At 59.2% G+C, this 55,828-nt stretch carries 55 protein-coding genes (2 of these 55 cut by a window edge); 24 read left to right on the top strand and 31 right to left on the bottom strand.

Translation table 11 applies throughout. The features are described 5' to 3' along the window. A protein-coding gene (locus T9A_RS13225; RefSeq protein WP_156964904.1) for a B-box zinc finger protein crosses the window boundary here: on the top strand, positions 1–754 show its 3' portion. The gene continues 620 nt to the left of window position 1, outside the view; 754 of the gene's 1,374 nt are visible here — the last part of the coding sequence; the start codon falls outside the window, past its left edge; its stop codon occupies positions 752–754. A gap of 364 nt (positions 755–1,118) precedes the next feature. On the opposite strand, the gene T9A_RS13220 is transcribed toward T9A_RS13225, so the two are convergent. Genes T9A_RS13220 through T9A_RS13205 form a run of 4 tightly spaced genes read right to left on the bottom strand, consistent with a single transcriptional unit; the run spans position 1,119 to position 4,839 of the window. After that, positions 1,119–2,501, bottom strand: a complete 1,383-nt coding sequence (locus T9A_RS13220) for a rhomboid family intramembrane serine protease (RefSeq protein ID WP_035249252.1) — start codon at positions 2,499–2,501, stop codon at positions 1,119–1,121. Beyond that, positions 2,473–3,354 (bottom strand): CorC family transporter, encoded by an 882-nt coding sequence (locus tag T9A_RS13215; RefSeq protein ID WP_035249251.1) that lies wholly within the window; start codon positions 3,352–3,354, stop codon positions 2,473–2,475. Before T9A_RS13215 ends, T9A_RS13220 begins: the two co-directional genes overlap by 29 nt. Beyond that, entirely contained in the window at positions 3,354–3,863 is a 510-nt protein-coding gene (ybeY, locus tag T9A_RS13210) for an rRNA maturation RNase YbeY (RefSeq protein WP_035249248.1), read from the bottom strand. Before ybeY ends, T9A_RS13215 begins: the two co-directional genes overlap by 1 nt. Further along, on the bottom strand, positions 3,835–4,839 hold the full coding sequence (locus tag T9A_RS13205) for a PhoH family protein (protein WP_035249247.1): 1,005 nt from the start codon (positions 4,837–4,839) through the stop codon (positions 3,835–3,837). The genes ybeY and T9A_RS13205 overlap by 29 nt, the downstream gene beginning before the upstream one ends. A 297-nt stretch (positions 4,840–5,136) precedes the next feature. On the opposite strand from T9A_RS13205, the gene T9A_RS13200 reads away from it, so the two are divergent. From T9A_RS13200 to T9A_RS13190, 3 genes are all read left to right on the top strand, one after another. Continuing rightward, positions 5,137–7,137 carry an NHL repeat-containing protein gene (locus T9A_RS13200; RefSeq protein ID WP_052043004.1) on the top strand — a complete coding sequence of 667 codons (2,001 nt, stop codon included), beginning with the start codon at positions 5,137–5,139 and terminating at the stop codon, positions 7,135–7,137. Between the two features lie 130 nt (positions 7,138–7,267). Beyond that, on the top strand, positions 7,268–7,822 hold the full coding sequence (locus T9A_RS13195) for an RNA polymerase sigma factor (protein ID WP_035249242.1): 555 nt from the start codon (positions 7,268–7,270) through the stop codon (positions 7,820–7,822). Continuing rightward, positions 7,819–8,508, top strand: a complete 690-nt coding sequence (locus tag T9A_RS13190) for an anti-sigma factor (protein WP_035249240.1) — start codon at positions 7,819–7,821, stop codon at positions 8,506–8,508. Before T9A_RS13195 ends, T9A_RS13190 begins: the two co-directional genes overlap by 4 nt. A gap of 31 nt (positions 8,509–8,539) precedes the next feature. Here the strand turns inward: T9A_RS13190 and miaB are convergent, their stop codons facing one another. Beyond that, positions 8,540–9,877, bottom strand: coding sequence for a tRNA (N6-isopentenyl adenosine(37)-C2)-methylthiotransferase MiaB (gene miaB, locus T9A_RS13185; RefSeq protein ID WP_035249239.1), 1,338 nt, complete (start codon positions 9,875–9,877; stop codon positions 8,540–8,542). Positions 9,878–9,968: 91 nt separating this feature from the next. Here miaB and T9A_RS13180 point away from each other — a divergent pair, with 91 nt between their 5' ends. From T9A_RS13180 to T9A_RS13160, 5 genes are all read left to right on the top strand, one after another. Then, positions 9,969–10,535 (top strand): SCO family protein, encoded by a 567-nt coding sequence (locus T9A_RS13180; protein ID WP_035249237.1) that lies wholly within the window; start codon positions 9,969–9,971, stop codon positions 10,533–10,535. Continuing rightward, entirely contained in the window at positions 10,516–10,962 is a 447-nt protein-coding gene (locus T9A_RS13175) for a copper chaperone PCu(A)C (protein ID WP_035249235.1), read from the top strand. The genes T9A_RS13180 and T9A_RS13175 overlap by 20 nt, the downstream gene beginning before the upstream one ends. Positions 10,963–11,045: 83 nt before the next feature. Further along, positions 11,046–12,284: a diguanylate cyclase gene (locus tag T9A_RS13170; protein WP_035249233.1), complete on the top strand. Its 1,239-nt coding sequence runs from the start codon at positions 11,046–11,048 to the stop codon at positions 12,282–12,284. Positions 12,285–12,296: 12 nt separating this feature from the next. After that, a complete protein-coding gene (locus T9A_RS13165) occupies positions 12,297–12,704 on the top strand; it encodes a type 2 periplasmic-binding domain-containing protein (RefSeq protein WP_035249232.1) in 408 nt (135 codons plus the stop codon). Between the two features lie 470 nt (positions 12,705–13,174). Next, positions 13,175–14,029, top strand: a complete 855-nt coding sequence (locus T9A_RS13160) for an endonuclease/exonuclease/phosphatase family protein (RefSeq protein ID WP_232222114.1) — start codon at positions 13,175–13,177, stop codon at positions 14,027–14,029. A 148-nt stretch (positions 14,030–14,177) separates the two neighbouring features. Here the strand turns inward: T9A_RS13160 and T9A_RS13155 are convergent, their stop codons facing one another. The 3 genes from T9A_RS13155 to T9A_RS13145 all read right to left on the bottom strand — a co-directional run bounded on the left by T9A_RS13155 (position 14,178) and on the right by T9A_RS13145 (position 16,762). After that, the gene (locus tag T9A_RS13155; protein WP_035249228.1) at positions 14,178–14,882 is read right to left on the bottom strand and encodes a TorF family putative porin; all 705 of its coding nucleotides are present in this window, start codon (positions 14,880–14,882) and stop codon (positions 14,178–14,180) included. A 217-nt stretch (positions 14,883–15,099) separates the two neighbouring features. After that, complete coding sequence (locus T9A_RS13150; RefSeq protein ID WP_035249227.1) at positions 15,100–15,570, bottom strand: hypothetical protein; 471 nt, start codon at positions 15,568–15,570, stop codon at positions 15,100–15,102. A gap of 145 nt (positions 15,571–15,715) precedes the next feature. After that, positions 15,716–16,762, bottom strand: a complete 1,047-nt coding sequence (locus T9A_RS13145; protein WP_084573502.1) for a M14 family zinc carboxypeptidase — start codon at positions 16,760–16,762, stop codon at positions 15,716–15,718. A 462-nt stretch (positions 16,763–17,224) separates the two neighbouring features. On the opposite strand from T9A_RS13145, the gene T9A_RS16925 reads away from it, so the two are divergent. Next, complete coding sequence (locus T9A_RS16925; RefSeq protein ID WP_084573501.1) at positions 17,225–17,947, top strand: C40 family peptidase; 723 nt, start codon at positions 17,225–17,227, stop codon at positions 17,945–17,947. Here T9A_RS16925 and T9A_RS13135 read toward each other — a convergent pair. Beyond that, positions 17,847–18,308 (bottom strand): methyltransferase family protein, encoded by a 462-nt coding sequence (locus tag T9A_RS13135; RefSeq protein WP_035249223.1) that lies wholly within the window; start codon positions 18,306–18,308, stop codon positions 17,847–17,849. The two genes, T9A_RS16925 and T9A_RS13135, sit on opposite strands and share 101 nt — an antisense overlap. Before the next feature lie 318 nt (positions 18,309–18,626). Here T9A_RS13135 and T9A_RS13130 point away from each other — a divergent pair, with 318 nt between their 5' ends. Continuing rightward, the gene (locus T9A_RS13130; protein WP_035249221.1) at positions 18,627–20,093 is read left to right on the top strand and encodes a PhoH family protein; all 1,467 of its coding nucleotides are present in this window, start codon (positions 18,627–18,629) and stop codon (positions 20,091–20,093) included. Between the two features lie 143 nt (positions 20,094–20,236). Here the strand turns inward: T9A_RS13130 and T9A_RS13125 are convergent, their stop codons facing one another. Further along, entirely contained in the window at positions 20,237–21,241 is a 1,005-nt protein-coding gene (locus T9A_RS13125) for a hypothetical protein (RefSeq protein ID WP_035249219.1), read from the bottom strand. Positions 21,242–21,374: 133 nt separating this feature from the next. On the opposite strand from T9A_RS13125, the gene T9A_RS13120 reads away from it, so the two are divergent. Then, entirely contained in the window at positions 21,375–22,058 is a 684-nt protein-coding gene (locus T9A_RS13120) for an OmpW/AlkL family protein (RefSeq protein ID WP_035249217.1), read from the top strand. Positions 22,059–22,204: 146 nt separating this feature from the next. Here T9A_RS13120 and glpE read toward each other — a convergent pair whose 3' ends face one another. Beyond that, positions 22,205–22,525: a thiosulfate sulfurtransferase GlpE gene (gene glpE, locus T9A_RS13115; protein ID WP_035249215.1), complete on the bottom strand. Its 321-nt coding sequence runs from the start codon at positions 22,523–22,525 to the stop codon at positions 22,205–22,207. Beyond that, complete coding sequence (gene rhlB, locus T9A_RS13110; protein ID WP_035249214.1) at positions 22,500–23,756, bottom strand: ATP-dependent RNA helicase RhlB; 1,257 nt, start codon at positions 23,754–23,756, stop codon at positions 22,500–22,502. The genes glpE and rhlB overlap by 26 nt, the downstream gene beginning before the upstream one ends. 111 nt (positions 23,757–23,867) lie before the next feature. Here rhlB and T9A_RS17185 point away from each other — a divergent pair, with 111 nt between their 5' ends. Next, a complete protein-coding gene (locus T9A_RS17185; protein WP_052042996.1) occupies positions 23,868–24,128 on the top strand; it encodes a DUF1145 domain-containing protein in 261 nt (86 codons plus the stop codon). 15 nt (positions 24,129–24,143) lie between these two features. On the opposite strand, the gene T9A_RS13100 is transcribed toward T9A_RS17185, so the two are convergent. The 4 genes from T9A_RS13100 to T9A_RS13085 form a co-directional block, all read right to left on the bottom strand. Then, positions 24,144–24,734 (bottom strand): DUF938 domain-containing protein, encoded by a 591-nt coding sequence (locus tag T9A_RS13100; protein ID WP_035249212.1) that lies wholly within the window; start codon positions 24,732–24,734, stop codon positions 24,144–24,146. After that, positions 24,734–25,573: an SDR family NAD(P)-dependent oxidoreductase gene (locus tag T9A_RS13095; protein ID WP_035249210.1), complete on the bottom strand. Its 840-nt coding sequence runs from the start codon at positions 25,571–25,573 to the stop codon at positions 24,734–24,736. Before T9A_RS13095 ends, T9A_RS13100 begins: the two co-directional genes overlap by 1 nt. Before the next feature lie 293 nt (positions 25,574–25,866). Beyond that, positions 25,867–26,610, bottom strand: a complete 744-nt coding sequence (locus tag T9A_RS13090) for a lysophospholipid acyltransferase family protein (RefSeq protein ID WP_035249209.1) — start codon at positions 26,608–26,610, stop codon at positions 25,867–25,869. A gap of 95 nt (positions 26,611–26,705) precedes the next feature. After that, on the bottom strand, positions 26,706–27,413 hold the full coding sequence (locus T9A_RS13085; protein WP_035249207.1) for an START domain-containing protein: 708 nt from the start codon (positions 27,411–27,413) through the stop codon (positions 26,706–26,708). 285 nt (positions 27,414–27,698) lie between these two features. Here T9A_RS13085 and T9A_RS13080 point away from each other — a divergent pair, with 285 nt between their 5' ends. Together T9A_RS13080 and T9A_RS13075 are read left to right on the top strand one after the other, a co-directional pair. Then, positions 27,699–28,952 carry a sialidase family protein gene (locus tag T9A_RS13080; protein WP_232222113.1) on the top strand — a complete coding sequence of 418 codons (1,254 nt, stop codon included), beginning with the start codon at positions 27,699–27,701 and terminating at the stop codon, positions 28,950–28,952. After that, positions 28,942–29,598, top strand: a complete 657-nt coding sequence (locus T9A_RS13075) for a hypothetical protein (protein ID WP_035249205.1) — start codon at positions 28,942–28,944, stop codon at positions 29,596–29,598. The genes T9A_RS13080 and T9A_RS13075 overlap by 11 nt, the downstream gene beginning before the upstream one ends. A 118-nt stretch (positions 29,599–29,716) precedes the next feature. Here the strand turns inward: T9A_RS13075 and T9A_RS13070 are convergent, their stop codons facing one another. Further along, positions 29,717–31,261: a sodium:solute symporter family protein gene (locus T9A_RS13070; protein WP_035249203.1), complete on the bottom strand. Its 1,545-nt coding sequence runs from the start codon at positions 31,259–31,261 to the stop codon at positions 29,717–29,719. Positions 31,262–31,337: 76 nt separating this feature from the next. Continuing rightward, entirely contained in the window at positions 31,338–31,934 is a 597-nt protein-coding gene (locus tag T9A_RS17380; protein ID WP_084573500.1) for a cold-shock protein, read from the bottom strand. 280 nt (positions 31,935–32,214) lie between these two features. Here T9A_RS17380 and T9A_RS13060 point away from each other — a divergent pair, with 280 nt between their 5' ends. Next, complete coding sequence (locus tag T9A_RS13060) at positions 32,215–33,261, top strand: GNAT family N-acetyltransferase (RefSeq protein ID WP_035249199.1); 1,047 nt, start codon at positions 32,215–32,217, stop codon at positions 33,259–33,261. A 411-nt stretch (positions 33,262–33,672) separates the two neighbouring features. On the opposite strand, the gene T9A_RS13055 is transcribed toward T9A_RS13060, so the two are convergent. The 8 genes from T9A_RS13055 to T9A_RS13020 all read right to left on the bottom strand — a co-directional run bounded on the left by T9A_RS13055 (position 33,673) and on the right by T9A_RS13020 (position 41,059). Beyond that, complete coding sequence (locus T9A_RS13055) at positions 33,673–34,038, bottom strand: hypothetical protein (RefSeq protein ID WP_035249197.1); 366 nt, start codon at positions 34,036–34,038, stop codon at positions 33,673–33,675. 194 nt (positions 34,039–34,232) lie between these two features. Then, positions 34,233–36,140, bottom strand: coding sequence for a M48 family metallopeptidase (locus tag T9A_RS13050; protein ID WP_035249194.1), 1,908 nt, complete (start codon positions 36,138–36,140; stop codon positions 34,233–34,235). 10 nt (positions 36,141–36,150) lie between these two features. Then, on the bottom strand, positions 36,151–36,738 hold the full coding sequence (locus T9A_RS13045; protein ID WP_035249191.1) for a LemA family protein: 588 nt from the start codon (positions 36,736–36,738) through the stop codon (positions 36,151–36,153). 259 nt (positions 36,739–36,997) lie between these two features. Beyond that, the gene (locus T9A_RS13040; RefSeq protein WP_035249188.1) at positions 36,998–37,453 is read right to left on the bottom strand and encodes an Mpo1 family 2-hydroxy fatty acid dioxygenase; all 456 of its coding nucleotides are present in this window, start codon (positions 37,451–37,453) and stop codon (positions 36,998–37,000) included. Positions 37,454–37,691: 238 nt separating this feature from the next. Next, positions 37,692–38,603, bottom strand: a complete 912-nt coding sequence (cyoE, locus tag T9A_RS13035) for a heme o synthase (RefSeq protein ID WP_035249185.1) — start codon at positions 38,601–38,603, stop codon at positions 37,692–37,694. A gap of 2 nt (positions 38,604–38,605) precedes the next feature. After that, positions 38,606–39,676, bottom strand: a complete 1,071-nt coding sequence (locus T9A_RS13030) for a COX15/CtaA family protein (RefSeq protein WP_035249181.1) — start codon at positions 39,674–39,676, stop codon at positions 38,606–38,608. A 13-nt stretch (positions 39,677–39,689) separates the two neighbouring features. Continuing rightward, positions 39,690–40,304: a redox-active disulfide-containing membrane protein gene (locus T9A_RS13025; RefSeq protein ID WP_035249178.1), complete on the bottom strand. Its 615-nt coding sequence runs from the start codon at positions 40,302–40,304 to the stop codon at positions 39,690–39,692. After that, entirely contained in the window at positions 40,304–41,059 is a 756-nt protein-coding gene (locus tag T9A_RS13020; protein ID WP_035249175.1) for an SURF1 family protein, read from the bottom strand. Before T9A_RS13020 ends, T9A_RS13025 begins: the two co-directional genes overlap by 1 nt. Before the next feature lie 160 nt (positions 41,060–41,219). On the opposite strand from T9A_RS13020, the gene T9A_RS13015 reads away from it, so the two are divergent. Continuing rightward, entirely contained in the window at positions 41,220–41,477 is a 258-nt protein-coding gene (locus T9A_RS13015; protein WP_052042991.1) for a twin transmembrane helix small protein, read from the top strand. 471 nt (positions 41,478–41,948) lie between these two features. Here the strand turns inward: T9A_RS13015 and T9A_RS13010 are convergent, their stop codons facing one another. Continuing rightward, the gene (locus T9A_RS13010; RefSeq protein ID WP_035249172.1) at positions 41,949–42,278 is read right to left on the bottom strand and encodes a DUF1820 family protein; all 330 of its coding nucleotides are present in this window, start codon (positions 42,276–42,278) and stop codon (positions 41,949–41,951) included. A gap of 400 nt (positions 42,279–42,678) precedes the next feature. Between T9A_RS13010 and coxB the strand changes: the two genes are divergently transcribed. From coxB to T9A_RS12990, 4 genes are read left to right on the top strand one after another with little or no spacing between them, the layout of a single operon-like run. Continuing rightward, positions 42,679–43,887 (top strand): cytochrome c oxidase subunit II, encoded by a 1,209-nt coding sequence (gene coxB, locus T9A_RS13005; protein WP_035249169.1) that lies wholly within the window; start codon positions 42,679–42,681, stop codon positions 43,885–43,887. A gap of 14 nt (positions 43,888–43,901) precedes the next feature. Further along, positions 43,902–45,509 (top strand): cytochrome c oxidase subunit I, encoded by a 1,608-nt coding sequence (ctaD, locus tag T9A_RS13000; protein ID WP_035249166.1) that lies wholly within the window; start codon positions 43,902–43,904, stop codon positions 45,507–45,509. A gap of 27 nt (positions 45,510–45,536) precedes the next feature. Beyond that, complete coding sequence (locus tag T9A_RS12995) at positions 45,537–46,112, top strand: cytochrome c oxidase assembly protein (protein ID WP_035249163.1); 576 nt, start codon at positions 45,537–45,539, stop codon at positions 46,110–46,112. 29 nt (positions 46,113–46,141) lie between these two features. Then, on the top strand, positions 46,142–47,020 hold the full coding sequence (locus T9A_RS12990) for a cytochrome c oxidase subunit 3 (protein ID WP_035249161.1): 879 nt from the start codon (positions 46,142–46,144) through the stop codon (positions 47,018–47,020). Positions 47,021–47,150: 130 nt separating this feature from the next. On the opposite strand, the gene T9A_RS12985 is transcribed toward T9A_RS12990, so the two are convergent. The 3 genes from T9A_RS12985 to T9A_RS12975 all read right to left on the bottom strand — a co-directional run bounded on the left by T9A_RS12985 (position 47,151) and on the right by T9A_RS12975 (position 51,875). Next, positions 47,151–47,810 (bottom strand): alpha/beta hydrolase, encoded by a 660-nt coding sequence (locus T9A_RS12985; protein WP_035249158.1) that lies wholly within the window; start codon positions 47,808–47,810, stop codon positions 47,151–47,153. Between the two features lie 144 nt (positions 47,811–47,954). Continuing rightward, positions 47,955–50,858: an RNA polymerase-associated protein RapA gene (gene rapA / locus T9A_RS12980; RefSeq protein ID WP_035249157.1), complete on the bottom strand. Its 2,904-nt coding sequence runs from the start codon at positions 50,856–50,858 to the stop codon at positions 47,955–47,957. Between the two features lie 231 nt (positions 50,859–51,089). Then, positions 51,090–51,875, bottom strand: coding sequence for a helix-turn-helix domain-containing protein (locus tag T9A_RS12975; RefSeq protein WP_035249155.1), 786 nt, complete (start codon positions 51,873–51,875; stop codon positions 51,090–51,092). A gap of 195 nt (positions 51,876–52,070) precedes the next feature. On the opposite strand from T9A_RS12975, the gene T9A_RS12970 reads away from it, so the two are divergent. From T9A_RS12970 to T9A_RS12960, 3 genes are read left to right on the top strand one after another with little or no spacing between them, the layout of a single operon-like run. After that, positions 52,071–52,418 (top strand): DUF4345 family protein, encoded by a 348-nt coding sequence (locus T9A_RS12970; protein WP_035249153.1) that lies wholly within the window; start codon positions 52,071–52,073, stop codon positions 52,416–52,418. A gap of 51 nt (positions 52,419–52,469) precedes the next feature. After that, positions 52,470–52,649 (top strand): hypothetical protein, encoded by a 180-nt coding sequence (locus T9A_RS12965; protein WP_035249151.1) that lies wholly within the window; start codon positions 52,470–52,472, stop codon positions 52,647–52,649. A 20-nt stretch (positions 52,650–52,669) separates the two neighbouring features. Then, a complete protein-coding gene (locus T9A_RS12960; RefSeq protein ID WP_035249149.1) occupies positions 52,670–52,861 on the top strand; it encodes a DUF1272 domain-containing protein in 192 nt (63 codons plus the stop codon). A gap of 113 nt (positions 52,862–52,974) precedes the next feature. Here the strand turns inward: T9A_RS12960 and uca are convergent, their stop codons facing one another. After that, on the bottom strand, positions 52,975–55,828 hold the 3' portion of the coding sequence (gene uca, locus T9A_RS12955) for an urea carboxylase (RefSeq protein WP_035249147.1). It continues 737 nt past the right edge of the window; only the last 2,854 of its 3,591 coding nucleotides appear in the window; the start codon falls outside the window, past its right edge; its stop codon occupies positions 52,975–52,977.

Below are 55,828 nucleotides of genomic sequence, written 5' to 3'. Positions count from 1 at the left end.
GCGTGATTATGCGGTGGCTGCGCTTCTGGCATCGGTGGGGTGGTTGTTGGGCGTGGCGCTGGTTGCCGTGGCCGTGGATGTGATGCCGCTACCCCTTGCCCAGGGACTGGCCGGGGCGTTGGCGGCAGTCTGGTGGCTGGCCCTGGCCTGCCTGTGCGGCGATATCCTGGCCCGTCATGGCCGTCTTTGGGGACTGGATCAGGGAGGCAAGAAAGTGACCACGTCGCTGGAAGAGCGGCGCCAGCGGATCCAGCTCTGTGCCGGGCGCTTTGACAAGGTGCTGCTGAGCACGGCCAAAACCCTGAAGAGCAAAAAGGCCACCGTGGCGGACTGGCAACGTTATGACCGGCTGCTGGATATTACCGGCCGGGACGATGAGCGCCGCTCCGCCGCGCCCACCTATCTGGAAATGCTGGTGGTATCCGACGCCTGGACCGAGGCGCTGGCGTTGCTGGCCCGTCAGCGAGACGTGGAGCCAACCTGGCTGCCCGCATCGCCCTCCCTGCGTCTGGCTCTGGCCCGGGGTATCCACGAACAGGAGCCGAAAATAGCCGTAGGGCTGCTCAAGGACCTGCATGATCGGCACCCGGATTTCAGCGAATTAGGCGACGCCTATCTGTTGCTGGCAAAGATTCTCGCCGAGCAATTCGGACTGGCCGGCAAGGCGGAACAGTACCTGCGATTTGTGGAAAGCCAGTGCCGGGATGCGAAACTGCGCAAGCAGGTGGCGGACTACCGGGCCGCGTGGGGGTAGGGGCGAGCTACGCTCGTGGGATAGAGAAAGGTCCGAAAGTTCCTCAACCTCCGAGCTTTCTTCGAAGCCGCTGTAGGAGTACCTCTTGAGGTGCGAACCTTGCGGAGCAAGGAAATCGACCGCAGGGAGATCAGGCATTTCAGACCTCGAGAGGTTTCAGAAAGAACGGCTGACGCCCCCCTCTGTTGCCTCGCTACGCTCGGTTCGCCATGCAAGCATAGCTCCTACATAAAGGAGAAACCCTCGCCAAGGCTCGAATCGCGCCGCCAGCGACGCTCCTACAGATCGGATTGTTGCGTTAAACGCGGGCAGGGCGTTATTCGACCAGCATGGCCCAGTCCGCGTTACAACTTGGGGCTCGCCGCTACACTTCCAGCGCCTTGGCCCGGTGACCCAAACCTTCCCGATGGAGTGCATCGCGCAGGGCCTGCAGGGCAGGCTTGCGAGTGTCGTGGTGATCCAGACTGACGGCCAGTGTTTCTGCCTGGGCAAATTCACCGGCCCGGGTCAGGGTGGTTACCAGATGCCAACCAACGGAAGAGGGTAATTTGGCGCCTTGCTGCTGGCGGAACTGCTGCCAGCAACCGACAACTTGTTGGGCTTGTCCCTTTTCGCTGGCCGGGTGGGCAAACAGGCGATGGGCGATGTCGATCCAGCCGTTGCTGTCCTGGTTCATGCGGCGGGCATTGAAGAGGCCGGTCAGGGCATCAAAGTGATCCGGCTGCCGGTCCAGTACTTGCTGAAAGGCGTCGCTGGCAGCGTCCGCCTGCAGCTGGGCGAGGGCATCCCAGCCCCATTGCAGCGCCTGTTGATCCTGTGGATCCGCAGGCGTGGCTGTTTCGGTGTTCACGGACGGCTCCGCCGGGCGCATGAGCTGGATCAGCAGGGTGCCACCGACCAGGGCCAGTACGCCGGCGGCCAGATTGGCTATGGCTGGCTGGGCTTGCCAGGCCAGTAACCCCAGTAGTACCAGCGGCATTGCCGCCAGGGCCGGGGTGGGCAGGGATATGGATGTCCTTGCCTTGCCGGGTAACCAGACCGGCAGGGAAGTGCGCCAGCCCTGCAAGCCGAGGAAGGCTCCATACCAGACCATGAGCGGTGCGACGGCGCCATGAAACGGCAGCTGACCGCTGCGAGCCACCAGCAGGTAGCCGGCACCGGCCAGCAGGCAGCCCAGCAGCCACAGGGTCAGTACCCGGCCATGGCCAAGCTGACGCTCCAGGGGGAATGCCATTGGCACCAGCAGAAACACGGTGAGAGCGGTTAGCCACAGGGAGCCACCTGCAAAGGGGGAGGTAAAGAAACGGGCCGGGCGGGGGCTGCTGTCTGGTAGCCCCCAGCGGTACAAGTTGCTGGCGGCGAGTTGATCCTGTGTTTGCTGGCGCAGGGCTTTCCACTTTTCTATCTGGGTTGCTGACCAGAAGTCCCGGGCGCGCAGGTCACTGTCTTTGACGAAGCTGGGCGACAGCAGCGCCGCGCTGTAAGCGTGGCTATCGCCGCTGGCGAGCTGCTGTTCCAGCTGGCCAGCCAGTTCGCCACGCCCGTTAAAGCGTAGCCAGGACAGGTAGTTGTCCCATTCCAGGGTTTTCAGACCACTGTCCACGTACCAGCCAAGTACCGGCTGGGGCGCGTTCGCCGGGTTGAGCAAGGCGCCAAGCAACAGGGCAACGGCAATCACGGCCGTCACCCACGGTGCTTTTAACAGGGCGGAGATGGTGTCAGCTTTCGACCTCTGTGGCAGTGGCATCCTGGTTTTCCCCCGGCGGTGTAACCCGCAGCAATCTTATTGTTCTGCCGTCGGCGCTGAGCACGGTGAAGAGATAGCCATCCAGTTCCACGCTTTCATCGCGGCCGGGTAAGCGGCCGAACTTCTGCATCACCAGCCCGCCGATGGTGTCGAATTCCTCATCGCTGAACTGGCAGTGGAAGTGCTCGTTGAAATCATCGATGGGTGTCAGCGCCTTGACGGTGTACTCCTGATCATCCAGATCCTTGATCAGGTAGTCCTCTTCTTCTACGTCGTGTTCGTCTTCAATTTCCCCGACGATCTGTTCCAGCACATCTTCAATGGTGACCAGCCCGGCCACGCCGCCATATTCGTTGACCACGATGGCCATGTGATTGCGGCTGATACGGAATTCGCGCAGCAGTGAGTCGAGCCGTTTGGACTCGGGTACCACCATAGCAGAGCGGATATGATCCTTGATGGCGAAACGGTCCATGCGGGCCGGATCGAGGATTAACGGTAGCAGGTCCTTGGCCAGCAGGATGCCGATCACTTCATCCGGGTCGTCGCCCAGTACCGGGAAACGGGAGTGGGCACAGTCGATAATGGTGGGCAGGAAATCCCGTGGGTCGGAGCTGGCCTTGATGCTGACCATCTGGGAGCGCGGAATCATGATCTCGCGTACCTGCATGTCGGCGACACAGACGGCGCCTTCGATAATTCCCAGGGTGTCCCCGTCGATAATGTGGGAATCGCGCATGGAGCGCATCAGGTCCAGCAGTTCACTCCGGTCGCCGGGCGTGGAGGAGAAAAACTGGCCGACACGCTCCAACCAACTTCGGCTGGTACCGTTATCCGAATAGTCGTCCGACATCAGGGGTGAAGCTCCATATTGGTGTGTGGCTCAATGTTGTAAGGGTCGGCAAAACCCTGTTCGTTAAGGGCGCGGATTTCCATGGCTTCCATGATCTGCGCGTCCTCGTCATCAATGTGATCGTAGCCCAGCAGGTGCAGTACACCGTGGGTGACCATGTGTGCCCAGTGGGCTTGCAGGGTCTTGTTCTGTTCAGCGGCCTCCCGGCGTACCACCGGGGCACAGAGAATGATGTCGCCGAGCAGCGGCTCCATGGCATCTTCGGGAAGGCCTTCGGGCATCTCAAACGGGAAGGACAGCACATTGGTGGGCTTGTCCTTGTCGCGGTAGTCCCGGTTGAGGGTGCGGATTTCGTCTTCATCGACGATACGCAGGGTGATGTCGCCCACCACGCCGCCGGCTACCTGGGCAGCATGGCGTACCCAGTCGTATAACCGGGATTCGTCGGGAGCGTCCGGGGCGTCGCTGGCCCACTGGATATCAACGCTGGGTGTCGGTATCCCGTTCATGGCGGTCGTAGGCCTCTACAATACGTTGTACCAGCGGGTGGCGAACCACGTCGCGGCTGTCGAATAGGGTCACGCCGATCCCTTTTACGCCGTCCAGCACTTCCAGGGTATTCACCAGGCCGGAGCGTTGATGACGGGGCAGATCCACCTGGGTTACATCCCCGGTGATGACGGCGCGGGTCCCGAAACCGATGCGGGTGAGGAACATCTTCATCTGTTCCGGGGTGGTGTTCTGGGCTTCATCCAGAATCACGAAACTGTTGTTCAGGGTTCGCCCGCGCATGTAGGCCAGCGGTGCTACTTCAATCACCATGCGATCCATCAGCTTGGCCACGGTTTCAAAGCCGAGCATTTCGTAGAGGGCATCGTAGAGAGGGCGCAAATAGGGGTCGATTTTTTCTGCCAGGTCCCCGGGCAGAAAGCCCAGCTTTTCGCCAGCCTCAACCGCCGGACGTACCAGCAGGATCCGTTGAATTTCCGCTTTTTCCAGCGCATCCACGGCGCAGGCGACTGCCAGCCAGGTCTTGCCGGTGCCGGCCGGGCCGACGCCGAAATTGATATCGTGTTTGCGGATCTGTTTCACATACTCGCGCTGGTGGGCGCCACGGGGTTTGATACGAACCCGCTTGGTACGAACCACCACTTCATCACTGGGGAATGCCACGGTGTTGTCGATGCTTTTTGCAGCGGCATGGTCGGCCACGTTGGACTGTTGCAGCTGCAGATGCACCATTTCCGGGGTCAGGTCCGTGCCATCGCGGGTCTGATCATAAAGCTCATACAGGATTGACCCGGCGGCTTCCACGGAGGCGGATGGCCCTGCCAGATGAAACTGGTTACCACGATTGTGGATATCCACATGCAGGCGCTGGGCTATCTGCTTGATGTGCTCGTCCAGGTGGCCGCAGAGACTGGCCAGGCGACGGGAATCGTTGGGTTCGAGGCTGATGTGCTGGGAAGCGAGTGGTGTGTCCAAGATGGAAAACGTGGCCCCTCGGGCTGTTGCGGAGAATTTCAGAATACCCCGAAGCGTGTTTCCGGGGAAGAAAAATTACCCGCGCAGCCTAGCCCCGGAGGGTGGCGGGCCGCAAGCGTTGATGGCGGGGTGTCGGACAACCGGTAGGGCGGCGCGATTTCTGTGGCGGATACATTTCAAACGAGAATTATTACGCGCTGTTACATCCGTTTCTGTGCGGGGGCGGTATTCAGAAGTAGGACGCATTGTCCTGACTGACCGGCGGAAAGCCGGCATCGCTATCCAAGGAGAGATGAGATGAATGTGAATGGCAAAGGTTTGCTGTGGCTGTCGCCACTGGCCGTTGCGGTAACACTGGCAGCCTGTGGGGGTAATGGCAGTGACCGATCCCTGATCAATTCCCCTGGTGTGGCCCAGGGGCCGTCATTGCTGGTGATGCACAATGGCAGTGGTAATGCCGGTCAGATTGACCGCCTGAATGCTGACCTGGACGTGCAAGGCACGTTCAATGCCGATGCCAATGAGGGTATTGCGCTGGATCTGTTGGGCAATCTCTACGCCGCCAACGATAGTGCCGGGGCCCCCAGCACTGTACAGGTTCTGCACCAGCTGGCTGAGCGAACCGACGGTTCTGCGGCGGTGCCGACTCTGGACCGTAGTGTCGCGGCACCGGGGTCCATGACTCTCAAAGGGATTGCCATCGCCCATGAAGCCGGGCTGGTAATGGCAGCGAACATCGGCGGCAACAGTGTGGAAGTGTACGGTTCTGCAGCGGGAGAAAGTGCCACGCCCCTGGCCAGTACCGCCCTGTCGGGCAATGCCTGGGATCTGGCCTACGACGAAGCAGCGGACCGTTTGTTCCTGGCCATGACCAATGGCACCGTGATTGTGGTGGATGATTATGTCGCGGGCGGTTTCATGTCGACCCCAGCCCGGGTGATTACCCCGGATACGGCAGGCACCGTCTCCAATATGCATGGCATCGCCTATCGGGCTGACTCTGACACCCTGGTAGTCAGTGATGTGGGTGACGCTGCCGTGGCGGATGATGGCCGGCTGTATGTGATCAGCAATGCTTCCACGGCCAATGGCACGGTGACGCCTGTACGGACCCTGGCCGGCCCGGCGACCAAGCTGGGCAACCCGGTGGACCTGGTGCTGGACGGCAACACGGTTTACATCGCGGAAAAATCCAACGATGCCATTCTGGTGTACCGCAACGTGTTTTCCGGCGGTTCCGGGGACATTGCGCCGAACAAGGTCGTCGATAGTATCAAACCGGAATCCCTGGCCATTATTCTTGAGCCCGAGCTGCAACCGGACCTTTCCGATCTCGATACCACTGGCACCACCTTCACCGGCGTGGCGGTAACCAGTAATCCGCCGGCAGCCCCGGGCGACCCGGATGTGGTGGTACTGGACCTGGATCTGGGCGCCATGCAGCGCGGCTTTTCCACCAACCAGGATCGCGAAAGCCTGGCATTCAACCAGTTGGGCGATGCCTACATTACCTACGACTCCGGCCTGGCTGTGATCAACCGCCTGGCGACGGATCGCGATGGCGAGATGTTCTCTGTGAGCCGTGACCGGGTGATTGAAGGCGCGAGCACCGGGCTGATGGCACCGAAAGGCTTTGATGTGGCGGACTCGCTGGGCTGGGTGCTGGTCACCGATAACGGTAACTCGTCAGTGCGGGTGTTCGGCGCCCAGGCCGGTGGCGATGCCGCTCCTTTGTTCACGACCAGCCTGTCCGTGGCGCCCTGGGATCTGGATTACGACCCGGATTCCGATCAGCTCTTCGTGGCCCTCACCGATGGCACGGTAGCGGTCTTTGACAGCTACAGCACGGCGCGTGGCAGTGCCGGCCCCGACCGGGTGATTACCCCTGCCGAGGCGGGTGTAGCGTTTGCCGCTCCGACCAATCTGCACGGCATTGTCTATGTGGCGGAAACCGACCAGCTGATCCTGTCGGATGTGGGCAGCGGTGCGAATCCTACCGACGGCAAGCTGTATGTGCTGGACAACGGCTCAACCGCTGATGGCATCACCGATGTCACCGTGAATATCGATAACGGCGACAACAGTACGGTGGGCAACACCCAGCTCGGTAATCCGGTGGATATTGCCTTTGATGGCGAGCACCTCTATGTGGCGGAGAAATCCCAGGGCATGGTGCTGCGCTTTGACAATATCCTCGATTCTGCCGGTGGTGACGTAACGCCTTCGCAGACCTGGATGCAGTCGTCGCCGGAATCGGTGTCGCTGATTGCGGATTATCTTGGCCGCGCTCCGGAGTAAGCACGGGGGAGCACTTTTCCCGCTCCCTGTATCGGGCCGCTTCGGCGGCCCGGTTTTCCTCTTGTTGACACATTCTTCTCGTACTCTGGTGAATCATCTTCATTCTGCTTCTTACTGGATACGCAGGTTCATGGACGATTCACGCGCTGAGCTGGAAGAAGGCAATGTCCTGTTACGGGCATGTGCCAGTGGCGACCGGCAGGCTTTTCATCAGCTTTACCTCAACGAAGCTCCGCGCATGTTGGCGTTGGCGCGCCGATTTACCGGCGAGTCATCACTGGCTGAGGATGCCTTGCAGGATACTTTCATCCAGGTCTGGGAAAATGCCAGGCGCTTTCAGAGCCAGCGAGGCTGCGCGCGGACCTGGCTGTTTGGATTATTGCGATATCGCTTGATCAATCAACACCACCGTTCCCGACGTGATGCGTTCGAGCCCCTGCCAGGGGACCAATGGCCTGATTCGGGCCCCTCCCCAGAGCAATGCTCGGTGGAGGACGATCAACGACGTGCGATCATCAATTGCCTGCAAGGAATGCAGATGGATCGTCGTCGCCCCATTCTTATGGCGTTCTACCAGGGGTTTACCTACGAGCAGATTGCCGAAACCCTGGCCATTCCCCTGGGCACCATCAAGAGCCGGGTTCGATCCGGGTTGAAAGGGCTGCAGGAGTGTCTGCGACTATGATTCCGGAACAGCCTGAAGCACAGCGTCTGTTGGTTGCCGAGTATGTCCTCGGCCTGCATTCCCGTGAGCAGTCGGCAGAGATCGAGCAGTGGTTGGAACAGGACGACGACGCTGCGAGCCTGGCCAACCATTGGCGGGAGCATTGGTTGGGGGCGGCGGAGTTGCTGGAACCGGTACCGCTGCCGCCGCGACTATGGCGAGAGATTTCCCGGCGAACCGCCTCGGAGGACTCCCGTGGTCGATTCGACTGGCAATGGTTGTGGCAGAGCCTGACGCTCTGGAGAACCGTCAGTGTTGCCTTGTTGGTGGCGGTGGTGTTGCTGCTGGGGCCACTGCGGGTGCCGGCGCCGGTTTACACCGTGGTGCTGCAGGCACCGGGTGAGGCCGCCAGCCCGGGCTGGAGAGTGACCGTGTCTGCGCAGGGAGACTTGCAGCTGACGCCGCTGTCAGAGAGTGAGTATCCGGCGGATCGCAGTGTCCAGTTCTGGACCCTGTCGGACCCGGCACTGGGCCCCCGTTCCCTTGGGCTGGTGCAGCCGGGTGAGTCGTTGGTGTTACCGGCCAGCCGCGTGGGCGGTGTGGAGAGTGGCCAGCTGTTTGAACTGACGCTGGAGCCGCCGGGTGGCTCCCCGGCTGACCGACCCACCGGGCCGGTCCTGTTCATTGGCCGGGCGGTGGCGATTTAGGCCGCGCAGCAGGCAACGTTGCAACCTGGGGTCAGCCCGGGTTGCGCGGGTCGCTGCCGAGCAGAGAGTTGCTGTAGGCCTGGTCGATGGTGATGTCCACGAATTTGCCGATCAGGTCGGTATCATCGCTGCGGAAGTTAACCACCCGGTTGTTCTCCGTGCGGCCCTTGAGCTGGCCCGGGTCTTTCTTGGAGAAACCATCCACCAGAATTCTTTGGGTGCTGCCCACCATCTTGCGGGAAATGTCCTGCACGTTCTGGGTGATGCGCTGCTGCAGAATCGCCAGGCGCTGTTTCTTCACCTCCATGGGCACATCATCGGGCAGGTCCGCCGCCGGTGTGCCGGGGCGGGCGCTATAGATGAAGCTGAAGGACATGTCGAAGCCGATGTCGTGGATCAGATTCATGGTATCTTCGAAGTCCCGATCGGTTTCCCCGGGAAAGCCGATGATGAAATCGGAGCTGAAGGAAATGTCCGGGCGGATGCGCTTGAGCTTGCGCAACTTGCTCTTGTATTCCAGCACCATGTGGTTGCGCTTCATCATGGCAAGAATACGGTCCGAGCCGGATTGCACCGGCAGGTGCAGGTGGCTGACCAGTTCCGGTACATCCTCATAGACCTGAATCAGGGCGTCGGAAAACTCCACCGGGTGGCTGGTGGTGTAACGGATGCGATCGATACCGTCGATGTCGCGGATCAGCCGGATCAGGTCGGCCAGGTCCAGGGTGTCGCCGTCGGCGCCCACACCCCGGTAGGCATTCACGTTCTGGCCCAGCAGGTTCACCTCGCGCACGCCCATCTCAGCCAGGTGTTCCACTTCCTTCAGCACTGGCTGCACCGGGCGACTGACTTCCTCACCGCGGGTGTAGGGCACCACACAGAAGGTGCAGTACTTGGAGCAGCCTTCCATGATCGAGACAAAGGCACTGGGGCCGTCGACGCTGGGTTCCGGCAGGTTGTCGAACTTTTCCACTTCCGGAAAGGTCACATCGATGGCCAGTTTGCGGGTGGTGGCGGCCTGGGTAATCAGGCCGGGCAGGCGGTGCAGGGTCTGCGGGCCGAACACCACGTCCACGTAGGGGGCCCGGTCACGGATGGCATCGCCTTCCTGGCTGGCCACGCAGCCGCCTACCGCGATTACCATGTCCGGGTTGGCGTCCTTGAGCTTTTTCCAGCGGCCCAGCTGGTGGAAGACCTTTTCCTGGGCTTTTTCCCGGATCGAGCAGGTGTTGAGCAGCAATACGTCCGCTTCTTCCGGATTGTCGGTGGGCTCCAGGCCGTGGCTGGATTCGAGCAGGTCCACCATACGAGTGGAATCGTACTCGTTCATCTGGCAGCCGTGGGTCTGAATGAAAAGCTTGCGTGCCATGGGTTGCCTAACCGTTGAATAGAGGGAAAATGGGCGCGGCTGCAATTAGAGTCCGCTTAAATGGGCGCGGATTATACCAACCGGAGAGATCATGCGAAAACTGCCGTACATCCTGCCATTGCTTCTGGCCCTTCTGGTTGCCGGCTGTGGCAAGCAGGAAAGCGACTTACCAGTCAATACAAGGCTGGGTGGTGAGTTTACACTAACTGACCACAACGGCGAGCCTTTCAGCCAGGCACAGCTCAAGGGCAAGGTATCCATCCTGTTCTTCGGTTACACCCATTGTCCGGACATCTGCCCGGCGGTGCTGGCCCGGGTGGCCCAGGTTTATCGGCAGTTGCAAGAGGCCGGTGAAGCGGACCAGGTACAGCCTGTGTTTATTACCTTCGACCCGGAGCGGGATACAGCCGAGCACCTGAATGAGTATCTGCCCTGGTTCAAGGCGGACATCATCGGCCTGACCGGCAGCCTGGCGGAAATCCGCGAGGTGGCAACGCAATACGGGGTGGTGTTTATCAAGGATCAGGAGGAGCAGGATTACCTGTTCACTCACAGTGACTATATTTATCTATTGGACGACCAGGGTCGGGTGCGCAAACTCTACCCGGCGGATTTCACCATTGACGAGGTGGTAACTGATGCCAAGAGCCTGCTTTAAAACTCTGTTGGCAGGCGCGGTGCTGGCCCTTGCCGTGCCCGCCCATGCGGAGCTGACGTTTTCCGATCCCTGGTTACGCGCGGTACCGCCGGTGTCGCCGACCATGGCGGGCTATGTGACGTTGAACAATACTGGCGAGGATACCGTGACCATCACCGGTGTCAGTACTCCTGTTGCCGGCCACACCATGCTGCATGATGTGGAAACCGCCGCGGACGGCAGCCGCAGGATGGTGCACCTGCATCACCTGGAAATCCCTGCCGGAGACAGTGTGGTGCTGGCACCGGGGGACAAGCATTTGATGCTGATGAAGCTCACACAGGTCCCGGCTCCCGGTGACAAGGTGGATATCTGCTTTCATCTGAATGGCGGGCAGGACGCCTGCGCGGCGTTCCCGGTAAAACGGGCGTCCCAATCTGACGGTTGAACCCGGTTTCTTTTTGCGGATAATGCCATGCTTTATTCGTAGTCGTTGTATGGTTAAAACGGCTATAAAAGCGTGGGGGATCTATGAGAAAGGCATTATCCGTGATGCTGGGTGCGTCCCTGAGTGCGAGCCCGGCCTGGGCCCAGACTTCGGAAAGTGATGTCCAGCAGAGGCTGCAGGACTATGAGCAGCGCCTGGAACAGCTCGAAAAGCAGCAGTTTGATAATACCCTCAGCGATGCTGCTGACCGGATCCGTATCAACGGTTTTCTCTCCGCGGGTATGTCCCGGGCCGAGGTGGACACCACCTCTGGTTCTGCCAGCTACATCGATGGCGCCAGTGATAAATGGAGCCATGATTCCCTGACTCGCGCTGGCGTGCAGTTTAATGCCGAACTCAGCGAACGGGCGGAAGCTGTAGTGCAGCTGTTTGCGTCCGGCGATGACGAATTCAATGCGGAATTGCAGTGGGCCTATCTGGATTATCAGGTCAGCGATTCTGTGAGCATGAAAGCGGGGCGTATCGTGGCGCCGTTCTACATGCATTCCCAATACATCGATGTGGGCTATGCCTACCCGTGGGCCAGCTTGCCGGCGGAGGTGTATCAACTGGCACCGGTGAAAACCATGGAGGCGGTAGAAGCCTCCTGGCGTTTCACCAGCGGGCCCGTGTCACATCGTCTTTCCGGGTTCTGGGGTTCCAGTACCGTGGATGGCGGTGAGCGTGTGGCCAATGCCCAGTTCCAGGCCGATGACCTGAGCGGTGTGAACTTTACCAGCTACTGGCGTAACTGGACGGCGAGAGCCGCCTACACCGCTGCTGACGTTTCCGTCAGCCAGCAGGACTTGCAAGGTGCCCTTGGTTTTCCGCCTGCCGTCCTGGGTCTCTCCTTTGATGATGTTTATACCTATTTTGCGGGTGTCGGTCTGCAATACGATGACGGTAGCTGGTTTTTCTCCGTGGAAAAGGCGCGGCTGGATTTTGGTAACTGGTACCCGAGCAGCGAGAGTGGCTACGTCACAGTGGGCAAATACCTGGGCAAGTGGATGCCCATGGTCACCTGGGCAGAAGTGACGCCTCGTGATCTGGATAGCAGCCTTCCGGCTGCCCTGAATAATGGCCTGGCGGAACAACAGAAGAGCTGGACCGGTGGGCTGCGCTATTCCCTCACTGATTCCATCGCCCTGAAAGGGGAGGTGAGTTATTACTACGATTTTTCCGATAGTGATGTTACTACGTCGGGGTTCTTCTTCACCGACGGTGGCCAGCTTGAAGACGATCATGCCACGGTGATTCGCCTCAGTGCGGATCTGGTTTTTTAAGGGGGAATGACCATGAAAAAAATACTATTTTCATTCCTCCTGATGCTGGCGGCAGCGGCCCAGGCAGAACCGGTGGTGGTGGTGTCCGCCAACAGCGGTCTCGATGCACTGACTCAGGATGAAGTGCGACAGATCTTCAATGGCCAGACCCGCCGGGTATCCGGTGTCTCGGTGAAACCGCTGGACTTGCCGTCACGGGGCCGTGCTCGAGATGGTTTTTACCAGCAGGTGCTCGGCAAGAGCGCCGAGCAGATGAAAAGTTATTGGGCGAGGATGATCTTTACCGGCCGGGGCATGCCGCCCCGGGAAGTCTCCAGTGAACAGGAGATGGTTATGCTGGTGGGCAGCAACCGTAACTTTGTCGGTTATCTGGATGCATCACTGGTGACCCCGGACCTGAAAGTGGTCTATCGACCCTGACGTTTTCTGTTGTTGTTCACATACCCCTTGCCCGCCTCATTGGCGGGCTTTTTTTGATCGCAAACCTCGCATAGATGCAAAACGTAGGGTGCCACTGAGCCTAAGGCGAACTGCACCATCAAACGCCGGATCGGTGCAGTTCGCCTTAGGCTCAGTGGCACCCTACGCTATTGGCTGCGGTCAGGGGTTCAGGGGCCTGTCATCCGGAAGCAAGTTCCGGGGCAAGCCAGTTTCCGCTAATTCGCGAAGGTCTTTTAGCTGACGCCGAAAGCTTGACGCTCGGCCACGCAGCATTTCGGGTGTGTCTTATATCTCGTCCTCTTTTCCTACACAAACCTCCGCGTTTTCTACTGTTGCGATGTGCTAGGCGTTCATACACTGCCTGCATGCGATATCTGATTTTTTGTTTATGTTTGCTGGTTGCGACCGGGCTGTGGGCGGATTGCCGAGGCCTTGCTCCCGACCGTGGTGTGCCCGCCCCCGCAGCGGATGAATGGACTCTGGCGACGCTGAACCTGTGGCGGCTTCGCGATACCCGCAAAGACAGCCGGCTGGATGAACCGCTTTCCGAGGCTGTGTTGAACAGGCGAATACAGGCGCTGGCTGGGTTTATTGCCGGCCCTTTGCAGGCGCCCCATATGCTGGCTGTTCAGGAAGTGGAAAATCGTGAGTTACTCGAGGCCCTGGCGGTACGCCTTGCCAGGCACGGCTGGCGTTACCGCGTCGCACTGAAAGAGGGCAATGACCCTTCCGGCATGGATGTGGGGCTGCTTTATCGGCAGCCGGTACGGATTGTGTCGGTAGAAAGCCTGTTTGCGGAGCAGGAATTTCACGGCCACTCACTGTTTTCCCGTCCGCCCTTGCACGTGACTGTGCGCTCTCCTCGGCAGTTGCAGTTGGTCGTCGTGCACTTGCGTAGTGCGCGAGGTCTGCACAAGTCACGGGTTCGGCAAAAAAGGCAGCGTCAGGCCGCGTTGCTGGCCAGCTGGGCCATTGAGCAGAGTGTGCCGTTGATAATGGCCGGTGATTTCAACAGCACCTGGGGCGCCGGGCGTATCTCGGCAAGCTATAGACGTTTTGCGCAATCCGGTCTGTTCAATCTGTGGCAACGGCTGCCGAAGCGGGAACGTTACAGTTTTCGTCACCGTTGCCGACCACAGGCCCTGGACCATATCTGGGTGTCACCGGATTTGGAAACGTCTGTCAGCACAATGGCGGTAAGCCGTGGCAATGCAGGTCGCTATAACAGCCTCTATGGCAGCCAGGGGGTGGCGCCGGTATCGGATCATGATGCGCTGGTAGTGTACTTTTCTGCAGAGAGGTAACGACAGGTTTGGCGTGTTGCCTGAAGCGCGGGGGATGTTGCGTGGAAGGTAAAAAGACGCCGCGGGGTTGCTTGCGTGTTTGCGAGGACCAGGGAGAGCCCCGCGGCGTTAAACAGTGAGCGGCGTGAGCCGCCCGTTTTCTTGGTGCTTACAGAGCGAACTCGTAGGCAACGCTCAATACTACGTCGTCATCCCAAGTGTCGACGCCATTCACGTCTTCCTGATCTACGATCTTGGATGCCGTGAAGGTGAATTGCTCGGTAACGGCGTAGCTGAGATCCACGTGCGTGTAATCTGCGAGAGTGCCGTCTACCTCAGGGTCACCGTCGTAATCGTAATAACCTGCGCTAATGCCGTATTTGTCGTAGCCGTAGCCCAGCGCAAAGTAGTCATCTTTGTAGTCTACGGCATCGTCGCCACGGCCAACTTCGCCAACACCGATGAAAGCATCAGCGCTGAAACCGGCAAAGCCTAGACCAAGATGGACTTCCTCAAAGTCCGCGCTGGAAGCCGGGTCCGGCGCAGTGGTGCCACCGGTCGTGTAATTATAGTCGATGTAGCTGATGTCGTAGCTCAGACCTTCAATCTCGCCACCGAAACCGGCGTACAGGTCGTACTCGGTGTCGTCGGTTTCAGAAGATGCCCAGGCACCAGCGTACAGACCGGAAGTGTGGGAGTAGTCAACGCTACCGTACACCGCAGCGCCGTCGGTCAGTTGCTGACCACGCCACAAGTACTGGCTGGAAGCGCCCAGGGTACCACTGACTTCAGCAGCAGCGATGGCCGGAGCCAGGCTGGCAGCCACGATGGAAGCGGCCAAAACGGTTTTCTTCAGACCAAATACGTTTTTCATGTGCAACCCTCTTAACAAGTCTAATTCGTTCAATGTGCGCTGGTGACGCACCGCCTTTTCGGCTCGAAAGAGATATTGCAGAGAGCGTGCCAACTATTTTTTATTTATATAAAACAGTGACTTGATAGTTTGTGACGAGGAAAGGGGAGATTTAACAAAGGGGAAACAGACAATGCGGTGCGCGAACTTGGTGCCGCGCACCGCATTGGTGCGCATATTATGGGCACTGCCAGTCAGTCAGCACGGCATCCACACTGGCGCCGCTGGCATCTTTCAGTGACAGACCACATTGACCGTTCTCATGGACAAAGTGTGCCTGGTAGTCACCGCCGGCCTGAGGGGCAAACTGCAGGGCCACTTTGCAGCGGTCACGGCTATTGTCAGCCTGGCGGCGGTTATAGATGACGCCAATGCGGGTGGCTGGGGCAATGTCGACAGTGGTGGTGACCTGGGGACTTTTCTTCATGGTTTTCAGTAAGTCGTCCAGAGCCCCACCGCTCACCGGGTTTTGCGACAGCGCGTATTCCGTTGACTTGAAGCCCTTGCCGGGCACACAGACCACCGGTTGAGCTGCTGTGTTGTTGCTGGTGAAGGTGACCTGGGCGGTATCGCCGCTGGTCGGTGGCTGGTAGTTCAGGTGCTGACAACCGGCCAGCAGGGCCAGGGGGGCAAGAATCAGGGCTTTCATGGTGTGTCCTTATCGAGGCGTTTGGCAAAGTGTAAGTCAGCCGGGCGGCGGACCCAATGGGCTTTTCTGTTGCAAGGTCGGGGCCATGAATGGCGTCTTGGGTATACGATGCATTGAGAGGGGGCGTTTTGCAGATGCTCAGCGGCTAGTCAGCGTCCCCAAACCAGTGGGCAATGGCCTGCCGGGTCAGCGCCGATTTTTCCCGGGTAGTGGGTAGCCAGTTACCGGCGTTGGCGGTCATGGCGGTGAGAAACTCGAACAGGGGCAGGTGCTGGCGCAGTACCCGATGATGGCGGTGGCCGATTACCGGATTGAAATAGCCGAAAAAATCCAGCATTTGCCGTGGGTTCTTGCGTACCCACAGCCAGGAGCCCATTTCCAGGGTAAACGGCAGGAAGGTGTGATACGGTGCCCGATCTTGGGCATCGTCGTAAAGGTAATCCCACAGGTCGCCATGGGTGGTGTAGTTCACCGACTGCGGCTCGATCAGGTAGGGATGATGGTGAGGATAGGTGTCTTCGAAATGCTGCTTGAGCCGGAATACTTCGCCGATATGGGGAATGGGGCGATGGCTGCGGGCGTAACAGCACCAGATCCGGTCGCGCCGGCCAAAGCCACTGTGACAGTCCAGGCTCATGGAAAACGGCGCCGGCATCAGCTTTTCCCGCACCACCCGGATGACCGCCTGGGCTTCCGGCTCCATGGGCGCGCCACTTTTGCCCCGGTACCAGGGCAGATGGCGGCTGATGCGGTGGCCGCCCACCAGAAAAGGCACCCGGCCCATGGCATCGATAGGGGCGTTACGCATCAGGTCCACGCCATTGGGGTTGCTGCGGGTGCGCTTCCAGATGCCGCCGGGGTTGATCATCGGCATGAACACCAGTCGCACCTGCTCCAGCCGCCGATGCAGTTGGTCGTCCCACTGCAAACGATGAATCAGACTGTGCAGCCAGGACATCAACACCTGGCTGCCGATCCGCTCCACGCCATGAACGCCACCAAAAAAACCGATGACCGGCACGCCGGGAGAAGTGCTGCCCATTTCGATTACCCGCACCGGCAATGACAACTCACCCATTGGCACCTTATGAACCGTGGACACACGCAGGTGACGCTCACCATGACGAATCAGTGCATCCAGGTGCAGAAGCTCGGGCAGATGGCGTTGCAGCAGGTAGAGCTTGTCTTCCATAGGCGGGGGCGGGACAGGCAAAGAGGATTGCACAGGGTAACGACGGTAGATAACAGGAATGTGACGATGTTTGACCTGCATGTTATCCCCCGGGTATCTACGAAGCCGCTTTAGGAGCGGATCTTGAGCCGCGAACCTCGCGAAGCGAGGAAATCGACCGAAGGGCGATCAGGGATTTCTGGGCTCGACAGGTTTCTCTAGAAGGAGCCGGTGGTTGCCTTGCACATTTCCTTCGCTGTCGCTCGGATTCGCACCTCAAGAGGTGTTATTCGCTGCGCTCACCCCTTCGGGGCCGCCCTGCGGGCGTTACTCCGCTACGCTCCGTTCCTACGGCGGCGCTGTAGAGAGATAGGCAGTTTTTCTTCACCAAACCGTGACGCCACTGTCAGCGAACCGTCACGTCATTTTCCTAGTGTGGCCTCAGGATAGTCCTGCAACGGATAAGAGCCTGTGGCTGTGCCCATGACAATGCCTCTTGAGTCTGCTTGCTCACTGCGAACCGGGGATCTGCTGTTGTTCTCTGGCCGTGGTTTTACCAGTGAGGTGATCCGGGTCTTTACCCGCAGCCCCTGGAGTCATATCGGTATGGTGGTGCACCTGCCCGGCAATCCCGACCCTCTGGTTCTTGAGTCCACCACCCTCAGTGAATCGTCGGATGTAACTCTGGGATGCCCGGTGGCCGGTGTGGCGCTGGTACCGCTGGCGGACAAGCTGCGTGATTACCCCGGCACGGTGGCGTTGCGCCGTCGGCATGGCCCCCCCTTGAGTGACCGGCAGCAGCAACTGCTGGCGCGGATGGTGAAGCGCCTGCTTCATCGTCCCTACAAGAACTACGTGCTGTGCAACGCCCTGGACGTGCTGACAGGCTTTACCCGCAAGCCGGATCAGCGTGGCTGGTTCTGTTCGGAGCTGGTCGCCGAACTGTACCGCCGGCTAGGGTGGCTGCCCCGGCAGACCCGCGCCAGCAGCCTGGTGCCGGGCCATTTCGGCTCGCGCCACATGCGTTTGCAACACGGCAAGCTGGGCGCGGTGGAATTTCTCAAGGCCGGGTCGCAGGCAATCGCTATCCACGCCCGTGTCAGTGCTACAACCAGCGCCGTACCCGTTGCCGATACGCCTGCCATTGTTCCCCGAACTGCTGGGCGTGAAACGCTTCTTCCGCCGCAATCACATGCTGCTGGATGACCCAGACAATCGGCACCAGCATGATCAGCATGCCCGCGCTGTGCTGGCTCAGGGCCATGGCCAGGTACAGGGCAGTGAAACCCAGGTAGATCGGGTTGCGGCTCAGCCGGAACACACCACCGGTAAGCAGCTGGCTGGCAGGGCGATGGGGGACCAGAGTGGTGCGCGCCAGGCGCAGCTGAAGGACCGCGGCCAACACCAGAGCGGTGCCGATTACGGCCAGGGCCAGTATCACCCAGCGGTCCCCGGGGAACGTGGGAGCGGGCAGGGTAAGGGCCTGATCAATGCCATAGCCCATCAGCAAGCCGCCCAGGTACAGGGCCGGCGGCGGCATCATCACGTGCGGGTGCTCAAGGGGCATAGCGATAACCTGTTTTCAGAAAAAGGAGAGAAACAACCAGTGGGAATTCTAAACGCTATGACAACCGTCTGCCTGCCCGTCGGCAAACTTTGCGAGGTTTTCTATTGATCATTTCGAAAAAGCTGGGTTATGGTAATTCCAACCCCCGCCATTGCGGGAGTGATCGCGATCAAAAGCTGTTACAGCTGCTGCAACTGAACCGCCAGAAGGCTTAAACCAACGGCGGCAGGCGCAGGCGTCACTCTCGCTTTCTCAGACCAAAAGCCAGATCTGACGCCCAAGCCGAATGCCGCCCACTGATGCCCACAGGGGATACGCATGGAAGAGCGCGCGGCCAGACTTCACACCCTCTCCATCAACCACGCAAGCGCCAACCAGAACGATTCAACCCTCGACCAAGAGCAACAAAAAACCTACGTCATTGATACCAACGTGTTAATCCACGATCCGAACTCGTTGCTCAACTTTGAGGAACATCGGGTGGTGATTCCCATGACGGTGCTGGAGGAGCTGGACAAGCTGAAGAGCGGTAACAAATCCCACACGGCGGCGGATTGTCGTGCAGCCATTCGCCAGATCGACCGGGTGCTGGGCAGCGCCACGCCAGCGCAGGTGGAAGCGGGCATCCCCATTCCCCGTGGTCCGGAGACAGTCACCCAGGGCACGCTGACGGTGCTGATGTCGAAAACCGGCGAGCTGAATGCCCCCCTGCCCAATGACCTCAACGACAACCGCATCATCAATGATGTGGTGGCCATGCAGGCCAGTCAGCCGGAGCGGCGTTTTATTCTGGTCACCAAGGACATCAACATGCGCCTCAAGGCGCGGGCCTGTGGCATCGAATCGGAGGATTATCACAACGATCAGCTGGTGACGGACATCAAGCAGCTAACCCGTGGCTATTTCGAGGTGCCCGGCTCCTTCTGGGATCAGGTGACCCAGGTGGAAACCGAGCAGGTGGGCGCCGATACCCTGCACCATCTATCCCACGGCTTGCTGGTCAGCGAGATTCTGGGTGAAGAAGTCTATCCCAACCAGTACATCATCGATGAGCAGGGGTTCGTCGGGCGTGTGCTGGATGTGGACAACGGCGTGGTGACCCTACGCCATTACAAGGCGGACAGTCTGCTCGACCAGGAGGTCTGGGGCTTGCGGCCGAAGAACCTGCAGCAGGCCATGGCCCTGCAACTGTTAATGGATCCGGATGTGCATCTGGTGACGCTCACCGGCGCGGCCGGTTCCGGCAAGACCATTCTGGCGCTGGCCGCCGCGATCGAAATGACGGTGGAGCAGAAACGCTTCAACAAGATCATTGCCACCCGCTCCACGCCGCCGCTGGCAGAAGAGCATGGTTTCCTGCCGGGCACCGAAGAGGAAAAAATGGATCCCTGGCTGGGGGCCATCAACGACAACATAGAGGCGCTGCACCTGAACGATGAAAACCCTTCCGGCAGCATTCAGTATGTGAAGGAAAAGGCCAATATCCAGTTCAAGGCGATGAACTATATCCGCGGGCGCAGCTTCCAGAAATCCCTGATCCTGATCGACGAAAGCCAGAACCTGACCCCCCATCAGATGAAGGCGATCATCACCCGGGCCGGGGAAGGCTCCAAGGTGGTGTGCCTGGGCAACCTCGCCCAGATCGACACCCCGTACCTGTCACCCACCAGCTCCGGCCTCACCTACATGACCGAACGTTTCAAGCGCTTCGTCCATGGGGGTTCGGTTCAGCTGAACGGGGTGCCGAGGTCGTTGCTGGCGGAATATGCGGAGCAGTTTCTTTAATTGATAATTGAGAATGGATAATTGATAACGTCGGCCATGAATGATTGGCATGACCCCAACGTAAGAGGCCGCGCCCAGACTCTGGGCGCGGCCTCTGCTGTTTCAGTCAAGATTGCGCAGATCGCGCCGTTATCAATTCTCAACTATCCATTATCAATTATCTTTTTACACGCTTCCGACTGATAAAAATCATCCAGCACCCACTGAATAAACGGTTCCAGCACGCCCTGTTCAATGAGGACGGTAGCGCCGCGGGCCAGGGCGGGGGCGGTGATTTCACGAACCTGCTCTTCGCTGATCTTCATGCCTTCCAGCAGGGTTTGCAGGGGCATGTCGCTGAGGGATTGAACGGCGGCGTGGATGCCTACGCTGACCAGTTGGCGGGTGTAATCCAGACGGGCAGTTTCGTCACCGATGGCACAACTCTGGCTGACCACTTCATCAATGGTGCCGGCGGGTACCAGCTTCAGATAGTCGGCGGGCTTGAGAGGAGCCACGCGCTGATAGCCGTCCCGGGCCAGTTGCTCTATGCGCTCGTTGGTCAGTTGCTTGTTCAGCCACTGCTCGCCGGTTTTCAGCGTGACGCGGATATTCTTTCGCAGATAGTCGCGGATGGATTCTTCCATGCCGCCCATTGCCTTGCCGACCATGCTCTTGCGGCCCATTTTCATCACACTGCTGACGCCGGGAAGTTTGGCCAGGGCGTTCTCTTCCAACAGAAAGTTCTTGATGCCGGTGTAGAGCATTTCGCTGACCATTTCGCTGACCAGCGGATGGTTCATGGCGGCGTGGACGGCTTTCTCGCGCAGGGTCTGCAGCTTCAGTACCTGCTCCAGAATCGCTTCGAAATGGTCTTCGCTGAGTAGTTGGCCCACGGTGGCAGGGTCTTTTTCGGCGGCTTCCCAGACCGCCTTGCTGACGTCGCTGACGACACCCTGCAGGCCCTGGGCGCTGAGCGCTTGTTGCAGCCATTGATCCACTACGGTGGTCAGGGCGTCACTGTCTACCAGTTTGCCCAGCGGTACCGCGCCCAGGCTGCCGCTGGCCTGGGCCATCAAGGCCTGCCAGTGTTCCTCGTTTTGCAGTTGTGCACAAAGGTGTGCCTGGTGCGCATCGCGCAGGGCGGAGATCAGTTGAGCGGATGACATGGTAGTAAAACCTCTTTTTATTGATTCAGAGCAATACCCTCAATCGGCGATGGCCGTTTAATAGTTCCGGTGCGGTGGCCTTGTGAGGGTTTCTGGTCGCTGACTCTATCTTGCTGGAAGAAAGGGGAACTGTATGCAACTGCGAGGACAAGGAAAAGCGGCGCTGCTGCTAACCGGGATGTTGATGGCCGGGCCTGCCATGGCCCATAAGGCGGGGGACGTGATTGTGCGTCTGGGGGGAATCAAGGTTGAGCCGGATGCCAGCAGTGAAACCTTTAACCCGGCCTTGCCGGCAGTGGGTGGCCTTGGCGTCGACGTGGATGACGACACCCAGGTGGGCCTGACGCTGGCCTATATGGTAACCGACTCCATTGGTGTCGAACTGGTGGGAGCGACTCCCTTTACCCACGACATCCTCTTGGAAACCGGAGGTGGTGATGTTGCCATTGGGGAAACCAGCCACCTGCCACCGACGCTGCTGGCACAATACTATGCGCCACAGATCGGACCTATGCGGGCTTATGTTGGCGCGGGTTTGAATTACACGCTGTTTTTTGACGACAGCATCGATGATTCTGTGGTGAGCCCGCTATTGGGCGGTGCCGATGCTGATGTGAAGCTGAGTAACTCCATGGGCTTCGCCTGGGAAGTGGGGGCTGACTTTGCTCTCGACGAAAACTGGCTGTTCAACGTCAGCGTCTGGAACATCGATATTGATACCGAAGCGCGGCTGTATGTGAATAATGCCCGCGTGGACAAGATCGATGTGGAAATCGATCCCTGGGTCTACATGGTGGGGTTGGGCTACCGGTTCTGAAGGCCGCTGGGCACTTCATGCACAGGCTGCGCCCTGCAGACGTAACAGTGGCGGAGGTGAGTGTGCGCCCGGAGGAATGAGCGCACGGAATCATCTCCGTCCTGTTTTTGGGAAACTTTGTTGTTTGGCGTGTTGCCTTCGCGTGGTTACGCCATCTCTTCCAGCAGTTCGGGGAAGCGCTGGCGCAGGACTTCATAGCCTCCGTCCAGGCTGACCACATCACTGAACCCCTGCTCGGCAAGCCAATCGGCGGCGCCCTGGCTGCTGTTGCCGTGGTAGCAGTAGATCACCAGCGGTTTTTCCGGGGCGGTATCGGCCAGAAACGGTTCCACGTTGGCCTGGGTCAGATGGACGGCGCCGCGCAAATGGCCAGCAGCAAAGCTGGCCGGGTCGCGGATGTCCACGAACAGGGCATCGCCCTGTTCGAAGCGGGTTTTGCCCTCATCCGGGCTGATGCGTGTTGCCATTCTTTGAGTCCTTCTCGGCGAGCAGATCCGACGGTGGGTACTCGCACTCCAGTTTCATGCCGATGGCGTTTTCCAGTTCCGGCAGCAGGAAGGCGTCGTCTTCACAGGCGAAGCTGATGGACATGCCGCTGGCACCGGCCCGCCCGGTGCGGCCGATACGGTGAACATAGTCTTCCGGGTCTTCCGGCAGATTGTAATTGACCACATGGGACACGCCGTCGATATGGATGCCGCGGCCGGCCACATCGGTGGCGATCAGCACCTGCAGATCACCGGCGCGGAAGCGTTCCAGGGTCTTCATGCGCTGGGTCTGGGGCACGTCACCGGAGATCAGAGATACCTTCAGCCCTTTCTTTTGCAGCCGGTCGCTGACCCGGCGGGTAATATCCCGGCGGTTGGCGAATACGATCACCTTGTCCATGTTCATGCCGGTGATCAGGTTGTAGAGCAGGGTGAACTTGTCGTCGGCGTTGGTGATGTAGACCTTCTGCTCCACGGTGTCGGTGGTTACCTGGGTGGGCTCGATTTCCACCACTTCGGCAGCTTCGGTCCAGCGGTTGGCCAGGTTCATCACATCGTCACTGAAAGTGGCGGAGAAAAGTTGGGTCTGGCGGTATTGGGGCTTCGGGGTCATGCCGACGATGCGTTTCACATCGGGAATAAAGCCCATATCCAGCATGCGATCCGCTTCATCCAGTACCAGAAACTCCACCCGGTCCAGCCACAGGTCGCGGCGTTTGGCGAAATCCAGCAGGCGACCGGGGGTGGCTACCAGGATGTCGATCAATTCGTTTTGCAGGCGTTCCTGCTGGCGGTTGAAGTTCATCCCGCCGACCACGCTCATGACCTGCAGATCGGTGTACTTGGCCAGGGCTCTGGCGTCCTTCTCGATCTGCATGGCCAGTTCCCGGGTGGGGGCCACAATCAGGGCGCGGGGCTCGCCAGCGTAGCGTTTAACCTGAATGGGGTGGCGCAGCAGGTCGTTGATCACGGTGATCAGGAAGGCAGCGGTCTTGCCGGTGCCGGTCTGGGCCCGGCCGATGGCGTCGGCGCCGGCCAGGGTGTGCTCCAGCACTTCCGCCTGGATGGGGGTGCAGTACTGGAAGCCCTGCTCGGCGATGCCACGCATCAGGCTCAGGTCCAGATCGAAATCATGGAAGCGGGTTTCGCCGTCTTTTTCCGGCACCGGGAACTGATCCAGGGTCCAGGTGCTTGTGTTGTCTTTTTGCATGTATTCGCTCAGTCTGAATGCAAGTGTTGGTGCCACCGTGTCGGGCACCCGTTCCTGCTGAAAACGGGGTATTGTAGAAAAATTAACCAGCGCTGTCAGAGGATGTTTCCTATGGGCTTGCTTCGCGGCGTTATTGTAGTGTTTTGGGTGGCGGTAGGGTTAGCCATTTTCCTGGATCTGCCGTCCCCGTTTGATCGATTGCTGTTGGGCGCCGGGCTGGTGGTGGCGGTGCTGCATCTCCTGGAGTGCATCGGCTTCATGGTGTGGATCCGCCGACGCGGCCTGTTTCACTGGCGCGATGCCCTGATGATCATGATCTTCGGGGTGGCCTATCTCAAGCCCAGAATGCGTACCATTCGGCGTACGGTGTAGCTAGCTAGTCCCGGCCTAGTCCCGGCCGAATACCAGCAACCGGTTGTTGGCGGGCATCTCGTGGTCGGCCAGAAGCTGTCGGTGCTGGCGGACGAACTGTTCCACCACCCATTCATGGTCGCGAATGCCGCGATTGTCGTCCATTTCCTTCAACCATTGATCAAATTGACGGTTGGAGTCACTGGTGTACTGGCCGTCGTAGTTGAAGGGACCATAGACCAGGAATTTGCCCTGACCCGTCAGTTGCCGGCAGCCCTCCCGGATACAGGTTTCCACCAGTGGCGCCGCCATGATGTGGAAGGTGTTGGCGGTAAACAGGTAATCAAAAGGGCCGGCGGGCCACTGAGCGGCCACATCCAGTTCCACCGGCGGTAGAGCCTGGCTGCCCGGGTCACTCAGCCATTGCCGTATATGGGGCAGGTTGGCGGCCACATCGGAGGGCTGCCAGTGCAGATGGGGAAGGCGCCCCGACAGCCAGGCCGCATGCTGGCCGGTGCCAGCACCGATCTCCAGTAAGGCGCCCGGGGCCTGACAATGCTGTTGCAGCACGGAAAGGATCGGGGCCTTGTTGTTTTCGGCGGCTTGAGAGTAGGGGCGCTCTGTCATTACTTCTTGTTCATGAACTTCTGGCCCATCACCATCAGGCGCTGGTAGCTGGTGGGCATCAGGCGCTGCATGGTATCGATGGCCAGGGCGTCAGAACCGATCAGAACCCGACGCTTGTTCTGGCGAACACCCTTGAGGATGGTGCTTGCGGCTTCTTCCGGTGTAGTGCGGAACATCTTCTCGAAATCCGCCTTGGATTGTTCCGGATCGGACCCGGTGATGGCAGCCACGTCATCGCTGATACGGGCGGCCTTGGCGATGTTGGTCTTGATGCCACCCGGATGAATGGAAGTGGCAGACACTCCACATTGCTCCATTTCCAGCTCCAGGCGCAGGGATTCGGTGAAACCGCGCACGGCAAATTTTGCCGCGTTATAGGCGGACTGGGTGGGAATGCCGATCAGACCAAACACGGAAGACACGTTGATGATGTGGCCTTCGCCGGCTTCCTTCAGATAGGGCAGGAATGCCTTGGTGCCGTAAACCACGCCCCAGAAGTTGATGTTCATCAACCACTCGAAATCGTCGTAGTTCATTTTCTCTACGGTGGCGCCCAGTGCCACGCCAGCGTTGTTGAAGATCATGTTGGCGTAACCGAAGTGGTTGACCACATCGTCGGCAAAATCATAAAACGCCTGGCGGTCGGCCACATCCAGTTTGCGGATCATCAACCGATCTTCGCCCAGCCCCAGCAGGTCGGCGGTTTCCTTCAGGCCGGCTTCGTTGATGTCGGACAGGGCCAGCTTGGCACCGGCGGACGCCAGTTCCTGAGCCAGAGCACGGCCAATGCCGGAACCGGCACCGGTGATAACGGCAACTTTGTCTTTAAAATTCTTCATGATGACTCCTGTATCCGCTTAATTCAGTTGAAAGTTGAAAGTTTCAAGGCGCGGGCGGGCTTGTTGGCGACTGAGATGCCATGCCCGCACACAAACGTTGTAGCGGCGTAGGGCAGCGGTTTTCGTTGGTACGGCCGGCCCCTGCGCTCTTCAACCTTGAACTTTCAACTTGCAACTCGATTCGGCGACCGAGTGTAGACACTTTGTCACTGCAGAATGGGCCAATCTTGTCAGACAAGGAAGGGCTGGCGTGGCGATGGCGCCGCCCGGAGGTGGCGCTGAGGATAACCGGATCAGAGACTGAGTTGCGGGCAGGCCTCGCCAAGTGGGGCGGCAATAGCTGTTTGGCTCTGGTGGATTAACTGAACCAGTTCCGCCTCGCTGGAGCCCACCGGGACAATGGCAGGGTGCAGGGTAATTTGCGCATGCTGGCCGGGGCGTAGCCGTACGGTTCCCGGCGGCAATATTTCGAAGGTGCCGGTCAGGGTGACGGGAAGCACCGGCAGTTGCAGCTCCTGGGCCATCTTGAAGGCGCCTTTCTTGAACGGCTTGATCTGCCCGGTACGGCTGCGGGTGCCTTCCGGAAAAAACAATACGCTGGCACCGTTGGCCAGGCGGGTACGGGCCTGGTTGAGGCTGGCAATGGCTGCCTGGGTGTCGGAGCGGTTGATGAAGATATGACCGAGCTTTTCGCAGCAGATACCGATTACCGGCATCCGCCGCAGTTCGTGTTTCATCACCCAGCGGAAATCCACCTCGAGATAACCATACAGCACAAAAATATCGAACTGGCTGAGATGGTTGGCGACGATGACATAGCTCTGACCCGACTGCAGGTGTTCGCTGCCATGCACATCCACACGCACGTTGCTGTAAAAGAGACATAGCCTGGCCCAGGGAACAGCAGTCAGGCGGGCCACCCGATCGGGGTGCAGGAAGGGCACCAGCAACAGACACAGTGCCCCGAATAGCAGGGTGGTGGCTGTCATCAGCGGAACAACGACAAGCCAGCTATAGAGGAAGGAAAACAGCCGCATGAGGGGGCTCTCCGTAACCTGTTCAGGTGTTTTCCTTATGGTAATGGAGAGCTGGCCGAAAATGACAGACTGATAATCACTTTGTTACGTTTTGGTTATTTGCGGCTGCCCACAACCGCCGCCGGGCGACCCGGCCCGTACAGGTCCAGGTAATCGTAGTAATGATTCTGGTACTCGGGCTTGCTGACGATGCGGCGTAAACGCTCCAGGGTGAAATAGGGGGCGTCTCGTAGCAGGATGTTGGCGATCCAGGCGGGAATGTAGCCGCCGGGGTCGAGAATCAGCTCGTAGGTCATTTCCACTTTCTTGCCGCCTAAGCGACGAAAGCCAAGCTTGCCGGTCATTTCCGGGAAGCGGATATACTCATTATTGGGGGGCAGAGCATCGGGGCGATTGATCAGATCCACCATCACCGATTCTTCGTCTTCAGTCATGGTCTGGGTGACCTTGGCCCGCAAAACGGCTTCACGATCTGCCAGTGGCCAGGGCAGCTGGGTGGTAAAGCGCAGGGAGCGATCCAGCGGATTGATCCGGTTGAACTCTTCCGCGCTGTCAACAAAATGCAGCCATTTCGGATAAGAGGGGTAATCATTGAGCAGGGCGACCAGGGAGTATTCATCCGCCAGCGTAAAGTGGGTCACCCCGCGGAAGGTCTTCAGCCGGGATTCATCCCGATGCTTCATGTAGACCTGGATATCATTACGGTCGCTGACCAGTTTCCAGTCCTCGAGCTCGTTGCTGTCGGCAGCTCGGGCAAAGATGGCAACAAAGAGAGCCAGAAAGAGAACACTGAGTCTGTCCATAAAAAAAGGGAAATCCTTGCATGCCTGTTATTGGAATAAGGTGCGGCGGCATTATGCCATTATTGAGATGCCGCTGAACATATTTTGACCGTTGCAGTATATTTCTGCTGCATGCTTCGGATAATCGGTTGTCATTCGGCGTTTCGATGGCAGGCAATTTTATGCGGGTTTGCTAGACTTGCCTGCCGAAGGTCGGCGCACCTGATTCGCAGACACAATAAAAAGGTTTTTGGTCAGCTATCTATGCTTAAACGTGCATTTCATCTATTTGTTGGGGCTGCGTTGGTGGCGGGATATTTTGCCGCTTCACCGTCCCATCTCTGGCAGCCCGCCCCAACCATGGTGGTGGAACCACAGGGCAAGGTGCCGGACAACTCTCAATGGCGCAGCGCCTTTGTGTCCGATGGCGACACCCCGTTGGTCCATGCTGCTTCCATGGTGGAGTTGCCGGATGGCACCCTTCGCGCCTTCTGGTTCGCTGGCAGCCGTGAAGGTGCGGCGGATGTGGCCATCCATTCTTCGGTGTTCGATCCGCAGTCGGGTTCCTGGTCCAATGAAGAGCCAGTGATCACCCGGGAGCAGATTGGCCAGGGGTGGGGGCGGCATGTACGCAAGCTGGGCAATGTGGTGCCGGCTCTTGATGAAGATGGTCGCATGCGCCTGTTCGTGGTGGCGGTCAGTTTTGGCGGCTGGGCAGCAAGTCGACTTGTGGTGATGGAATCCTTTGATCAGGGAAAGAACTGGCGCTTCGATCAAGCACTGGTCACCACCCCCTTCCTCAATATCAGCACCCTGGTGAAAACGGCACCCATTCGTTACAGCGACGGCACCATCGGTCTGCCGGTCTATCACGAAATGATTGGCAAGTTCGGCGAAATTCTGCGGCTGGACAAAGACAGCCAGATTCTCGGCAAGGCCCGTATCGGCCATGGTCGCAAGGCCATCCAGCCGCTGGTGCTGGTGGATAGCCCAACCCATGCGGTTGCTTTCCTGCGTAATGAGCATGAACCCAACAACGGCTTTCTCTATCAGTCAGAAAGCCACGACGGTGGCTGGCAATGGGAAGCACTGGAATATTCTTCTCTGGAAAACCCCAGTGCTGCGTTGAGCGGTCTGGCCATGGATGAAGGGCACTGGCTGGTGGCGGCAAACTGCAATCGCCTTGAGCGGGATGATCTGTGCATACGGGAAACCCGTGATGGTGGCAGCAGCTGGCAGGAACGCTGGACTTTCCATGACCGGGAGCGCTGGCGTGGTGAGGAAATGACCGAGCAGCAATTCAGTGCGTTGATTGAGCCGGAGCTGAACAGTGATGTCCTGCCGGATGAAGAAGAGCAGCTGTTGGATCGAGCCCGCCACAACAAGTGTGACGGTCGGCTCGGCTGTGAATTCCAGTACGACTACCCCTACATGATTCGTTCCCGCAATGGTGATCTGCACATGGTGTACACCTGGAACAAAACCGCGATTCGCCACGTCTGGCTGAAAGCGGATTCTGCCAGCAAGAACATCGGCAAGGAGCAGAATAATGACGCTTGATATTCTGGTCTGTGCTCTGGTGCTGGTGGCAGTACAGTTGCGTATCAGCGCGTCGCTGTTATCCGTGCGCGGGCGGATCATTTTGTCCGTGGTGGTGTTCGTCTGGGCGGTGTTGCCGTTTCCGTGGGGGCTGGCACCGTGGGTGATCAGCTATCTGGCAGGCTTCAGTATCACGTCCGGTCTGTTGGCAATCCTGGCGATCCAGCATCGCATTGCCGGCCATTACTGGCTCCCCCTGAAACAGCTAAGGGGCGCCTGCCTGATGCTGGTATTGATGGCGTTGTGGTTCTACCCGATGAGCATGGGGTCCAGTTATGCCGATCCCTATGCCCTGGGCTTCGGCAATTTCGGTTTCAGTACCGCGCTGTTGCTGCTGGGATTGCTGGCCTGGGTGCTGCGCGCCTATGCCACCTGTCTGATCCTGGTGGCGGCGGAGTTGGCATTTGGTGCCGATCTGCTGGTCAGCGACAACCTGTGGGATTACCTGATCGATCCCTGGCTGGTGCTTTGGGCGGCCGGGTGGCTGATCCGTGATCGTCTGCTGCAGGCGCGGGCCATGCCCGCTCCACAACAGCCATCAGCGTCAGGCAATCAGTCGCGGGAATCTGCCGACAACGCTCTGGCGGCGCGATCATCCAAAAGCTGAAAGGCGGATTTACCACAGAGGGCACAGAGATCACCGAGGGAAAGACAAGTTTTTCTCTGTGTGCTCTGTGCCCTCTGTGGTGAAAAGGCTTTTGGTCCTGGGCTTTCTCGCCGTGATTTTAACGCGTTGGCAGTTCTTCTGTGTCGCCGGATTTTCCGCCTAGAGCACTCGCCGCCAGATAGCCCACCACAAACATCAACAGGTTGCCGATCAGGCCGGTGTAGTAGAGGTCAAAGGGGGCGCTTAGCGCTTCTGGCAACATCCCCTTGTTGGTGAGAATCGTCCAGCCGGTAAATACCAGGGTGCAGGCAATGCCGCACCAGGCTGCCCTTGCATCCCCTTTGTTACTGAAAAAGCCCAGCAGATACAGCCCCAGCATGCCGCCGCCCAGCAGCGATACCAGAATGGTGGAGGTGTCCTGCAGGGTTTTGGTATCCGCCTGATTCAGCCACAGGGCCCCGGCAATCATCAGGCCGGTGACGGCCACAGCGATGCCCCAGGCCACTTTCAGGTAATGGCGGTCATCCTGGCCGGGGTTGAAATGGCGTCGGTAAAGATCTACCACGCTCACCGTGGTTACCGAGTTGATGCTGGAATCCAGCGAGCTCATGGCTGCCGCCAACGCCGCCGCGATCACCAGGCCGGCAACGCCTGCGGGCAGGTAATTGGTGATGAAGTAGGGCATCAGGGTTTCGGCGCGAGCCTCGCCGCTGAGAATGGCGCCGGCCTGCACATCCGGGTAGACCTGAAAGAAGACCCACAGGGCGGTGCCGAGAAACATGTAGAAGGCCCAGATCGGCAGGGCGGTGAACAGGTACACCCACAGCCCCTTGCGGGCTTCGGCGGTGGATTGGGAGGCGCAGTAACGCTGCACCGTATTCTGGTTGCTGGAGTATTCGGTGAGCCAGTTGGTCAGGCCGATCAGCAACATCATGGTGGCAGTCTTCTCGCTCAGCGACAGCGACCAGGAGGTCTCGCCGGGGGCGCCGTCTTCCCAGGGAGCCAGGGCAAATTTGCCGGCCTTGCCGGCCTGATCAAAAATTTGCCCCAGTCCGCCGGGCAGAGCATCCAGGATCACCCACAGGCAAAGCAACCCGCCGAGCAGCAGCACCACGGTCTGCAGCACGTCGGTCCAGATCACCGCATCGATCCCGCCAATCACCGTGTACAACCCCACAAAGAGGCCGCCCAGCACAATGGCTGTGGCAGGGGACAGGTCGGTGACCTGCTGAATCAGCAGGGACAACAGCCACAGGATCATGGCCAGGCGCACCACCTGTGCCACCAGAAAGGCGACCGCGCCATAGACCCGGATCGAAGGCCCGTAGCGCTGTTCCAGAAATTCGTAGGCGCTGGTCATGTTGCCGCGCCGGAAATAGGGCAGGAAGACAAAGGCCGCCACCAGCATGGCCGGCAACAGGGCCAGGTTGGGCAGGTAGCGTAACCAGTCAGTCTTGAAGGCGTCGGCAGGGTAGGCCAGAAAAGTAATGGAGCTGATGGAAGTGCCCACCAGTGACAGCCCGATGACCCAGCCGCGAAAGCGACGGCCGCCAACGAAATATTCCTCGGTACTGGTATTGCGTCGGGAAAAGTAGATGCCGATGCCCAATACCACACACAGGTAGCCCGCCAGGACCACCCAGTCAGCCGTTGCCAATGTCATTATTATTTTCCACTACAGGCAGCATGCTGCACGCAACACACCGCGGCGTGCAGCATGTTGCGTGTGGCGTGATGCGTTACTGTTCGATGTAGACGTTATCGGCCTGTTCGCCGCGGTCGGACATGCGAGTATCAAAGCTGACCCGGGTACCAGTGCGCAGGCTGCGACGACCACCGTTCTGGACTGCCTTGAAGTGTACGAACAGTTCCTCACCACTGTCGGTGAGGATGAAGCCGAAACCCTTGTTGGGGTTGAACCACTTTACTTCGCCGCGCTGCTGACCGTTGCCGCCCAGGGGCAGTTTGGCCGGTATCAGTTTGCCCAGTGGCAACAGTGGCAGCAGGTAGACCAGCACCGGCAGCCACAGCCACCACTGATCCGCGAACACCACGCTGCCATGGCTGGCCACCAGGCCGGCCAGGTAGAAAAACACCGCCACATGCAGAGGCAGGCGCTGACCACCGCCAAGCAGGCAGACCAGGTTGACCACGGCCGCCAGCAACAGGCCCAGGCCGGTTTGTTGACTGTGAATGTTGGAAATTTTCACCACGGCGAGATTCTCGTGGAGGGTGACCAGTGCCATTTCCGGAGCGAACAGCAGCCAGGCGCCGGGAATGGCCAGTAACAGGGCTGCAACGACATAAAAAACGGTCAGGGGTTTGGAGACATTCATGAAATTGACGTTACCTTGTTGAGCAATGAGTGATAAAAGTAGCCGCTTCTGGCCATTACGCCGCTGCTTCGCGGAGAATATGCGGTCACAATGGATGGCGTTGGCCTGAAACAGTCTCTGTAAACCCGCCGGAAAACGAGGCGGTATTGCACGGCGGCACTGTTTGCGACGAGATCCCAGCCGTCGGCACAGGTTATTGAACCGTACAATCCGCGCATTGTACCCAAGCCAGCGTCGAAACTCATGCCTAGCAGCCTGCAAGAGCCCAACTGGAGTGACAGTGTCTGTTTATCCGTTCCTGAGCGACGCCTTTTTCGATGCCCTGCAGGGCTGTGGCGCCGTTACCCCGAAAACCGGCTGGCAGCCTTGCCACCTGGAAGTCGATGGCGGCTGGATGCCTCTTTATGCGCGCAGCCATTCCCGGGGCGAGTATGTGTTCGATTACAGCTGGGCGGACGCCTATCAGCGCCATGGCCTGGATTACTACCCGAAACTGGTTACCTCGATCCCCTTTACGCCGGTCACCGGTGCTCGCTGGCAGGGTGACATTTCTGCGGATTCGCTCTGGGGTGGGGTGCAGGAGACCCTGCGCGAGCAGCAGGCCAGTGGCTGGCATCTGCTGTTTCCGGATACGGCCTGCCGGGAACAGTTACAGGAACTGCCGCTGGTATCGCGGCAGGCCTGCCATTTTCGCTGGGTTAACCGGGATTATCGGGATTTCGATGATTTTCTGGGCCAGTTTCAGTCCCGCAAGCGCAAGAACCTGCGCAAGGAGCGGCGGCGCGTTCAGGAACAGGGGGTGACCATTACCCGCCATCAGGGAGGGCAGATCAGTGCCAACGACTGGGCGTTCTTCTACCAATGCTACGCCAGCACCTACCTGAAACGGGGTCAGCTGCCCTATTTAAACGAAGCCTTCTTTTCTACCGTCGGTGAGCGGTTGGCCGATCAGCTGATGCTGGTACTGGCCCGGGACAGAGACCGGCCGGTGGCCGCCGCCTTGTATTTTTTTGATGCGGACTGTCTTTACGGGCGCTACTGGGGTTGCCTGGAGGAGCGGGACGGACTGCATTTCGAGCTGTGCTATTACCAGGGCATTGAGTTTGCCATCGAGCGACAGCTGGCGGCGTTTGATCCGGGGGTGCAAGGGGAGCACAAGATCCTGCGCGGCTTCGAGCCGGTCATTACCTGGTCCATGCACCACCTGCGGGAGCCGGCTTTTCATAACGCCATCGCAGATTTCTGCCGGGAAGAAGCGGTGCACGTGCAACGTTACCGGGAAGAGGCCATGACGCTGTTGCCGTTTAGAAAAGGGGGCGGAGACTAGCTACGAGCTACGAGCTACGAGCTACGAGCTACGAGCTACGAGCTACGAGCTACGAGCTACGAGCTACGAGCTACGAGCTACGAGCTACGAGCTACGAGCTACGAGCTACGAGCTACGAGCTACGAGCTACGAGCTACGAGCTACGAGCTACGAGCTACGAGCTTGCGGGTATGAGCCGCGAACCGCGCCTGCGCGGGAATCGCCCGCAGGGCGATCAGGCATTTCAGAGCTCGACAGGTTTCCGAAAGCAGCGGACAGACTTTGAACTTTACCCCCTCGCTGCACTCGGTTCGCACCTCAAGCGGTGCTCCTACATTAAATCTTCAAATCCTCACCAAGGCTCGAATTGCGCCGCCAGCGACGCTCCTACGGCAGCAAGCCGGATTCCGCTCTAGGAGCCCATCATTGGCGTCAGGCCGCCACTTGCTGCTCGCGCTGGTAGTACAGGGCCATGGTGACCAGGTCGCAGAGATCGGCGTTGGGGTGGTCCGGGGATTTGGGGCCCAGGCTGGCGGTGACATCTTCCAGGTCACAGCCCTCCGGGTCATTCAGGTCTGCCAGAAACTCCCAGGCATGGCCGTGATGATCCACCAGGGTGCCGGTATAAATTCCGTCGTCAAAACGGCAGACGCTGGAAAAGACCGTGCTGTTGATATTGAACCCCCGGGTTTTCACCCAGGCGGTCAGCGCAGGGTCCAGGCTGCCGTCCCTGAGTTGTGTGGTAGTGCTGGCGACGGCATCCCAGGCATTGCGGGTGCTGGCTTTGTTCGGTTCCATGGCGTTTTCCTCGGCCTTGCTCTTGGATCGTCCCTGAATATTCACGGCTTATCACACCGCCTGCGACCGGTGGCAGGATTATGGCGATGACTGCATTTTGCCTGCAATCTCAGGCAAACACAGAGGTGATTTGCTGCAAAGAGTGTAGGAAATATCGCACAAATGAACATTATTCATTTTTTTGAAGTCCGTATTTATCGATTTTGATTGCCCGCAAAAAGCGGCGGTAGCGGACACTCCATCAAGGCTGCCATGGCTCGCAGCATCTCGGCTTCGCTCACCTGCACCTTGCCATCCGTTAGCACCAGGTCCGCCAACCCGTCGATCACCGGGCCTTTGAGCAGGGGAGACAGGTCGGCAAGTCGATCCAGCGCTTGTCCCAGTCGCTGACTGCTGCACTGGGACAGTGGTAGCAAGGTGCGGGCCTCGGGCAGCAGCCCATGGCTGGCTTGCCGGAACAAGGCCCGGGCCTGCTCGTCGCGGGCGCCGCTGGCCCAGGTCATTACCGAGAACGCCAGTTGCAGCTCGCCTGTCACCGCGCGGTAGCGGTGGAAACGGGTATGGCGATTGCGCCTGGCGTGGTCGTCGAGCTGTTGCCGGGCCAGGGCCACCAGTGCCCACTCGAACAGGGTGGTGCGCTGGTCTGCCCGGGTCAGGGTAGCCAGTCGCTCCAGAATCTCCCTGCGCTGGGCCGAGGGTTGTCCTTTAAGAGTAGGTAATGCCAGGTCGATGATGGGCAGACGCAGGCGGCTACCCAGTTCGGACAGCTGCTGGCTCAACGGCTGTAAAGCGGACAGGTGTTCGCTCATGCCGGCGCTTTTGAGCAGGCTTTGCGGATCGCTGTCCGAGCTGCTGATGATCAGGGCATACAAGGCCAGTTCTGCTTGAACGGGGTTGTGGAGTTTCTTGTGCAGATCTGCGGGAATGGCTTCCAGCAGCGAACGGGCATAGCCCACATCGGCCTCACTGACTGTGCCTACCCGGCTTGAAGTTGCCGGACCGGATCCTTCTGAGACGCTGCTGCTGGCATCACTGCCGCCACTGAACGCAGCAACACCTTCCGGTACCGACGCCGAGGGAGAGACATCTGGCTGACCGGCACTGCGCGCCCGAGTGCGTGCCCGGGCCACCCAGTCACTGCCCAGGGCCCCGAGACGTTCGTCCAGCGGTGGGTGAGTCGCCAGCAGGTTGCGAAAGCGAAAACCCAGGGTTTCCCCGAAGCACATATGGCTCATGTCCTCGGCGTGCACGGAATCCAGGTGGGAGCCATTGCCGTTACGAATCTTGATCAGCGCACCGGCCAGGCCAGCCGGATTGCGGGTGAACTGGACCGCCGAGGCGTCGGCCAGCAACTCACGCTGTCGGGAAATGGCGGCCTTGATCAGCCGCCCGAAGAACAACCCCAGATACCCCACCACGACCAGTGCCAGGGCGACCAGCACCAGGCTGTTACCCTTGCGATTGGAGGAGCTGCGCCGGGAAGAGCCGCGCAGCATGAATTCGCCGATCTTGCCCAGGGCCAGAATCCCCGCCAGCACGGCAATCAGGCGCAAGTTCAGGCGCATATCGGCATTGAATATATGGCTGAATTCGTGGGCGATGACGCCCTGCAGTTCGTCCCGGTCGAGTTTCTTCAAGGTGCCGTGGGTGACCACCAGCACGGTTTCGGAAGGGCGAAAGCCGGCTACAAAGGCGTTAATCGCCTTTTCCTTGTCCAGTACATAGAGTTGTGGGGCGGGGATGCCGGAGGCAATGCTCATTTCCTCCACCACATTGATCAGTTTCTTTTCGTCGCTGTGGCGGGTGTCCGGGTCAATCGGGCGAGCGCCGAGCATGGCGGCCAGTCCCTTGCCGCCGCGGCGTAATTTCCAGATCTTGAACAGGCAGCCGCACACCATCACCAGCAGGGTGAACAGGCTGATGCCCAGCGTCATGGGATGTGTGAGCCACTGGCTGGGAGGAAGCTGCACGTCCATCCAGGCAAATGCCAGCAGCAGTGCCAGATTCACACAGACCAGAATGGCAACAACGGCCAGGAAAAAATACAGGACCAGCAGACCGGTCTTGCGGCGGGCTCGCTCCTGATGTTGAAAGAAATCCATGGTCGCCGACTCAGAAGCTGACTTTCACTGCCTTGCGGGCTTCCTCGGTTTCTATCTTCAGAAGCTGGGCTTCCTTGAAGCTGCCAAACAGGCCGCCGATGAAATTCTGCGGGAACTGTTCGCGGTAGGTGTTGTAGTTCATTACCGCATCATTGAACGCCTGACGGGCAAAGCCGATGCGATTTTCTGTGCTGCTCAGCTCTTCCATCAACTGGGCCATGGTGTCGTTGGCTTTCAGGTCCGGGTAGTTTTCGCTGAGCGCGAAGAAGTTGGCCAGGGAGCCGGACAGCAGGGATTCGGCCTTGCCCAGGTTGCTCACCGCGCCACCATCGTCGGGATGTTCGGCAGCCGCTTTCTTGGCGCTCACCGCCTGATTACGGGCCTCGATCACCTGGGTCAGGGTGTCCTTTTCGTGGCTCATGTAAGCCTTGGCGGTTTCTACCAGATTGGGGATCAGGTCGTGACGGCGCTGCAGCTGCACATCAATCTGCGCAAAGCCGTTCTTGAAACGGTTCTTCAGGGCAATCAGGCGGTTGTAGATGGCAATGATGTAGATGATAACGGCGACGATAACGCCGATAAAAATAAGAGTCCCCATGACGATAGCCTTCCCCGTGCAGTTTTATTGTGGCTATAAACTACTGCAAAAGTGTTAATGGGGAAAGGCGGTGCTACGAGGCGCCTGTAGGAGCACCTCTTGAGGTGCGAATCTGAGCCCTGGCGAAGGAGTAGCGGTGATCCGTGCTTCAATGCTTTATCAATAAAATGCTTTTGGCGCTAACCTCTAACGCATCCCTCGCTATCGCTCGGTTCGCGCCTCAAGCGGCGCTCCTACAGCGGCGTTGTTGCGGGGCGATTCAGTATTTGATGCCCCACTTGCGATACAGAAACCCCATGATCCAGGCCGGGCCGATCATCAGGTACTGGATGTCCTCGAAGAAGGAGGGTTTCTTGCCTTCGACCTTGTGTCCCCAGAACTGGCCGATCCAGGCCACCACAAACAGAACCAGTGATACCCAGAAGACGCTGGCGCCACTAGCGGCGATCAGTGACAGGACGAACAGGCAGGCCAGACTGAAAACCAGCATGCCCAGGGCAATAGGACGGGAAAGGCGAGCATAGTAGAGGGTGACGCCAACCAGGGTGAGGAACGCCCAGAAGCCGGCAAAGAAGGGGGCGGGGATGGCCCACAGGAAACCCACGATGCTGAAGAAGATGACCGGTACACAGGCAAAGTGGACTTTCTTGTTGGTGGGGTTCTGGTGGCTTTCGCCGTAGGCGTCCAGCCACTCATCCATGCTGCGCGTTGTCATGATGTCCTCCCGGTTTGTGGTTATACAGCCAGTATAACGCCAACTGGTGGGCGGGATGCGAGGGGCAATTGATAGTGGATAGTTGATAATTGATAACGGCGCGGATGGGCTGCTCAGTAGCCTGAAAGCAATGAGGCCGCGCCCAGACATTGAGCGCGGCCTCCTGCGTTGGAGAATCTGAAAAAGACTGGCCCGCGCCAGTTATCAATTCTCCATTCTCAATTATCAATTGGTCTTTTTACGCCCCCAGCCACGCGGCCACGGTTTGTGGTGTCACCGAAAGATAATGATCGACCAGCAGCGCGGTAAACAGCGCAAACAGGTAGGTAATGGAATAGCCGAAGGTTTTCATCGGCAGCTTGGGGTCTGTGGAAAACCGCAGGCGCACGGCATGGTAAAGAAACACCAGCCCCAGAATCAGGGCGCTGAGCAGGTAGATCAGGTCGCTCATGCCGGTCAGATAGGGTAGTAGAGTGCAGATAAACAGCAGGATGGTGTAGTAGAGCACCGACTCCCGGGTGAACGGGATGCCGTGGGTCACCGGCAGCATGGGGATATCCGCCTTGGCATACTCATCGCGGCGGTGAATGGCCAGGGCCCAGAAGTGCGGCGGCGTCCAGACGAAGATGATCAGCACCAGCAGCCAGGCGTAGGGATGCACCTCGCCGGTGACAGCGACCCAGCCCAGCAACGGCGGGATGGCGCCGGCGATACCGCCAATCACGATGTTCTGCGGCGTGGCGCGTTTCAGATAGAGCGTATAAATGAAGGCATAGCCGACAAAGCCGAACAGGGTCAGCCAGGCGGTGATCGGGTTGACCAGAAAATACAGCATGACCATGGATGCCGCCGCCAGCAGTACGGCGAAGGCAATGGCCGCTTTCGGGCTCAGCTTGCCGGCCACCAGTGGGCGCTTCTCGGTGCGCTTCATTATCGCATCGATTTTCTGGTCCATGATCTGGTTGATGGCCGCAGACGACATCATCGCCAGGGTCAGCCCCAGAAAGGCCGGGATGAAGATGTGCATCGGCACCATGCCTGCCGGCTCGGTGGCCAGAAACATGCCTGCCACGGCGGTCACCATCAGCAGCATGACAACCCCGGGTTTGGTCAGGGCCAGATAGTCGCGCCAGGTGGTGGATTGGCTCATGGTCACGCTCCTTGCGCTTTGGACGATGTGGACGGAGACGGTTGGCTCTGGCCGCATTTCACGTTAATCGCGCGGATGAAGAGTACCAGACTGGCGAGCAGCAGTACGGCCACAAAGTTGTGGGCTACAGCCACATCCAGAGGCACGGCAAACATCACATTACTCAGCCCCAGAGCGATCTGCACCACCAGCAAGGCGAAGATTCCCAGTGCGAAATTGCGGAAGAATACACTGCGTGCGCGGATCAGAATCTTGGCTACCAGTGCCAGCACCAGCAAGGTCACCAGCAAAGCGCCAAAGCGATGCATCACGTGGATGGTGGTGCGGGCATCGTTATCCAGCACACCGAACTCGTAGTCCGGCTTGTCATGTTCGTGGCCCCAGAAAATAAAGGCCTCGTCGAAATCCAGGCGATCCTGCCAGCCTTCTTCGCACACCGGCAGGTCGGTACAGGCCACCGCCGCGTAGTTACTGGCGGTCCAGCCGCCCAGGGCGATCTGCAGGATCACCGCGACCAGGGTGATGGAGGCAATCGGCTTGAGCATGCGCACGTCGCAATCATTGAGAAAGCGGGGCCAGCGGTAGAGGCGTGCAGTCAGTAATACCAGCAGGGTAAACGTGGTGAAGCCGCCCAGCAGATGCAGCATGACGATGGTGGGCTGCAGACCCATGGTCACCGTCCATTTGCCGAGAATGCCCTGGAAGATCACCAGCACCACCAGAAACAGGGGTAGTTTGAGGGGCTGTTTTTCCTGCTTGCGGTTGATGAAGGAGAGAGCCGCGATGATCAGGATTACCAGGCCCAGGGTTGAGGCGAAATAGCGGTGCACCATTTCCGGCACGGTTTTGTGAGCTTCGCGCAGGCTGCCGGGCATGCTTTCGTTGGTGGTATTCACATGGTTGATGGCCTTGCGGACATCCAGGTGGCCATAGCAGCCGGGCCAGTCCGGACAGCCCAGGCCGGCATCGGAAAGGCGGGTCCAGGCGCCGAGGATAATCACTACGGCAACCATGAAAACGGCCAGCAATGACAGCCGGCGTAGCCAGATTTGTGAAGGAGTAAGCGCTTGCATAGATAGCGTTCCGTTAACCGATCAGAGACCCTTTCAGGGTGCGTTTGAGATCGACGCGGATGTTTTCCGCCTCTTCCAGGGTGGCATCCATGTTCTCGTGCGTGGGGTAACGCATGAAGATCTGGCCGTCCGGGCTGACCAGGAAAATATCGCCAATCGGTTCACCGGCGGTGGTTTCATACACCGGCGCCAGGGCGTCGTTCACGGTTTGTGGTTCGGCATGAATCGATACCATGCCTTTCACATTGTTGTTCAAGAAATCGTTGAGGTCGTCGCCCGCCGTAGCGGTATGCAGGATTACTCGCCGCACCCGGTCCACATCCGCGCCCAGCGTCTGGCGCACCTGGCGCATCTGGTAATACAGGCCGTTCTTGCAGCGGGTATCGCATTCGCTGCCAGCCACATACAGGATGGTCCAGAGGCCAGCCATGTCGTCGCCGGTGTAGGCGTCACCATCGTCATTGACCGCTTTCAGATTGGCCATGGCAATATGGGGAATCAGTAGCTGCCCCTTGTTTTCCCGCGGCAGTTCCCAGGGATCGATCAGAAAGCGGCCCGCCAGAAAGAACAGGACAAAAGGAGCAACGATCGCCGACAGGGTGGCAATGTTCTTGGTGCGTGGAGACATTAGGAGTGTTCCTCTCGCGTCTTTCGCCGGTTGCGCACGGCGGCGGCAACATATATCAGCAGGGCTGCCATTGCCAGCGCAAACCACTGCAGCGCATAAGCCTTGTGCTTGTCCGGGCCCATGGGGGCGATGTCCTGCCAGGGGCGTGGCAAGGGAGGGTGACCGCCCAGAGCCAGATCCGGGCGCACCCGGATTTCGAAGGGCGCCAATTCTACCCCAAGTTTTTCGCCAATGGCGTCAAAATCCACTTTCTGTACCCGTAAAGGCCACTGATTGTCTGGCAATGGAGCGTTCTGCAGTACAAATGTCTCCCGGGAGGGGCGATATACCGTTCCTGCCACGGTTATCCGGCCATTGATGGCGGGGATCTCGGGTAATTGTTCCCGCCGGGCTCCGCGAGGCAGCCAGCCCCGGTTGATCAGTACCCATTGGTTGTCCCGGGTCTGCAAGGGAGTTAACAGGTGGTAGCCAGCGATTCCATTGCGGATGCGGTTGTCCAGCAGCACGTTACGGGCGTTGTCCAGCTTGCCGGAGACAGCGGCTTGCCGGTGCAGGGGCGCCGGGTCGGCCAGCAAGGCAGGCAGATCTGCCGCAGGCTGACGGGCTTTTTCTTCCTGTGAGGCCTGCCACAGTCGCTTCTCCTCTGCCCGCTCCAGTTGCCACCAGCTCAGCCGCAGGCAAAGGGCGACAACCGCGAGGGTGGCCAGAAAGGCGATCCAGGACAGAACCGGGCTGCGGCTCTTGGTGTTTGACATGATCTTTGCTCTCGCGGCTGCAGCATCCGTTCTGAACGGGGTGCAGCGCAATAGTGCGTGCACTGGCAGGTGCGGCCATTACAATGGCAGCACATTGTACATAGTAAAACCCGATTTGCCGCCAAGTGAGGGTGAAGGGCCATCGAGACGGAGTGATTTTATGTGGTGGGTGAAACTGATTGTCATCGTGCTGTTGATTGCGGCAGTGGTTTCGCTGGGGCGGGCCCTGTTCTCTCTGGTCAAGGACGACGGCAAGTCCGGCAAGACCATGCGTGCCCTGGCCTGGCGGGTAGGCTTTTCGGCGGTGATCTTCCTGTTCATTCTGCTGAGCATGGTGATGGGCTGGATTCAGCCCCATGATGTGAATCCCACCAAGCGTTACGGCCAGCCCATTGAGCAGACTGACCAGGCGCAATAACCCTTCTATTAATAGAAGCCGGTTGTAAAAGTCAGGTAAAAGCGCGTTATCACCTCGAACTTATCCTTCTGGCGGACCTCTGACTTGCTGAGCCCGCCGGTGCGGGCAAATGTGGTGAAGGGTCAGTTACGGATGACCAGGGAGCAGGATGCGCTTCACCCACCTCTTTCATTTTCTGGAGGCTGCGTTATGGAATGGATGACCCGAGTGATGGTGGTTCTGTTCGTGCGGCTGCTGGCCCGCGCGGAGCAGGTGGCGCTGAATACCGGCGAGCCGTTGCGGGATTCGTTCAAATCCCGGGTTTGAGGCCGATATTGGTTTTTTTATCCGCTGACGGAACCTTTATCGTTCTCGCCGGACAAATCATGTAAGCAAGACACGTTTTCTCCTCTTGTAACATCAGGCAACCCTCGGGGCGTTCAGCGAGACTGGCGCCCTTCTTTTTTGCCTGTTGCCCACAGTGGAGGCGCCTTACTTCTTCGGCGCCGGCCCGGGGGGCATGGGGAAGGCCGTGATGTTGCCGCCACTGGATTCCATGATCTTGCCGACACCTTCCTTTTCCACCTCGTCGATACGGATCACCGCGTGCAGGGGAATAAAGGAACGCATCACGTCGTTGAATTCCCGTTTCAGCTTTTCCTCTCCCGGGTCCACCACCAGGCTGGCCCTTTCCCCGAACAGAAACTCCTCTACCTCGACGAACCCGTACAGGTCGCTTTGGTATATCTGCGAGGCATAGATCTCGTACACATGACCCTGATTCTGGAATATCACCCGGTAGATTTGACGTCGTTTTGACATGGATGTGGTACAAGCTGTGTGTGGTAAAGGGGAGCGGAGTCTAGCACGATGAGGAGGGCTCGTATCTGCCTGAAAGGCTTGATAAACCCTACCTTTCGGCTGGACTTTGGCCAAGCGAATGACTAGAGTTGGCGCCCATATATGCAGTGGGGCAATTTGCCGCACCTGTGGCGATCTGGTGAAATCGAGCGTGCTGATTTCTAGCTATTTGATTTTATTGGATTTTGCCGTCCGCACGATCCCTGTTAGTGGCCGCCCCCTTGGTCGCTGAGGTCTGCGGGACTAGGCGTTGGCTGCGGCTCCACGGCATCATCCTGAAACTTCGCTTTCCAGGTGCCGGTGACGGCAAAGAACAAGCGTGCCCTTCGAGGCCATGCTGGGGAAAACAGGGAGCAAACGCATGCAGTCAACTCTGTTCCACCGCGCGGCGGTTGGTCTGACGTCACTGATGATCAGTGGTATGACCTTCGCCAGCGACTGGACCGAACGTTCCGAACTCGACCTGCGACCAGGGGTGACCCAGGTCAGTCAGGATATTCAAGATCTTCACACCACCGTTCTCTGGATTGTGACCGTCATTGGTCTGCTGGTGTTTGGCCTGATCGTGTACTCCATGATCAGCCACCGCCGCGCCAAGAACCCCAATCCGTCCTCCTTCCATGAAAACGTCTTCCTGGAAGTGCTCTGGACCGTGATTCCCTTCGTGATTCTGATTGCCATGGCGGTGCCTGCTACCCGCGTTCTGGTGCAGATTGACGACAGCGCCGAGTCCGAGCTGACGGTGAAGGTCACCGGCTACCGCTGGAAGTGGAGCTACGAGTATCTGACCTACGAAAACGATAACGATATTGGTGTGTCGTTCTTCTCCAACCTGGCCACGCCGCCGGAGCAGTACCACAACCCGGTTCTGGCCGGTGGTCTGTTCCCCTATGGCACTGCGAAAGAGCTGGTTGGTAAAGAAGCTCCCGAGAAAGACCACAACTACCAGCTGGAAGTGGATAACAAACTGATCATTCCTTCGGGTCAGAAAGTTCGTTTCCTGGTCACCTCTGATGACGTGATCCACTCTTTCTGGATCCCCGATTTCGGCGGCAAGAAAGACGCTATCCCCGGTTTCGTCAATGAAATGTGGGCGCTGGTGCCGGAAGGTAAAGAAGGCACTTACTACGGTCAGTGTGCGGAATTGTGTGGCAAGAACCACGCCTTCATGCCCATCGCTGTAGAAGTGGTCACTCAAGACGAGTTCAAGACCTGGGTTGCTGAAGAGAAAGAGAAAGCCGCTTCCGGTCCGGATCTGACCCCGTTCACCGGTCTCGATCAGGCCATGGAAGAAGGCAAGCAGACTTACGCCAGTGCCTGTGCCCTGTGTCACGGTGCCAATGGTGAAGGCGGTATCGGTCTGCCGTTTGCGGGCACTGACTTCTCTACCAAGCCGGAATACCTGAACGAACACATCGATGTGCTGGTCAATGGCCGTGCTGCCATGCCTGCATTCAAGGCTCAGTTGACCCCGCGCCAGATTGCGGCAGTGGTCACCTACGAGCGTAACGCTTTCGGCAACGATACCGGCGATCTGATCCAGCCCGCCGACGTTAACGACCACGAATAAGGGAGGGGATAGCAATGTCTACTGCAGCTGCAACCCATGATGATCACCACGATCATCACCACGCCCCGACCGGCCTGAAACGTTGGCTGTTCAGCACTAACCACAAAGATATCGGTACTCTGTACCTGTGGTTCAGCTTTGCCATGTTCCTCGCTGGCGGCTTCATGGCCATGGTAATCCGTGCCGAGCTGCTCGAGCCCGGCATGCAGTTTGTCGATCCGGAATTCTTCAACCAGATGACCACCGTGCATGGTCTGATCATGGTGTTTGGTGCGGTAATGCCCGCCACGGTTGGCCTGGCCAACTGGATGATTCCATTGATGATCGGCGCGCCGGATATGGCGCTGCCGCGGATGAACAACTGGTCCTTCTGGATTCTGCCGTTCGCCTTCACGATTCTTATTGGCTCTGTGCTGATGAGTGCCTTTGGTGACGGTAACCCCAGTGCGCCGAACTTCGGCTGGACCTTCTACGCACCGCTGTCCACCAAATATGGCCCGGATTCCACGGACCTGTTCATCTTGTCCGTTCACATGATGGGTATTTCTTCCATCATGGGCGCCATCAACGTGGTCGTTACCGTCTTCAACATGCGTGCCCCGGGCATGACTCTGATGAAGATGCCGCTGTTCGTCTGGACCTGGCTGATCACCGCCTTCCTGCTGATCGCGGTAATCCCGGTACTGGCCGGTGCAGTGACCATGATGCTGACTGACCGTCACTTCGGCACCAGCTTCTTCGATGCCGCCGGCGGCGGTGACCCGGTACTGTTCCAGCACGTGTTCTGGTTCTTCGGGCACCCCGAGGTGTACATCATGATCCTGCCGAGCTTCGGTATCGTGTCAGCGATCATTCCGGCCTTTGCCCGCAAGCCGCTGTTTGGTTACGCCTCCATGGTGTACGCCACCGCGTCCATTGCGCTGCTGTCCTTCGTGGTATGGGCTCACCACATGTTCACCGTAGGCATGCCGCTGGCCGGTACCCTGTTCTTCATGTACATGACCATGCTGATCTCCGTACCCACGGGTGTGAAGGTGTTCAACTGGGTGGCTACCATGTGGCGCGGCTCCATGAGCTTTGAGCTGCCAATGAAGTGGGCGATTGCCTTTGTGGTGCTGTTTACCTGTGGTGGTCTGTCCGGCCTGATGCTGGCGATTACCCCGGTGGACTTCCAGTACCACGACACCTACTTCGTAGTGGCTCACTTCCACTATGTACTGGTGACCGGCGCCATCTTCTCCATCTTCGCCGCTGCCTACTACTGGCTGCCGAAGTGGTCCGGCGTGATGCCCAACAAGACCCTGGGTGAACTGCACTTCTGGAACTCCCTGATTTCCGCCAACCTGCTGTTCTTCCCCATGCACTTCGTGGGTCTGGCCGGCATGCCGCGTCGTTACGCTGATTACGCGCTGCAGTTTGCGGACTACAACTTCTGGATTTCCATTGGTGGCTTCTGGTTCGGTCTGTCCCAGTTGCTGTTCCTGGCGGTCGCCGTGCTGTGCGCCATGAAGAAAGGCGAAAAAGCAGCGGCCAAGCCGTGGGATGGGGCCGAAGGTCTGGAATGGGAAGTGCCGTCTCCGGCGCCGTTCCACACCTACGACACCCCGCCGGTGGTCAAGTAAGTCTGGTAACGGACAGGAGCGGGCACCATGAGTGAAAAACAGCTCAGCGTGGAAGAACGCAACAAGCGTACGCTGAAGAAGCTGTTGATCTGGGCGGTAGCCATGTTCGGCTTCGCCTTCCTCATGGTGCCGTTCTATAACGTTATCTGTGACATCACCGGCCTGAACGGCAAGACATCCAGTACGGCCGCCACCGAGGTTCCCGAACAGGTGGTGGCGGATCGTACCGTGACGGTGGAATTCATTACCCAGAAAGGCGACGGCATCAGCGGTGAATTCACCTCTGAGACCAAGCGGGTCAAGGTGCATCCGGGGGAAATTACCCTGGTACATTTTTATGCCAGCAACCCGACCTCAAAGGACATGATTACCCAGAGCATTCCTTCGGTAACTCCGGGAGAAGCTGCGCGCTACCTGCACAAGACCCAGTGTTTCTGCTTCGACCAGCAGACCCTGGCCGCAGGTGAGCGTAAGGACATGCCGATGATTTTCTATCTGGACCCGGAAATTCCACGTCATATAAACCAATTCACTCTGTCCTATACGATCTTCGATGTGACAGAGCGGGTCGCCGGTAAAAATAACAGCGTGGCTGTGAACTGATAACAGCCGGTTGTAGAGGAGATTTTCGAATGGCTACTGACAAGTATTACGTTCCCGAGAGCAGCCCCTGGCCGCTGACCGCGTCCATCGGCCTGTTCCTGACCGCCATTGGCGGTGCCAAGTTCATTCAGCAGAGCACCATGGACACCATGGAGCCGAACTTCTTCGGCAAGCCGCTGTTCTTCATCGGTCTGGCCTGGTTGCTGCTGGTCATTGCCGCCTGGTGGCGCGATACCATCAAGGAATCCGTGGGCGGTCTGCACAGCAATCAGCTGGGCGGCTCCTACCGTCAGGGCATGTTGTGGTTCATCTTTTCCGAGGTGATGTTCTTTGCCGCCTTCTTCGGCGCCATGTTCTACACCCGTTGGCTGATCATTCCGTGGTTGTCTGGTGAAGGCTCCAATGCCATGACCCACGAAGTGCTGTGGCCGGGTTTCCAGGCCATGTGGCCCCTGACCGTGACTCCGGACGGTACCACCACCACCCCCATGGGTGCCTGGGGTCTGCCGGCCATCAACACCGCCATCCTGCTGGTCAGCTCCATTACCCTGACCATTGCTCACCATGCCCTGCTGGAAAACCAGCGCGGCAAGCTGATCATCTTCCAGGCCATTACCGTGGTGCTGGGCGTTATCTTCCTGGGCCTGCAGGGTCTGGAATATGTGCACGCCTATGACATGGGTCTGACCCTGGATGCGGGTATCTACGGGAGTCTGTTCTTCCTGCTCACCGGTTTCCACGGTGCCCACGTGACCATCGGTACCATCTTCCTGTTTATCACCCTGATCCGTGTTATCAAGGGGCACTTCAGCCCGGATAACTGCTTTGCCTGGGAAGCAGGTGCCTGGTACTGGCACTTCGTGGACGTGGTATGGCTGTTCCTGTTCGTGACCGTTTACTGGTTGTAAGCAGGTCGCAGCACGCTACACGCTGCAGGTAACACGAAAAAAGCCGCGCTCCGAAAGGGGCGCGGCTTTTTTTGTTTCGACCTCGCATGGTGTGAGCAAGGCTTCAATAGAGTAACCGACAAGAGGAGGATCAGTCCGAGAGCACCTTGCTCAGCCATTGCCCGATATCACGAATCTGCTCCAGACAGACCATATGCTCCATGGGGTAGGTGAGGTATTCCGGTTGATAGCCCAGGCTGGTCAGGGTATCTACTGCCCGGCGGCCGAGCACTTCCGGCACCATGGGGTCCTGACTGCCGTGGCAGACCAACACCGGCAGGGACGCATTGGCGGTAGAGGGGGTGACCAGCATGGCCATATAAGTGGACAGGGTCAGCAGGCCGGCCAGCTGTTGCGGGTAGCGCAATGCAGCCTGATAGGCCACGGCACCGCCCTGGGAGAAGCCGGCGATAACAATCCGCTCGGCGGGAATGCCACGCTGGATTTCGCGCTCAATCAAGGCATCCACTGCATCCGCGGACGCCAGTACCCCGGCCTCGTCCACCTTGCGGTCGATATCCATGGCAAGAATGTCGTACCAGGCGGGCATCACCATGCCACCGTTGACGGTCACGGGAATCTGCGGCGCATGGGGAAACACAAAGCGCACATCCAGCCCGGCGGGCAACTGTAACTCCGGCACGATGGGCTCGAAATCATTACCACTGGCCCCCAGGCCATGCAGCCAGATCACGGTAGCCGTGGCGTCGCCTGCCGGCTCGATTTCCACACACTTCAACAGTTCGCTCATGCTTTGTCCTTGTCTGTCATGGGGCCGCTCTTCTTCGTTGGAGCCTTGCTTGCAAGGCAAAGGGGTGAGTCAAGCTCGCCTCCCATGAAGCCTTCGCCTTGCGAGCAAGGCTCCAACGCCAGGTTCGAGGGCGGTGGATCGCTTTTACGCTCCGCCGGCTACAATCACACGTACCGCTTCCAGCTGACAGCGGGCTTCGCCAAGCACTTTCTCCAGGGCTTCCGTCTGGGCTTCCAGGGCCTGGATTTCCTCGTCGCGCACCGCCGGGTTCTTGGCCTGCAGTGCCTTCAGCCGAGCCAGTTCATGGCCCTGTTCCTGGCGCATTTTTTCCAGGGCGCCGTCGATGGTACCGCGGGCTTCTTCCACAGCACGGGCTTCATCGGCCTTGAGCAGTTTATCCAGCAGCGGTTTCTGGCTGCCGACGATCTTGCGGCTCAGCGGCTTGTCCATCTTGTGGCACTGCTGGCTGAGCCCGTCGTGGCTGATTGCCTGGCTGATGTTCTTGCCGTTGGCATCGAGCAGATGGCGAATCACCGTGGTGGGCAGGAAGCGGTCTGCCTGCAGGTATTTGGGCGCGACCGCGTCAATGGTGTAGATGGCCTCGATCAGCAGGGTGCCGGGGTTGATCTTGGGGTTCTTCAGCAGGCTCACGGCGGCCTTGCCACGGTGTTCGGTGAGCAGCATTTCCAGGCTGCCGGTGACCATGGGGTGTTCCCAGGTGAGGAACTGCATGTCATCCCGGGCCAGGGCGGTGGCCCGGCTGTCGGTCATGGTGATCCCTTCTTCCGGCAGCCCGGGGAAGGCATCACGCATGTGCTGGCCGGGCTTGAGGATCACGGCGGTGTCGGAATGGTCTTCCTGATCCACGCCGTAGCGATCAAACACCCGTTGCATGAAGGGCAGGGGGCTGTCCTCGTCGCAGTCCGCCAGGGCCTGTTTCAGCTGCTCGGCCCGCTCGCTGTCAAAGGAGCTCAGCTCCAGCAGACGGTCGCGTCCGGTTTCCATCAGGGTATGCAGCTCATCGGCAACGGCGCGGGTCTCCGACACCAGGGCATCAATGGCGGTGTATTCCGGGTCGCCACACAGTAGCGGCTCCAGGGCATCGCGACTGCGCAGGTAGATGTCGTGGCCTGCCGGGTTGGTGTGCTCGAAGGCGTCCATGCCTTCGTGGTACCAGCGGAACAGCACTTCCTGGGCATGGCCCTCGAAGTAGGGCACATGGATCTGGATGTCTTCGGTCTGGCCGATACGGTCCAGGCGACCGATGCGCTGTTCCAGCAGGTCCGGATTCAGTGGCAGGTCCAACAGCACCAGATGATGGGCAAACTGGAAGTTGCGGCCTTCGGAGCCGATCTCGGAACAGATCAACGCCTGGGCACCATCCACATCATCGGCGAAGAAGGCGGCAGCCCGGTCACGCTCGATCAGGTCCATGTCTTCATGGAACATGGCCACGTTCATGCCCAGCTTGTAGTTGCAGTGAGCGTGCAGATCGGTGGCGGTATGGCGGTTGGCGCAGATCACCAGCACCTTCTCTTTGCGGTGCTGCTTAAAGAACTGCTCTAACCAGTTCACCCGTGGATCCAGGGTGCACCAGCGATCGTCATGGAACAGGGTTTCCGGGTGCAGGTGACCTTCCCGTTCCTCGTCGCTCTCGTAGTGGTACTCCTCCGGCAGGGGCAGCGGAATACCATGCACGTGGCGCGCCGGGAAGCCGGCAATATTGTGGCGGGTGTTGCGGAACATCACCCGGCCCGGGCCGGAGCGATCCAGCAACTCGGCCAGGATCGCTTCGCGCTGGTCTTCACTGATGGTCATGTCCGGCAGCAGGCGGGCCGCTTCGGCTTTCAGGTCCGCGGACCAGCTGGCCTCGTCATGGAGCTTGCCGGCCAGGCTGGCGATGTCCTGGTAGTGGGACTGTTCCTCGCGGAAAGCCTCCAGGCTCGGGTAGCGATCCGGGTCCAGCAGGCGCAGGCGCGCGTAGTGGCTTTCCAGGCCGAGTTGTTCCGGGGTGGCGGTGAGCAGCAGCAGGCCACGGGCCTGGCGGGCAATGGTCTCTACCCGTTGGTAGTCATCGCTGGGGGCGTCTGGCGCCCATTCCAGGTGGTGGGCTTCATCCACCACCAGCAGATCCCAGTCCGCTGCCGCCAGCTGGTCGATATCGCACTCGGCAAGGAAGTCGGTGCTGCACAGGATCAGCTGTTCACTGAGGAAGGGGTTGTCCCAGGTCTGCTCTGGGGCCTCTCCGTTATCCTCGTCTTCGCTTTCCGTTGCCGCTTTTTCCTCTTCGATAATCTGCGCCAGCATGTCCTTGATGCTGGTTTTCGGCTGCAGGGCGTTGAGCCGTTCCGCATCGAAAATGGAAAAGTGCAGATTGAAACGGCGCACCATTTCCACAAACCACTGGTGCACCAGCGGCGAAGGCACCACCACCAGCACCCGCTTGGCGCGGCCGCTGAGCAATTGTTGATGGAGAATCAGGCCGGCTTCGATGGTCTTGCCCAGGCCCACTTCGTCGGCGAGCAGTACACGGGGAGCAAAGCGATTGGCTACCTGGTCGGCAATGTAGAGCTGGTGGCCGATCAGGTCGATGCGCGGGCCACGCAGCCCCTTGATGGTGGACTGCTGTTGTTGGCAGTGAGCATTCAGTGCATCCACACGCAGTTCGAACCAGCGATTGGAGGACAACTGGTTGGACAGCAGCCGATCCAGCGCTGTGGTCAGGCGCAGTTTGTGGCCCAGATGGGTTTCCGGCACCGGCTGTATATCTTCCGGCTGGCCCAGCGGGTGAGCCATGTAGACCTTGAGGCCGTTGAGTTCGTTGACCTCGGTCACCACCAGCTCCAGCTCGTCGGCGGTGCGGATGGTGTCGCCGGTACTGAAGATGACCCGCGACAGGGGCGCATTGTTGATGGCGTAGGTGCGCTCCTCTTCTACCGCCGGGTAGCCCACGGTGACCAGTCGGTAATCCAATTCCTTGATGATGCCGAGGCCCAGTTCGGTTTCGGATTCGCTCAGCCAGCGCTGGCCGGGGGTAAAATCAGTCATTATCACTGCCGGTTGATTCTCGGGGGGCGAATTATACGGGTTTGCGGCTGTTCCTTCGATGGGGAAACGTTAACGGTGTCCGGGTAGATGCTGGAGAGGGGGTTGCGAGGGGATGGCGGGGAGTTGCGAGTGACGAGTCGCGAGGAGCGAAAATCTTTCTAAGAGCTTTTCGTGTCTCGCTCCTCGTCACTCGCTTCTGAAAGCCTGTCCTGATTCCTGGGTGGGTGGATGCTATTGAATCTGTTGCCGAAACCAGCGGCGGGTGGTGTCATCGGCGGGGAAATAATGCTCGATACGCAGCTCTTCCATCACCACATCCAGGGCAGTGCCAAAACTGGCCAGGGTGGAGAAACTGCGCAGGCGCTGCCCGGCCAGGTCGATTTCCAGGGCCAGCATGGGCTCGCTGCGGTCCCCTGGCGGCTCCTGATGGAGCAGGGCCTCCACATCCACCAGTTCAGCCAGGCGTTCCAGCAGGCCGGCCAGCCCTGGATCCGGGCGCGCCTGGTGGTCCCGGTGCAGGCGTCGCAGCAGAAAGCCCGCCACTTCCTCCCAGTTGACCAGAAATGGCCGATAGCCCTGGGGGTGAAACACCAGTTCCACCACATTGGCGGTCTGCGGGAAGGGGCCGCGTTCCTGCATCATCAGCCCCATCATTTGTTGTTGGGCCTGATTGGCCATCAGCACATTCCAGTGGGCATCCAGCACCACGGCAGGGAAGGGATTGTGATTGACCAGCATGATCTCCAGGGCCTGGCGCACCGGTGCCATGGCGTCGCTGTCCAGATCGGTGTTGCTGAAGGCCGGGGCATAGCCGGCGGACAGCAGCAGCCGGTTGGTGTCCCGGCAGCTCAGCTCCAGCTCCAGGGCCAGCCGCTTGAGCATAGGGGCGCTGGCCTGGCTGCGGCCGGTTTCGATAAAGCTCAGGTGACGGCTGGAGACGTCCGCACGTAGGGCCAGATCCAGTTGGCTCAGGCGCTGTGTCTTGCGTAGTTCAGCGAGTATCTGTCCGGTTTGCATGGGCTCTCCTGGAGCGGGGTTATCCTAGTATCTGGTAAGCATGGAAGAGCGCTCACGGCTTCACCATTACCTCTGAGGTAATTGTTCCTCTTCCCTGATCAGCGGACTCTGACCTGAATCTATCCTAACCATACCGGCGGCGCATCACGACTTTACGTGCTTCCGGCTACCGCTATCTGAATAGGGGAGTCACTGATGATACTGATTGCTGCAATCACCTTTCTTGCCATGGGCCTGTTGGCGCTGATCGCTCCGCAAATCATCACCGGAATGGTGGATCTGCCCACATTGCCCATGGCCGCGCGCAACGAAGTTCGGGCGGTGTATGGCGGTTTTGGTGTCGCCATGGGCGCCTTGTTGTTATTCAGCGGCCATTGGTCGCACTGGCAGCCGGGGGTGGTGTTGACGGTCGGTGTGGCCCTGTTGGGCATGGCGGTGGGTCGCCTGGTTGCCTGGGGGGTTGATGGTCGGCTGGAGCGGTTTCCGGCCCTGTTTCTTGTCGGCGAGGTGGTGCTGGGGATTGGCTTGTTGCTGGCGCTTTGAACGGGAAATTACGCTATCCTCGGTGGATCGTTATCAAGATGTAATGTGGTCATGGGCGATATTCTGCCGTTCAAAAAACCGGAAAAGAAAACCCCGCGCAAAGGCATGTGCCAGCATGGCTTTCATAAGTGGGTGGTGTGCAAGGACAAGCAATTCGATGTGAAGCAGGGAAAGCTGGTGACGGTGTATCGTTGCGAACGCTGCAACAAACAGAAAGTGAAGGCGCATTAGCAGCCTGCAAGGACGTTCCCATGCTGAAAATGAAAACACAGTGCGAGACCTGCCAGCGCTCCCTGCCGGCCCAGGCAGAAGCTTACATCTGTTCCTACGAATGCACGTACTGTGTGGATTGTTGCACCGTTCATGCCAGCCGTTGCCCCAATTGCCGGGGGGAACTGGTGCGCCGCCCCCGTCGCCAGGAGGCCAGTAACGAAGGTGGCTGAGTCCCTCTGCCTTAAGGAAATTGCGACAGCGAGAGGCTGAGACCTGAGGGTAACCAGGGCTGGCGCATTACCCAGCCTTGTTCCCGTCGACGCTATGATGACTTTCTCTCGGTTCAGTCCAGCACCATGATCGCCTGGCCGGCATTGATCTGCTGGCCTTCCTGGCGGTTGATGGCAGCCACCTGGCCGCTTTCCGGGGCGCTGATCTCGATTTCCATCTTCATGGATTCCAGCACCGCCACCACATCGCCGGCGTTGACGCTGTCGCCCTCGGCCACATTCAATTTCCAGATGTTGCCAGCCACCGGAGATTCCACCGGGGTGCCCGCCACCGACTCGGCGCTGTTGTCCGCATCCAGATCCTGCTCCGACTGGAAGTTGATCTGGCCGCTGGCCACCCAGCGTTGCAGTTCTTCATCAAAGGCCTGGTTGCGGGCGTCGGTGAAGGTGGTGATGTCCTGCTGGTTGTCATCCAGAAACTGCTGGTAGTCCTTCTGGCTGAAGGTGGTCTCTTCGATGCGGATCGGATACTGGCCCTTGGGAAAATCCCGGCGAATCTGATTGAGTTCCTCGTGGCTCACTTCATAGAAACGAATCTGATCGAAGAAGCGCAGCAGCCAGGGCTGATCAAACGCCTCGGTCTGCCGGTAACGGTTCCACATCTGCAGGGTGCGGCCGACAAACTGGTAACCGCCGGGGCCTTCCATGCCATACACACACAGGTAGGCGCCGCCGATGCCCACGGAGTTTTCCACGGTCCAGGTGCGGGCCGGGTTGTACTTGGTGGTCACCAGCCGGTGGCGAGGGTCGTAAGGCGTTGCCACCGGTGCACCCAGATACACATCGCCCAGGCCCATCACCACATAGCGGGCACTGAACAGAATTTTCTTAACGTCATCAATGCTGTCGAGGCCGTTGATGCGGCGAATGAATTCCAGATTGGACGGACACCAGGGAGCGTCCTTGCGCACCGACTGCATGTATTTTTCGATGGCTTGATGGCAGGCCTCGTCATCCCAGCTCAGCGGGATATGCACGATGCGCGAGGGCACTTCCAGATCGTCCTGCTGTTGCAGGGCATGTTCTGCCTGGGCCAGTGTTTCCAGCAGTTCTGTGCGGGGCAGTTGCCGCGGATCGAAATGAATCTGCAGGGAGCGAATGCCCGGGGTCAGTTCGATGACGCCATCCAGTTGCTGTTCCTGCAGCCATAGCATCAACGCATGGGCACGGAAACGCAGGCGCAGGTCCAGCACCAAGGGGCCGTATTCCACTAACAGGTAACGGTCGCCGGCGGCTCGGTAGACCACCTCCACTCCGGCGTCGCTTTCGCTCAGGCGGTTGAGAATCGGGGTGGTGATCGGCGCCGGGCTGACTTGTTGTTCCGGTGCGCTCAAGGCGGCCACACAGGCGTCCTGTTCTGCGGCCAGTGCATCCGCATCGGCCAGGCTGATGGCCTCAAAGCGCAAGGTATCGCCGGCCTTGAGCTGGCCCAGTTTCCAGCGGTCCGCCAGAATCACCGTGGCCGGGCAGACAAAGCCGCCCAGGGAGGGTCCGTCCGGGCCCAGAATCACCGGCATGTCACCGGTGAAATCCACCGTGCCCACGGCGTAGGCATTGTCATGGATGTTGGACGGGTGCATGCCGGCTTCGCCGCCGTCGCTGCGTGCCCAGCCGGGTTTGGGACCCACCAGGCGCACACCGGTGCGGCTGGAGTTGTAGTGCACCTGCCAGTCCGTGCTGAAGAACATGGCCATGTCGTCGTCGGTAAAGAAGTCCGGCGCACCGTGGGGGCCGTAGATCACTCGCAGGGTCCACTGGTTGTTCAGTGAGGGTTTCAGCGTCTCCGGTACCTCAAGATCGCTGTCCGTCCCGTTGTCGGGAGAGAAATGCAGCACATCCCCGGTGCGCAGGGCGCGGCCACCATGGCCACCGAACTGACCCAGGGTAAAGGTGCTGCGCGAGCCCAGATAGGGAGAGCACTGGATGCCGCCGGCAATGGCCAGGTAGGCACGGGCCCCCTCGCCGACTACCTTGCCCAGCTTCAGGGTCTGGCCCGGCTGTATGGCAATGGCGGTATAGCCGGGAACCGGGTTGCCATCCAGGGTTGCCTGCATGTCTGCGCCGGTGAGGGCGATGCGGGTGGCCTGATTAAATTTCAGGGTCGGGCCGTTGAGAGTGAACTCCAGCCCCGCTGCCTTTTCCTCGTTGCCCAGCAGGCGATTGGCCAAACGAAAACTCAGGGCATCGAACGGGCCAGATGGCGGTACGCCCACCGGCCAGTAACCACTGCGGCCGGGGTAATCCTGCACTGTAGTCAGGGTGCCGCCGGCCAGTACATCCAGGGTGAACGGCTGGTAGCGAAAGTCATTCAGGTAGCGGGTAGTCATCTGCCCGTCGGCAAACACCGGGTCGGCAAGAATGCTGCGCAGATAATCGCGATTGGTTTCGATGCCTTCGATGCAGGTTTCTTCCAGACTCTTGTCCAGTGCGGCCAGCGCTGCGTCGCGGCTGGCTTCATGAACAATCACCTTGGCCAACATGGGATCGAACAGTGGAGAGACGGTGAGTCCGGCTTCGATCCAGTGATCAATACGCAGGGCATTGCCATCGGCCAGGGGAAAGGTGACGGCGGTAAGCAGGCCGGCGCTGGGCTGGAAATCCTTGTTCGGGTCTTCCGCATACAACCGTGCCTGGATGGCATGGCCACAGACTGTCAGGGTGGCGGCCAGGCTCTCCAGCGAGGGCAACTCGCCGGCGGCTAGTTTCAGCATCCACTCCACCAGGTCTACGCCGTAAACCTGTTCGGTGACGCCGTGCTCCACTTGCAGGCGGGTATTCACTTCCAGGAAATAAAAGGCGTTGCTGTCCTGGTCGAGAATAAATTCCACGGTGCCGGCGTTACGGTAGCGGACCGCTTCCATCAGCGTTTTGGCGGTGGCCTGCAGTTCGCTGCGAACGGCATCGGGC

Source organism: Alcanivorax jadensis T9 (genome assembly GCF_000756655.1).
GTDB lineage: Bacteria > Pseudomonadota > Gammaproteobacteria > Pseudomonadales > Alcanivoracaceae > Alcanivorax > Alcanivorax jadensis.
The sequence above is the reverse complement of the archived record's forward strand: the minus strand, read 5'-3'. Positions and strand labels throughout refer to the sequence as shown.

What these genes read in the sequence shown, in the direction of transcription:
- T9A_RS13220 (WP_035249252.1), bottom strand. Translation starts at nt 2,501, where the DNA reads ATGCCACTGCCACAGAGGTCGAAAGCTGACACCATCTCCGCCCTGTTA.
- T9A_RS13215 (WP_035249251.1), bottom strand. Translation starts at nt 3,354, where the DNA reads ATGTCGGACGACTATTCGGATAACGGTACCAGCCGAAGTTGGTTGGAG.
- ybeY (WP_035249248.1), bottom strand. Translation starts at nt 3,863, where the DNA reads ATGAACGGGATACCGACACCCAGCGTTGATATCCAGTGGGCCAGCGAC.
- T9A_RS13200 (WP_052043004.1), top strand. Translation starts at nt 5,137, where the DNA reads ATGAATGTGAATGGCAAAGGTTTGCTGTGGCTGTCGCCACTGGCCGTT.
- T9A_RS13195 (WP_035249242.1), top strand. Translation starts at nt 7,268, where the DNA reads ATGGACGATTCACGCGCTGAGCTGGAAGAAGGCAATGTCCTGTTACGG.
- T9A_RS13190 (WP_035249240.1), top strand. Translation starts at nt 7,819, where the DNA reads ATGATTCCGGAACAGCCTGAAGCACAGCGTCTGTTGGTTGCCGAGTAT.
- miaB (WP_035249239.1), bottom strand. Translation starts at nt 9,877, where the DNA reads ATGGCACGCAAGCTTTTCATTCAGACCCACGGCTGCCAGATGAACGAG.
- T9A_RS13180 (WP_035249237.1), top strand. Translation starts at nt 9,969, where the DNA reads ATGCGAAAACTGCCGTACATCCTGCCATTGCTTCTGGCCCTTCTGGTT.
- T9A_RS13175 (WP_035249235.1), top strand. Translation starts at nt 10,516, where the DNA reads ATGCCAAGAGCCTGCTTTAAAACTCTGTTGGCAGGCGCGGTGCTGGCC.
- T9A_RS13170 (WP_035249233.1), top strand. Translation starts at nt 11,046, where the DNA reads ATGAGAAAGGCATTATCCGTGATGCTGGGTGCGTCCCTGAGTGCGAGC.
- T9A_RS13165 (WP_035249232.1), top strand. Translation starts at nt 12,297, where the DNA reads ATGAAAAAAATACTATTTTCATTCCTCCTGATGCTGGCGGCAGCGGCC.
- T9A_RS13155 (WP_035249228.1), bottom strand. Translation starts at nt 14,882, where the DNA reads ATGAAAAACGTATTTGGTCTGAAGAAAACCGTTTTGGCCGCTTCCATC.
- T9A_RS13150 (WP_035249227.1), bottom strand. Translation starts at nt 15,570, where the DNA reads ATGAAAGCCCTGATTCTTGCCCCCCTGGCCCTGCTGGCCGGTTGTCAG.
- T9A_RS13145 (WP_084573502.1), bottom strand. Translation starts at nt 16,762, where the DNA reads ATGGAAGACAAGCTCTACCTGCTGCAACGCCATCTGCCCGAGCTTCTG.
- T9A_RS16925 (WP_084573501.1), top strand. Translation starts at nt 17,225, where the DNA reads ATGACAATGCCTCTTGAGTCTGCTTGCTCACTGCGAACCGGGGATCTG.
- T9A_RS13135 (WP_035249223.1), bottom strand. Translation starts at nt 18,308, where the DNA reads ATGCCCCTTGAGCACCCGCACGTGATGATGCCGCCGCCGGCCCTGTAC.
- T9A_RS13130 (WP_035249221.1), top strand. Translation starts at nt 18,627, where the DNA reads ATGGAAGAGCGCGCGGCCAGACTTCACACCCTCTCCATCAACCACGCA.
- T9A_RS13125 (WP_035249219.1), bottom strand. Translation starts at nt 21,241, where the DNA reads ATGTCATCCGCTCAACTGATCTCCGCCCTGCGCGATGCGCACCAGGCA.
- T9A_RS13120 (WP_035249217.1), top strand. Translation starts at nt 21,375, where the DNA reads ATGCAACTGCGAGGACAAGGAAAAGCGGCGCTGCTGCTAACCGGGATG.
- glpE (WP_035249215.1), bottom strand. Translation starts at nt 22,525, where the DNA reads ATGGCAACACGCATCAGCCCGGATGAGGGCAAAACCCGCTTCGAACAG.
- rhlB (WP_035249214.1), bottom strand. Translation starts at nt 23,756, where the DNA reads ATGCAAAAAGACAACACAAGCACCTGGACCCTGGATCAGTTCCCGGTG.
- T9A_RS17185 (WP_052042996.1), top strand. Translation starts at nt 23,868, where the DNA reads ATGGGCTTGCTTCGCGGCGTTATTGTAGTGTTTTGGGTGGCGGTAGGG.
- T9A_RS13100 (WP_035249212.1), bottom strand. Translation starts at nt 24,734, where the DNA reads ATGACAGAGCGCCCCTACTCTCAAGCCGCCGAAAACAACAAGGCCCCG.
- T9A_RS13095 (WP_035249210.1), bottom strand. Translation starts at nt 25,573, where the DNA reads ATGAAGAATTTTAAAGACAAAGTTGCCGTTATCACCGGTGCCGGTTCC.
- T9A_RS13090 (WP_035249209.1), bottom strand. Translation starts at nt 26,610, where the DNA reads ATGCGGCTGTTTTCCTTCCTCTATAGCTGGCTTGTCGTTGTTCCGCTG.
- T9A_RS13085 (WP_035249207.1), bottom strand. Translation starts at nt 27,413, where the DNA reads ATGGACAGACTCAGTGTTCTCTTTCTGGCTCTCTTTGTTGCCATCTTT.
- T9A_RS13075 (WP_035249205.1), top strand. Translation starts at nt 28,942, where the DNA reads ATGACGCTTGATATTCTGGTCTGTGCTCTGGTGCTGGTGGCAGTACAG.
- T9A_RS13070 (WP_035249203.1), bottom strand. Translation starts at nt 31,261, where the DNA reads ATGACATTGGCAACGGCTGACTGGGTGGTCCTGGCGGGCTACCTGTGT.
- T9A_RS17380 (WP_084573500.1), bottom strand. Translation starts at nt 31,934, where the DNA reads ATGAATGTCTCCAAACCCCTGACCGTTTTTTATGTCGTTGCAGCCCTG.
- T9A_RS13055 (WP_035249197.1), bottom strand. Translation starts at nt 34,038, where the DNA reads ATGGAACCGAACAAAGCCAGCACCCGCAATGCCTGGGATGCCGTCGCC.
- T9A_RS13050 (WP_035249194.1), bottom strand. Translation starts at nt 36,140, where the DNA reads ATGGATTTCTTTCAACATCAGGAGCGAGCCCGCCGCAAGACCGGTCTG.
- T9A_RS13045 (WP_035249191.1), bottom strand. Translation starts at nt 36,738, where the DNA reads ATGGGGACTCTTATTTTTATCGGCGTTATCGTCGCCGTTATCATCTAC.
- T9A_RS13040 (WP_035249188.1), bottom strand. Translation starts at nt 37,453, where the DNA reads ATGACAACGCGCAGCATGGATGAGTGGCTGGACGCCTACGGCGAAAGC.
- cyoE (WP_035249185.1), bottom strand. Translation starts at nt 38,603, where the DNA reads ATGAGCCAATCCACCACCTGGCGCGACTATCTGGCCCTGACCAAACCC.
- T9A_RS13030 (WP_035249181.1), bottom strand. Translation starts at nt 39,676, where the DNA reads ATGCAAGCGCTTACTCCTTCACAAATCTGGCTACGCCGGCTGTCATTG.
- T9A_RS13025 (WP_035249178.1), bottom strand. Translation starts at nt 40,304, where the DNA reads ATGTCTCCACGCACCAAGAACATTGCCACCCTGTCGGCGATCGTTGCT.
- T9A_RS13020 (WP_035249175.1), bottom strand. Translation starts at nt 41,059, where the DNA reads ATGTCAAACACCAAGAGCCGCAGCCCGGTTCTGTCCTGGATCGCCTTT.
- T9A_RS13015 (WP_052042991.1), top strand. Translation starts at nt 41,220, where the DNA reads ATGTGGTGGGTGAAACTGATTGTCATCGTGCTGTTGATTGCGGCAGTG.
- T9A_RS13010 (WP_035249172.1), bottom strand. Translation starts at nt 42,278, where the DNA reads ATGTCAAAACGACGTCAAATCTACCGGGTGATATTCCAGAATCAGGGT.
- coxB (WP_035249169.1), top strand. Translation starts at nt 42,679, where the DNA reads ATGCAGTCAACTCTGTTCCACCGCGCGGCGGTTGGTCTGACGTCACTG.
- ctaD (WP_035249166.1), top strand. Translation starts at nt 43,902, where the DNA reads ATGTCTACTGCAGCTGCAACCCATGATGATCACCACGATCATCACCAC.
- T9A_RS12995 (WP_035249163.1), top strand. Translation starts at nt 45,537, where the DNA reads ATGAGTGAAAAACAGCTCAGCGTGGAAGAACGCAACAAGCGTACGCTG.
- T9A_RS12990 (WP_035249161.1), top strand. Translation starts at nt 46,142, where the DNA reads ATGGCTACTGACAAGTATTACGTTCCCGAGAGCAGCCCCTGGCCGCTG.
- T9A_RS12985 (WP_035249158.1), bottom strand. Translation starts at nt 47,810, where the DNA reads ATGAGCGAACTGTTGAAGTGTGTGGAAATCGAGCCGGCAGGCGACGCC.
- rapA (WP_035249157.1), bottom strand. Translation starts at nt 50,858, where the DNA reads ATGACTGATTTTACCCCCGGCCAGCGCTGGCTGAGCGAATCCGAAACC.
- T9A_RS12975 (WP_035249155.1), bottom strand. Translation starts at nt 51,875, where the DNA reads ATGCAAACCGGACAGATACTCGCTGAACTACGCAAGACACAGCGCCTG.
- T9A_RS12970 (WP_035249153.1), top strand. Translation starts at nt 52,071, where the DNA reads ATGATACTGATTGCTGCAATCACCTTTCTTGCCATGGGCCTGTTGGCG.
- T9A_RS12965 (WP_035249151.1), top strand. Translation starts at nt 52,470, where the DNA reads ATGGGCGATATTCTGCCGTTCAAAAAACCGGAAAAGAAAACCCCGCGC.
- T9A_RS12960 (WP_035249149.1), top strand. Translation starts at nt 52,670, where the DNA reads ATGCTGAAAATGAAAACACAGTGCGAGACCTGCCAGCGCTCCCTGCCG.